Origin of the sequence: Streptomyces sp. ISL-96, from assembly GCF_018614035.1 — a bacterium.
Taxonomy (GTDB): domain Bacteria; phylum Actinomycetota; class Actinomycetes; order Streptomycetales; family Streptomycetaceae; genus Streptomyces.
This window is the reverse complement of the sequence record NZ_JAGGPA010000021.1, coordinates 56,939-114,609: the sequence shown is the minus strand read 5'-3', so window position 1 is coordinate 114,609 and position 57,671 is coordinate 56,939. Positions and strand designations below refer to the sequence as shown.

At 69.2% G+C, this 57,671-nt stretch carries 49 protein-coding genes and 2 pseudogenes (2 of these 51 running past the window's edge); 14 read left to right on the top strand and 37 right to left on the bottom strand.

What is annotated here, in order from left to right; genetic code table 11:
* A protein-coding gene (locus J7E96_RS15385; protein ID WP_215131705.1) for a hypothetical protein crosses the window boundary here: on the top strand, positions 1-251 show its final stretch. 616 nt of this gene lie to the left of the window's left edge; the window shows 251 of its 867 coding nt (coding positions 617-867); its start codon lies off the left edge, out of view; the stop codon is at positions 249-251.
* 126 nt (positions 252-377) lie between these two features.
* Here J7E96_RS15385 and J7E96_RS15380 read toward each other — a convergent pair whose 3' ends face one another.
* The 8 genes and pseudogenes from J7E96_RS15380 to J7E96_RS15350 all read right to left on the bottom strand — a co-directional run bounded on the left by J7E96_RS15380 (position 378) and on the right by J7E96_RS15350 (position 6,658).
* Positions 378-1,832, bottom strand: coding sequence for a nucleobase:cation symporter-2 family protein (locus J7E96_RS15380; protein ID WP_215131700.1), 1,455 nt, complete (start codon positions 1,830-1,832; stop codon positions 378-380).
* A 284-nt stretch (positions 1,833-2,116) separates the two neighbouring features.
* Complete coding sequence (locus tag J7E96_RS15375; RefSeq protein WP_215131695.1) at positions 2,117-3,502, bottom strand: 8-oxoguanine deaminase; 1,386 nt, start codon at positions 3,500-3,502, stop codon at positions 2,117-2,119.
* 39 nt (positions 3,503-3,541) lie between these two features.
* Positions 3,542-3,709 (bottom strand): annotated as a pseudogene (locus J7E96_RS38815) (purine permease); the annotation flags it as partial.
* Between the two features lie 294 nt (positions 3,710-4,003).
* Entirely contained in the window at positions 4,004-4,927 is a 924-nt protein-coding gene (gene pucL, locus J7E96_RS15370; protein ID WP_215131690.1) for a factor-independent urate hydroxylase, read from the bottom strand.
* Positions 4,928-4,934: 7 nt separating this feature from the next.
* Complete coding sequence (gene uraH / locus J7E96_RS15365; protein WP_215131685.1) at positions 4,935-5,327, bottom strand: hydroxyisourate hydrolase; 393 nt, start codon at positions 5,325-5,327, stop codon at positions 4,935-4,937.
* A 5-nt stretch (positions 5,328-5,332) separates the two neighbouring features.
* Entirely contained in the window at positions 5,333-5,839 is a 507-nt protein-coding gene (gene uraD / locus J7E96_RS15360) for a 2-oxo-4-hydroxy-4-carboxy-5-ureidoimidazoline decarboxylase (protein WP_215131680.1), read from the bottom strand.
* Between the two features lie 169 nt (positions 5,840-6,008).
* Complete coding sequence (locus J7E96_RS15355; RefSeq protein WP_215131746.1) at positions 6,009-6,386, bottom strand: helix-turn-helix domain-containing protein; 378 nt, start codon at positions 6,384-6,386, stop codon at positions 6,009-6,011.
* A gap of 20 nt (positions 6,387-6,406) precedes the next feature.
* Positions 6,407-6,658 carry a hypothetical protein gene (locus J7E96_RS15350; protein ID WP_214972516.1) on the bottom strand — a complete coding sequence of 84 codons (252 nt, stop codon included), beginning with the start codon at positions 6,656-6,658 and terminating at the stop codon, positions 6,407-6,409.
* A gap of 119 nt (positions 6,659-6,777) precedes the next feature.
* On the opposite strand from J7E96_RS15350, the gene J7E96_RS15345 reads away from it, so the two are divergent.
* The 3 genes from J7E96_RS15345 (at position 6,778) to J7E96_RS15335 (ending at position 10,209) form a co-directional block, all read left to right on the top strand.
* A complete protein-coding gene (locus tag J7E96_RS15345) occupies positions 6,778-7,599 on the top strand; it encodes a TIM barrel protein (protein WP_215131675.1) in 822 nt (273 codons plus the stop codon).
* Between the two features lie 46 nt (positions 7,600-7,645).
* The gene (locus J7E96_RS15340; RefSeq protein ID WP_215131743.1) at positions 7,646-8,545 is read left to right on the top strand and encodes a 2-hydroxy-3-oxopropionate reductase; all 900 of its coding nucleotides are present in this window, start codon (positions 7,646-7,648) and stop codon (positions 8,543-8,545) included.
* Between the two features lie 197 nt (positions 8,546-8,742).
* Positions 8,743-10,209: a catalase gene (locus tag J7E96_RS15335; RefSeq protein ID WP_215131669.1), complete on the top strand. Its 1,467-nt coding sequence runs from the start codon at positions 8,743-8,745 to the stop codon at positions 10,207-10,209.
* Positions 10,210-10,556: 347 nt separating this feature from the next.
* On the opposite strand, the gene J7E96_RS15330 is transcribed toward J7E96_RS15335, so the two are convergent.
* The 4 genes from J7E96_RS15330 to gcl all read right to left on the bottom strand — a co-directional run bounded on the left by J7E96_RS15330 (position 10,557) and on the right by gcl (position 16,408).
* Entirely contained in the window at positions 10,557-11,651 is a 1,095-nt protein-coding gene (locus tag J7E96_RS15330) for a type III polyketide synthase (RefSeq protein ID WP_215131664.1), read from the bottom strand.
* A gap of 93 nt (positions 11,652-11,744) precedes the next feature.
* Positions 11,745-12,989, bottom strand: a complete 1,245-nt coding sequence (locus tag J7E96_RS15325) for a cytochrome P450 (protein ID WP_215131658.1) — start codon at positions 12,987-12,989, stop codon at positions 11,745-11,747.
* A 66-nt stretch (positions 12,990-13,055) separates the two neighbouring features.
* Positions 13,056-14,435, bottom strand: coding sequence for a vanadium-dependent haloperoxidase (locus J7E96_RS15320; RefSeq protein ID WP_308295973.1), 1,380 nt, complete (start codon positions 14,433-14,435; stop codon positions 13,056-13,058).
* Between the two features lie 188 nt (positions 14,436-14,623).
* Positions 14,624-16,408, bottom strand: coding sequence for a glyoxylate carboligase (gene gcl, locus J7E96_RS15315; RefSeq protein WP_215131653.1), 1,785 nt, complete (start codon positions 16,406-16,408; stop codon positions 14,624-14,626).
* Positions 16,409-16,638: 230 nt separating this feature from the next.
* On the opposite strand from gcl, the gene J7E96_RS15310 reads away from it, so the two are divergent.
* On the top strand, positions 16,639-17,385 hold the full coding sequence (locus tag J7E96_RS15310; RefSeq protein ID WP_215131647.1) for a hypothetical protein: 747 nt from the start codon (positions 16,639-16,641) through the stop codon (positions 17,383-17,385).
* Positions 17,386-17,573: 188 nt separating this feature from the next.
* Here the strand turns inward: J7E96_RS15310 and J7E96_RS15305 are convergent, their stop codons facing one another.
* The 3 genes from J7E96_RS15305 to J7E96_RS15295 all read right to left on the bottom strand — a co-directional run bounded on the left by J7E96_RS15305 (position 17,574) and on the right by J7E96_RS15295 (position 22,184).
* A complete protein-coding gene (locus tag J7E96_RS15305) occupies positions 17,574-19,187 on the bottom strand; it encodes an AMP-binding protein (RefSeq protein WP_215131642.1) in 1,614 nt (537 codons plus the stop codon).
* A complete protein-coding gene (locus J7E96_RS15300; protein ID WP_215131637.1) occupies positions 19,184-20,860 on the bottom strand; it encodes an AMP-binding protein in 1,677 nt (558 codons plus the stop codon). Before J7E96_RS15300 ends, J7E96_RS15305 begins: the two co-directional genes overlap by 4 nt.
* 190 nt (positions 20,861-21,050) lie before the next feature.
* Positions 21,051-22,184: a winged helix DNA-binding domain-containing protein gene (locus tag J7E96_RS15295; RefSeq protein WP_215131632.1), complete on the bottom strand. Its 1,134-nt coding sequence runs from the start codon at positions 22,182-22,184 to the stop codon at positions 21,051-21,053.
* 142 nt (positions 22,185-22,326) lie between these two features.
* Here J7E96_RS15295 and J7E96_RS15290 point away from each other — a divergent pair, with 142 nt between their 5' ends.
* A complete protein-coding gene (locus tag J7E96_RS15290; protein WP_215131627.1) occupies positions 22,327-23,490 on the top strand; it encodes a magnesium and cobalt transport protein CorA in 1,164 nt (387 codons plus the stop codon).
* Between the two features lie 320 nt (positions 23,491-23,810).
* Here the strand turns inward: J7E96_RS15290 and J7E96_RS15285 are convergent, their stop codons facing one another.
* The 4 genes and pseudogenes from J7E96_RS15285 to J7E96_RS15270 form a co-directional block, all read right to left on the bottom strand.
* Positions 23,811-24,338, bottom strand: coding sequence for a hypothetical protein (locus tag J7E96_RS15285; protein WP_251069930.1), 528 nt, complete (start codon positions 24,336-24,338; stop codon positions 23,811-23,813).
* A complete protein-coding gene (locus tag J7E96_RS15280; protein WP_251069929.1) occupies positions 24,251-25,780 on the bottom strand; it encodes a gamma-glutamyl-gamma-aminobutyrate hydrolase family protein in 1,530 nt (509 codons plus the stop codon). Before J7E96_RS15280 ends, J7E96_RS15285 begins: the two co-directional genes overlap by 88 nt.
* A 617-nt stretch (positions 25,781-26,397) precedes the next feature.
* Positions 26,398-27,558, bottom strand: a complete 1,161-nt coding sequence (locus J7E96_RS15275; RefSeq protein ID WP_308295972.1) for a glycosyltransferase family 87 protein — start codon at positions 27,556-27,558, stop codon at positions 26,398-26,400.
* Between the two features lie 123 nt (positions 27,559-27,681).
* A pseudogene (locus tag J7E96_RS15270) lies at positions 27,682-27,963 on the bottom strand (ISAzo13 family transposase); the annotation flags it as partial.
* Between the two features lie 40 nt (positions 27,964-28,003).
* Between J7E96_RS15270 and J7E96_RS15265 the strand changes: the two are divergent.
* On the top strand, positions 28,004-28,318 hold the full coding sequence (locus J7E96_RS15265) for a hypothetical protein (RefSeq protein WP_215131619.1): 315 nt from the start codon (positions 28,004-28,006) through the stop codon (positions 28,316-28,318).
* 164 nt (positions 28,319-28,482) lie between these two features.
* Here J7E96_RS15265 and J7E96_RS15260 read toward each other — a convergent pair whose 3' ends face one another.
* The gene (locus tag J7E96_RS15260) at positions 28,483-29,868 is read right to left on the bottom strand and encodes a GH1 family beta-glucosidase (protein WP_215131614.1); all 1,386 of its coding nucleotides are present in this window, start codon (positions 29,866-29,868) and stop codon (positions 28,483-28,485) included.
* Positions 29,869-30,139: 271 nt separating this feature from the next.
* On the opposite strand from J7E96_RS15260, the gene J7E96_RS15255 reads away from it, so the two are divergent.
* The 5 genes from J7E96_RS15255 to J7E96_RS15235 all read left to right on the top strand — a co-directional run bounded on the left by J7E96_RS15255 (position 30,140) and on the right by J7E96_RS15235 (position 38,619).
* Positions 30,140-31,288: a radical SAM protein gene (locus tag J7E96_RS15255; protein WP_215131609.1), complete on the top strand. Its 1,149-nt coding sequence runs from the start codon at positions 30,140-30,142 to the stop codon at positions 31,286-31,288.
* Positions 31,289-31,374: 86 nt separating this feature from the next.
* Positions 31,375-32,949 carry an NAD(P)/FAD-dependent oxidoreductase gene (locus tag J7E96_RS15250; RefSeq protein ID WP_215131606.1) on the top strand — a complete coding sequence of 525 codons (1,575 nt, stop codon included), beginning with the start codon at positions 31,375-31,377 and terminating at the stop codon, positions 32,947-32,949.
* Positions 32,946-34,223 (top strand): sugar efflux transporter, encoded by a 1,278-nt coding sequence (locus tag J7E96_RS15245; protein ID WP_215131603.1) that lies wholly within the window; start codon positions 32,946-32,948, stop codon positions 34,221-34,223. Before J7E96_RS15250 ends, J7E96_RS15245 begins: the two co-directional genes overlap by 4 nt.
* On the top strand, positions 34,220-36,013 hold the full coding sequence (locus tag J7E96_RS38455; protein WP_215131598.1) for a PIG-L family deacetylase: 1,794 nt from the start codon (positions 34,220-34,222) through the stop codon (positions 36,011-36,013). The genes J7E96_RS15245 and J7E96_RS38455 overlap by 4 nt, the downstream gene beginning before the upstream one ends.
* Positions 36,014-36,021: 8 nt before the next feature.
* A complete protein-coding gene (locus J7E96_RS15235) occupies positions 36,022-38,619 on the top strand; it encodes a glycoside hydrolase family 3 protein (protein WP_215131593.1) in 2,598 nt (865 codons plus the stop codon).
* Between the two features lie 123 nt (positions 38,620-38,742).
* Here the strand turns inward: J7E96_RS15235 and J7E96_RS15230 are convergent, their stop codons facing one another.
* From J7E96_RS15230 to J7E96_RS15195, 8 genes are all read right to left on the bottom strand, one after another.
* Complete coding sequence (locus J7E96_RS15230; RefSeq protein ID WP_215131588.1) at positions 38,743-39,696, bottom strand: aldo/keto reductase; 954 nt, start codon at positions 39,694-39,696, stop codon at positions 38,743-38,745.
* Between the two features lie 230 nt (positions 39,697-39,926).
* Positions 39,927-41,084: an endonuclease/exonuclease/phosphatase family protein gene (locus J7E96_RS15225; RefSeq protein ID WP_215131583.1), complete on the bottom strand. Its 1,158-nt coding sequence runs from the start codon at positions 41,082-41,084 to the stop codon at positions 39,927-39,929.
* Positions 41,081-42,148: a glycosyltransferase family 2 protein gene (locus J7E96_RS15220; protein WP_308295971.1), complete on the bottom strand. Its 1,068-nt coding sequence runs from the start codon at positions 42,146-42,148 to the stop codon at positions 41,081-41,083. The genes J7E96_RS15225 and J7E96_RS15220 overlap by 4 nt, the downstream gene beginning before the upstream one ends.
* 24 nt (positions 42,149-42,172) lie before the next feature.
* The gene (locus tag J7E96_RS15215) at positions 42,173-43,228 is read right to left on the bottom strand and encodes a UbiA prenyltransferase family protein (RefSeq protein WP_308295970.1); all 1,056 of its coding nucleotides are present in this window, start codon (positions 43,226-43,228) and stop codon (positions 42,173-42,175) included.
* 14 nt (positions 43,229-43,242) lie between these two features.
* The gene (locus tag J7E96_RS15210) at positions 43,243-44,286 is read right to left on the bottom strand and encodes an NAD(P)-dependent oxidoreductase (protein WP_215131569.1); all 1,044 of its coding nucleotides are present in this window, start codon (positions 44,284-44,286) and stop codon (positions 43,243-43,245) included.
* The gene (locus J7E96_RS15205) at positions 44,280-45,707 is read right to left on the bottom strand and encodes an aspartate aminotransferase family protein (RefSeq protein ID WP_215131564.1); all 1,428 of its coding nucleotides are present in this window, start codon (positions 45,705-45,707) and stop codon (positions 44,280-44,282) included. The genes J7E96_RS15210 and J7E96_RS15205 overlap by 7 nt, the downstream gene beginning before the upstream one ends.
* Positions 45,704-46,645 carry a lysylphosphatidylglycerol synthase domain-containing protein gene (locus J7E96_RS15200; protein ID WP_215131561.1) on the bottom strand — a complete coding sequence of 314 codons (942 nt, stop codon included), beginning with the start codon at positions 46,643-46,645 and terminating at the stop codon, positions 45,704-45,706. The genes J7E96_RS15205 and J7E96_RS15200 overlap by 4 nt, the downstream gene beginning before the upstream one ends.
* Positions 46,642-47,664: a glycosyltransferase family 2 protein gene (locus J7E96_RS15195; protein ID WP_215131557.1), complete on the bottom strand. Its 1,023-nt coding sequence runs from the start codon at positions 47,662-47,664 to the stop codon at positions 46,642-46,644. Before J7E96_RS15195 ends, J7E96_RS15200 begins: the two co-directional genes overlap by 4 nt.
* Positions 47,665-48,327: 663 nt before the next feature.
* Between J7E96_RS15195 and J7E96_RS15190 the strand changes: the two genes are divergently transcribed.
* Complete coding sequence (locus tag J7E96_RS15190; RefSeq protein WP_215131551.1) at positions 48,328-49,398, top strand: sensor histidine kinase; 1,071 nt, start codon at positions 48,328-48,330, stop codon at positions 49,396-49,398.
* On the top strand, positions 49,395-50,081 hold the full coding sequence (locus tag J7E96_RS38450) for a response regulator transcription factor (protein WP_308295969.1): 687 nt from the start codon (positions 49,395-49,397) through the stop codon (positions 50,079-50,081). The genes J7E96_RS15190 and J7E96_RS38450 overlap by 4 nt, the downstream gene beginning before the upstream one ends.
* On the opposite strand, the gene J7E96_RS15180 is transcribed toward J7E96_RS38450, so the two are convergent.
* The 9 genes from J7E96_RS15180 to J7E96_RS15145 form a co-directional block, all read right to left on the bottom strand.
* On the bottom strand, positions 50,070-50,744 hold the full coding sequence (locus J7E96_RS15180) for a potassium-transporting ATPase subunit C (protein ID WP_215131546.1): 675 nt from the start codon (positions 50,742-50,744) through the stop codon (positions 50,070-50,072). The genes J7E96_RS38450 and J7E96_RS15180 overlap by 12 nt on opposite strands.
* A gap of 21 nt (positions 50,745-50,765) precedes the next feature.
* Positions 50,766-52,880 (bottom strand): potassium-transporting ATPase subunit KdpB, encoded by a 2,115-nt coding sequence (kdpB, locus tag J7E96_RS15175; protein WP_374196682.1) that lies wholly within the window; start codon positions 52,878-52,880, stop codon positions 50,766-50,768.
* Positions 52,881-52,909: 29 nt separating this feature from the next.
* Positions 52,910-54,586, bottom strand: a complete 1,677-nt coding sequence (gene kdpA, locus J7E96_RS15170) for a potassium-transporting ATPase subunit KdpA (protein ID WP_215131528.1) — start codon at positions 54,584-54,586, stop codon at positions 52,910-52,912.
* 8 nt (positions 54,587-54,594) lie between these two features.
* Entirely contained in the window at positions 54,595-54,684 is a 90-nt protein-coding gene (gene kdpF, locus J7E96_RS15165) for a K(+)-transporting ATPase subunit F (RefSeq protein ID WP_037647273.1), read from the bottom strand.
* Positions 54,681-54,803: a hypothetical protein gene (locus J7E96_RS38180; protein WP_285439461.1), complete on the bottom strand. Its 123-nt coding sequence runs from the start codon at positions 54,801-54,803 to the stop codon at positions 54,681-54,683. The genes kdpF and J7E96_RS38180 overlap by 4 nt, the downstream gene beginning before the upstream one ends.
* A gap of 118 nt (positions 54,804-54,921) precedes the next feature.
* Complete coding sequence (locus tag J7E96_RS15160) at positions 54,922-55,365, bottom strand: MarR family winged helix-turn-helix transcriptional regulator (RefSeq protein WP_215131522.1); 444 nt, start codon at positions 55,363-55,365, stop codon at positions 54,922-54,924.
* A gap of 64 nt (positions 55,366-55,429) precedes the next feature.
* The gene (locus tag J7E96_RS15155) at positions 55,430-56,152 is read right to left on the bottom strand and encodes a TrkA family potassium uptake protein (RefSeq protein ID WP_215131516.1); all 723 of its coding nucleotides are present in this window, start codon (positions 56,150-56,152) and stop codon (positions 55,430-55,432) included.
* Positions 56,145-57,518: a TrkH family potassium uptake protein gene (locus tag J7E96_RS15150; protein ID WP_215131510.1), complete on the bottom strand. Its 1,374-nt coding sequence runs from the start codon at positions 57,516-57,518 to the stop codon at positions 56,145-56,147. The genes J7E96_RS15155 and J7E96_RS15150 overlap by 8 nt, the downstream gene beginning before the upstream one ends.
* An 88-nt stretch (positions 57,519-57,606) precedes the next feature.
* Positions 57,607-57,671: the 3' portion of a hypothetical protein gene (locus J7E96_RS15145; protein WP_215131508.1), read on the bottom strand. The gene runs 658 nt beyond the window's last position; 65 of the gene's 723 nt are visible here — the last part of the coding sequence; its start codon lies off the right edge, out of view; its stop codon occupies positions 57,607-57,609.

Below are 57,671 nucleotides of genomic sequence, written 5' to 3'. Positions count from 1 at the left end.
TCCTGGACGCCATGGAGCCCGCGCGCCGGCAGGCGGTCACCACGACCGTCCTGGGCGAGGACGAACAACTCCCCGACTTCCTGGACGGGTTGGGGCTTCCCGCCGCTTTCGGTCTGAACGCGACGGGCGAGGCGGTGTACGCCCCTGTCTCCGGCATCGGCGCGGTGAAGGCGCTCATCGAGTCGGTCACCATCGGGGCACCGGCGGGCAGTACCGAGACACCCGTGGGTGATGCCGTCCATAAACGGTGAGCAGCGGTGGCGGGACCAGCCGCGCGGAGTTGTCGGGACGAAACGCAGCGAAACAACGACGTGTGGCGCGTACGGCACCGGTAAGGGCCGTACGCGCCACACGTCGTGCGTGCGTCAGTGTCAGCGTCAGTGGGCGGTCGCCGGGATCTGGTCCGGGATCTCCGGCTGAGTGGCGTTCTCGTCCTGGCTGTCCTTCTTGCCCAGGTGGTTGAAGGCCAGGTTGAGCACGATCGCCACCACACACCCGGTGCTGATGCCCGAGTCGAGCACCACCAGCAGGTCCTCGGGGAAGGCGTGGTAGAAGGTCGGCGCCGCGATCGGGATGAGGCCGATACCGAGGGCGGCGGCGACGATCAGGGCGTTCTCGCCCTTCTCCAGCGCGGCCGTGGCGAGGGTCTGGATGCCGCTCGCCGCGACCGTACCGAAGAGCACGATTCCGGCGCCGCCGAGTACCGGCAGCGGTACGAGCGCGATCACGGAGGCCAGCACCGGGCACAGGCCGAGCAGGATCAGGATGCCGCCGCCGACGGCGACGACGAACCGGCTGCGGACCTTCGTCATCGCGACCAGGCCGATGTTCTGCGCGAAGGCGCTGCACATGAAGCCGTTGAAGAGCGGGCTGATCGCGCTGCCGAGGGTGTCGGCGCGCAGGCCGCCCTCGATGGTCTTCTCGTCGGCCGGGCGGCCGACGATCTTGCCGAGGGCGAGCATGTCGGCGGTCGATTCGGTCATGCACACCAGCATCACGATGCACATGGAGATGATCGCCGCGATCTCGAACTGCGGGGCGCCGAAGTGGAAGGGGGTCGGGAAGCCCACCAGGTCGGCGTTCTTGATGGCCTCGAAGTTGGTGATGCCCACCGGGATGGCGATGAGTGTGCCCGCGACGAGACCGAGGAGGATCGCGATCTGCTGGAGGAAGCCGCGCAGCAGCTTCCGCAGGGCGAGGACGATCAGCAAGGTCAGGGCGGCCATGCCGATGTTGGTCATCGAGCCGTAGTCGCCGGCGTGGGGATTACCGCCCTGGGACCAGTTGAAGGCGACCGGCAGCAGGGAGACACCGATCAGGGTGATCACGGTGCCGGTGACGACGGGCGGGAAGAAGCGGACGAGTTTGCAGAAGTACGGGGCGGCGAAGAAGCCCAGTACACCGGCGACGATGATCGCGCCGAAGATGATCGGTATCGCGTTGTCGCCCTCACCCTTGCCGATGGCGATCATCGGGGTCACTCCGGCGAACGAGACGCCGTTGACGAAGGGGAGCTTGGCGCCGATCTTCCAGAACCCGAGGGTCTGGAGGAGGGTCGCTATGCCGGCGGTGAAGAGGCTGGCCCCCATGAGGAAGGCCGTCTCCGTGGCGTCGAGCCCCACCGCGGGGCCGACGATCATGGGCGGGGCGACCACACCGGCGTACATCGCGGCCACGTGCTGGAGACCGCTGGTGAACATCTTGCCGGGCGGCAGCTTTTCATCGACCGGATGCTTCGGGTCGGGGCCGGAGGGGGATCCTGACGTGGATCCGGACTCGGCGGGGGCGGATTCGGCGGATGCATCTTTGCGAAACCTGGGCTTGGCGGCCACGGCGGTTCCTCCGGTCGGTTACACGCAACGGGGACGTGGATGTCAGGGAGGTGGTGCGGAGTGGAGCGTTGAAGCAGGTGGTGCAGATTGCATGACGCGTGGGGGGTGTCGGGGGGCGTAGCTGTGGGGCCTGTGGTGATGCCGGGCCGGGGAGGTTTGTCACCGTCCCCGGGGGCGCTCGCACTTGGGCGCGCGCCCCCGGGCACAGCTGCCGTGGACCCCGCTCGGGTCCGCGGCCGCCGGCCGAGGGCCGTCCCCCTCAGCCGGACTTCCGTGGGGGACGGTCAGCCCTGCGCGACGATCCGCGCGAGCCGCTGCGCCTCGGCCCGCGCGTCGCGGGCGATGGCGTCCTCGTCCACCGTGATCAGGTGGTTGTCCTCGACGACGGGCTTGCCGTTGACGAGCGACAGGGTGACCGGGGCCGCCGCGCCGAAGACGATGGCGGTGACCGGGTCGGCGATGGTGGAGTGGCCGAGGCCGTCGATCTTCCACATCACCAGGTCGGCGAGCTTGCCGGCCTCCAGCGAACCGATCTGGTCGGCGCGGCCGAGCACCTGGGCTCCGCCGTACGTTCCGAGGCGCAGCGCCTGGCGGGCGTTGAGCGCGTTCTCGCGGTGGGCGCCGAGGCGGTTGATCAGCAGGGCGTTGCGCAGCTCGGTGTGCAGCTCGCCCGACTCGTTGGACGCCGTACCGTCGACGCCGAGACCGACCGGGACGCCGGCCTTCAGCATGTCGGGGACCCGGGCGATGCCTGCCGCGAGGCGGGCGTTGGAGGACGGGCAGTGGGCGACGCCCGTGCCCGTACGGGCGAAGGCGGCGATGTCGGAGTCGTTCATGTGGACGCAGTGGGCCATCCACACGTCGCTGCCGAGCCAGCCGGTCGACTCGAAGTAGTCGGTCGGGCCCATGCCGAACAGTTCCTTGCAGAACTGCTCCTCCTCGACCGTCTCGCTGCCGTGGGTGTGCAGGCGTACGCCCAGGCGGCGGGCCAGTTCGGCGCCCTGCTTCATCAGTTCGGTGGAGACCGAGAACGGCGAGCAGGGGGCGACGGCCACCTGCGTCATCGCGTCGAAGGAGGCGTCGTGGTGCTTCTTGACGGTCTCCTCGGTCGCGGCGAGCGCGCCTTCGAGCGTCTCGACGGCGAAGTCCGGCGGCAGGCCGCCGTCCTTCTCGCTGCGGTCCATGGAGCCGCGGGCGAGGGTGAACCGTACGCCCATGTCGGAGGCGGCCCCGATGACGGCGCCGGACAGGTCGCCCGAGCCCTTCGGGAAGACGTAGTGGTGGTCCATCGCGGTGGTGACACCGCCGCGGGCCATCATGGCCAGCGAGCCCTGCGCCGCCGCCTTCACCATGCGCTCGTCGATGCGCGCCCAGGTCGGGTAGAGGGCGACGAGCCAGTTGAAGAGGTTGTGGTCGGTGGCCAGGCCTCGCGTGATCCACTGGTAGAAGTGGTGGTGCGTGTTGACCAGGCCGGGGGTGACCAGGTGGCCGGTGCCGTCGATGCGGCGTACGACGTTCTCCAGGCCCTCGGGGGCCTTGCCCGCGCCGATCGACTCGATGCGGTTGCCGGCCACCACGACGTACCCCGAGGCGTACTCGGTGTCGTTGGCGTCGACCGTTGCGATGGCACAGTTCTCGATGATGGTGCGCGCGGCTGCCTGTGCTGCCATGGTGCGTCCTTCTCTCAGTGATGTGGGCACGGCAGGACCCTAGGAGGATTTGAGTGCCGCAGCCGCGTGGCTCCGGGTGCCGAGACGGTGAAAGAACAGGTTGAGCAGGACCGCTGCCAGTGCTCCGGCACTGATCCGGAGCCGGGCAAGGTCTGTGTGCGCGAAGGCGCCGGCAGGGAAGCCGCCGAAGACGGGGCCCACGAGGGGCGCGCGGCGGGCAGCCGTGTCTGCCGGGGGGAGAACCCCCGGCGGCGGCTGAAGGCGGAACGGCGGCGCAGGCGACTGTGCGAACAGGCAGGACGACCCACCGGGCAGGAGCGCGCTCGTGCCCGGCGCCCAGGGACGGTGACGACGCCCGCGTATGTCAGGGCGGAAAGCGGCGTGGACACAGGGCCGTTGCCGACCCGGTATGCAGGCGTTGCCATGGAGCTTCCCTCCGGTCCGGTACGCCCCCGCCCTACTGGTGCTGCTTCGGGCGAGCGGGGGCGTACCGGTTCCGCGTCAGAGGTTGGTCATGTCGACCGGGATGTGCGGCTCGACGCCGTCCCGCAGGATGGTGGCCTCGATCAGGCCGTACGGGCGGTCGGCGGCGAAGTAGACCTCGTTGTCGTTCTTCAGCCCGAAGGGCTCGAGGTCGACCAGGAAGTGGTGGTTGTTCGGCAGCGAGAAGCGGATCTCGTCGATCTCGCTCCGGCTGTTGATGACGCGCGAACCCATCTGGTACAGGGTCTGCTGGAGCGAGAGGGAGTACGTCTCGGCGAAGGCCTGGAGGATGTGCTTCTTGGCCTGGGCGTACGACTTCTCCCAGTTCGGCATCCGGTCTTCGTCGCTGGTCCAGTTGTAGCGCCAGGCGGCGGAGACATCGGTGCACAGGATGCGGTCGTACGCCTCCTTGAGCGTCGTGTACCGGTCCTTGACGTAGCCCCAGAACTCCGAGTTCGTGGAGTTCATGACCGTGAGGTCCTTGAGGCCGGAGATGACCTCCCACTTCTCACCGTCGTAGGTGATCTGCGTGGTGCGCAGCTCCTGGCCCTGGCGGACGAAGGAGTGGTTGACCTCGTCGGAGCCGATGAACTTGGAGTTGTTGTCCGAGGTCGCGATGCGATCCCAGGCGTACTCCTCGATCCGGATCCGGGCGCGCTGGATCGGCTCCTGCGACGTCACGAAGTGGCGGGCGAGGTGGATGCCGAACTGCTCGGCGGACTCGATGCCGTACTCCTTGGCGAACGCGTACACCGTGTTCTTGGTGGTGTCCGTCGGCAGGACGTTGGCGTTCGAGCCGGAGTAGTGCACGTCGTCCATGTCGCCGGAGAGGGCGACGGAGACGTTCAGGTCCTTGATGTGGTGGGTGTCGCCGTCCCGCGTGATCTTGACGACGCGGTTCTCTGCTTTGCCGTACTGGTTCTGGCCGAGAATCGTGGGCATGTCGGTGCTAGCTCCCTCGGTATACGGAGTAGCCGAACGGGTTGAGCAGCAGCGGTACGTGGAAGTGTTCGCCCGGCACGACGGCGAACGTGATCGCCACCTCCGGGAAGAACGCGCCGCTGTCCCTTACGCGGGGGGCGTCCTGCTGTGCCTCGGCTTGCTTCTTGCTGGCGAAGTACGCCTCGGTCTCGAAGTCGAGACGTACGTGGGTCGTGCCTTCCGGCAGGGCCGGCAGGTCCTTGCAGCGCCCGTCCGCGTCGGTCGCGGATCCGCCGAGTGCCACCCACTCGGCGTCACTGCCACTGCGGGCCGTGAGCGAGATGGCGACACCCTCGGCGGGGCGTCCGATGCTGGTGTCCAGGATGTGCGTGGACACCGAAGCGGTGGTCGCGGTGCTCATAGTGCTCAGTCCTCTTCTACGAGACGGGTCAGCCGGATTCGGTTGATCTTCCCGAGTTCGGTGCGCACGATCTCGCGCTCCGCCTCGGCGGTGTTGCCGATCCGGTCCCGCATCGCGTCACGCATCTGCTCACCGGTCGCACCGGTGGCGCAGATCAGAAAGACATGTCCGAACTTCTCCTGGTAGGCCAGGTTCAGTTCGAGCATCTCGGCTTTCAGTTCCTCGGACGCTCCGGCCATTCCCCGCTGCTCGCGGGAGGAGGTCGGGTCCCCGGGCTTGGGCCGGCCGATCGGCGGGTGGCCCGCCATCGCTTCGGCCAGGTCCTCCGCGGTCAGTTCGGCCATGGCGGCGTCACTGGCGAGGAAGAGGGCTTCCGCATTGGCGTACGGGCGCTGGGCGAGCAGTTTGCTCCCCCACGCCGAGCTGGCGCATACCTCGTGGAGCGTGGCCGAGGCCTCGCTGTCCGCCGAGGTATTGAACCGGGCGAGGCCCGGCGTCGAACCTGAAGTCACGGGAGCCTCCGTGGCCTTGTGCTGGACGGGCTGCGCATAGCTAACGCCCTCAAGAACATCGCGTCAACACTTTGTTGAAATCTTGCGAACGCAAAAGCCGCCGACCCGTTGCGGGGACGGCGGCCTCGACGAATGATCGATCAAATATGCCCACTTACTGGACACCCCGCTACTCGCTCTTCGAGCCGTTTTCCCTGTTCAGGTAGTTGTAGACGGTGAAGCGGCTGACCCCCAGGGCGCTCGCCACCGTCTCCACCCCGTGCCGTACGGAGAAGGCCCCGCGCGCCTCCAGGATCCGTACGACCGACTGCTTCTCCTTACGGTCGAGCTCCGCCAGCGGCATCCCGTGCCGGCGCTCCAGCGCGGCCAGGATGTGATCGAGGGAGTCGGAAAGCTGCGGAAGCCGTACGGCGACGACGTCCCGGCCCTCCCAGGTCAGCACCACATCGTCGCTGCCCGCCCGCTCCGGCACCATGATTTCCCCGCCCATCGCGTCGACCAGCGGCTTCACCGCGATGACGAGGGGGTGGTCGTCCGGCGCGCCGATGTCCGTACCGCTGAGATCCGTCACTTCTCGCCCTCCCCGATCACGTTGACCTGCAACGAGACCCGCGTGGCACCCGCGGCCAATGACTTGCGCAGCAGCGCGTCGACCGCCGTCAGCACCGCGTCCGCACCGCCCTCGGCGGTGTTCCCGAACGGGCCGACATCCACAGCGTCCAGCTCGGCCACCTGGATGACCTCGCGGGCGGCCAGCGCGTGCGCCGGCGCCTCGTCGAGGTCGAAGGGCTCGGTCGTGAACTCCACTCTCAATCGCACCATGCCCCCACGTTACTGGCGGACCTGGCCGCCCCTCTTGACAGGTATCCGGGCCACCATGCAACATTCCATCAGGCAGAAAATAACTTCCGCGATACGGAAGGAGCGCCGAAACCCTCATGGGCTACACGGACCAGCGCTTCGATGTGAACCTCTCAATCCTCTTCACGGAACTCCCGCTCCTGGAGCGCCCGGCGGCCGCCGCCGCGGCAGGCTTCAAGGCGGTCGAGCTGTGGTGGCCCTGGATCGAGACCCCCACCCCCGACCAGGCAGAACTCGACGCCCTCAAGAAGGCGCTCGACGACGCCGGCACCCAGCTGGTCGGCCTGAACTTCTACGCCGGGCAGCTGCCCGGCCCGGACCGCGGCGCACTCTCCGTGCCCGGCGAGGAGTCGGACCGCTTCCGCGCCAACATCGACGTAGCGGCGGACTTCGCCGCCTCGGTCGGCTGCAAGGCGCTCAACGCGCTCTACGGCAACCGCGTGGACGGCGTCGACCCGGATGCCCAGGACAAGCTTGCCCTGGAGAACCTGGTGGTGGCCGCCCGCGCCGCCGACCGGGTCGGTGCGATCCTCCTGATCGAGACCCTCAACAAGCCGGAGTCGCCGCGCTACCCGCTGGTGAGCGCACCGGCCGGCATCGCGGTCGTCGACAAGGTGAACGAGGCGACCGGACTCGGCAACGCCAAGTTCCTCCTCGACATCTACCACCTGTCGATGAACGGCGAGAACCTCCCCGACGTGATCGCGGAGTACGCCTCCAAGACCGGCCACGTGCAGATCGCCGACAACCCCGGCCGCGGCGCCCCCGGCACGGGAGACCTGCCGCTGGAAGAGCTGCTCGACCTGCTCAAGAACGCCGGTTACGACGGCTGGGTCGGCCTGGAGTACAAGCCCGGCGACCGCCCGAGCGCCGAAGCCTTCGACTGGCTCTCGAACTGACCATTTTTTCGCGTGTGTTGAAGCACGTGTGTTGAAAGAGGCACCCATCATGAGCAACCTTCCCAAGATCGGATTCATCGGCCTCGGCATCATGGGCTCCCCCATGTCCGAGAACCTGCTGAAGGCCGGTTACGACGTCACCGGCTACACCCTTGAGCAGCCCAAGATCGACCGCCTCGTCGCCGCCGGCGGCAAGGGCGCGTCCTCGATCGCCGAGGCCGTCAAGGACGCCGACGTCATCATCACGATGGTGCCCGCCTCCCCGCAGGTCGAGGCGATCGCGTACGGCGAGGACGGCATCCTGGAGAACGCCAAGAAGGGCGCCCTCCTGATCGACATGTCCTCGATCACCCCGCAGACCTCCGTCGACCTGGGCAAGGCCGGCGCCGAGAAGGGCCTGCGCGTCCTGGACGCCCCGGTCTCCGGCGGCGAGGCCGGCGCGATCGAGGCCGTACTGTCGATCATGGTCGGCGGTTCGCAGGAGGACTTCGACGCCGCCAAGCCGGTGCTCGAGGCGCTCGGCAAGACCATCGTCCTGTGCGGTCCGCACGGCTCCGGCCAGACGGTGAAGGCCGCGAACCAGCTGATCGTCGCGGTCAACATCCAGGCGTGCGCCGAGGCCGTGGTCTTCCTGGAGAAGTCCGGCGTCGACCTCGAAGCCGCTCTTGACGTCCTGAACGGCGGACTGGCCGGCTCGACCGTCCTGACCCGCAAGAAGGCCAACTTCCTCAACCGGGACTTCGCCCCCGGCTTCCGGATCGACCTGCACCACAAGGACATGGGCATCGTCACCGACGCCGCCCGCAATGTCGGTGCCGCTCTCCCCGTCGGCGCGGTCGTCGCCCAGCTGGTCGCCTCGCTGCGCGCCCAGGGTGACGGTGGCCTTGACCACTCCGCCCTGCTGCGCGCGGTGGAGCGCCTCTCCGGTCAGCCCGTCCAGAGCTGACCACCCCCTGATTTCCGGGCTGCGGCGGCGCTGACACCTGTCCTGTCGCGCCCAGGCGCCGCCGCCGCCCGGATTCATCTTTTTTTCACTTCAGTCCGCGCCGATCTCTACCCTCAACTTCAACAAACTGTTGACGTCACGCTCGGTGCGTACTTACGCTCCTCACGCCGCCAGCAGATTTCCGCAGGAAGGTCCCCATGTCGAAGCGTGTGCTCACGACCGAGTCCGGCGCCCCGGTCGCCGACAACCAGAATTCCGCCTCCGCCGGTGTCGGTGGCCCGCTCCTCCTCCAGGACCAGCACCTGCTGGAGAAGCTCGCCCGCTTCAACCGTGAGCGCATCCCGGAGCGCGTCGTCCACGCCCGTGGCTCGGGTGCGTACGGCTACTTCGAGGTGACGGACGACGTCACCGGCTTCACCCGCGCGAACTTCCTCGGCGAGGTGGGCAAGCGGACCGAGACGTTCATCCGCTTCTCCACCGTCGCGGACAACCTCGGTGGCGCGGACGCGGTCCGCGACCCGCGCGGTTTCGCGCTGAAGTTCTACACCGAAGAGGGCAACTACGACCTCGTCGGCAACAACACCCCGGTGTTCTTCATCAAGGACCCGATCAAGTTCCCCGACTTCATCCACTCCCAGAAGCGCGACCCCTTCACGGGCAAGCAGGAGCCGGACAACGTCTGGGACTTCTGGGCGCACGCCCCCGAGGCCACGCACCAGATCACCTGGCTGATGGGCGACCGCGGCATCCCCGCGTCGTACCGCCACATGAACGGCTACGGCTCGCACACGTACCAGTGGACGAACGCCCAGGGTGAGGCCTTCTTCGTCAAGTACCACTTCAAGACGAACCAGGGCATCCGCTCGCTGTCGTCCGAGCAGGCCGCCGAGCTCGTCGGCAAGGACGCGAACTCGCACCAGACGGACCTGCTCCAGGCCATCGAGCGCGGTGTGAACCCGTCCTGGACGCTGTACGTGCAGATCATGCCGGCGGCGGAAGCCCCGGACTACCGCTTCAACCCGTTCGACCTGACGAAGGTCTGGCCGCACGCGGACTACCCGCTCCAGCGGGTCGGCCGGCTGGTCCTCGACCGGAACCCGGACAACGTCTTCGCCGAGGTCGAGCAGGCCGCGTTCTCCCCGAACAACTTCGTTCCGGGCATCGGCCCCTCGCCCGACAAGATGCTCCAGGGCCGGCTCTTCGCCTACGCGGACGCCCACCGCTACCGCCTCGGTGTGAACCACACCCAGCTGCCGGTGAACGCCCCGAAGGCTGTTCCTGGGGGCGGTGCCGACAACTACGGCCGGGACGGCGCCATGGCGACCCGCTACGGCTCGCGCTACGACAAGAACTACGAGCCCAACTCGTACGACGGTCCGGCGCAGACGGACGCGGCGCTCTCCGCCCCGCTGGCACTGGCCGGCTGGACCGGCACGCACGCCGCCGCCGTCCACGTCAAGGACGACGACTTCTTCCAGGCCGGTGAACTCTACCGCCTGATGTCGGACGAGGAGAAGTCCCGCCTGATCGCGAACATCGCCGGTGGCCTCTCGCAGGTGAGCCGCGACGACGTGATCGAGAAGAACCTCGCGCACTTCCACGCCGCTGACGCGGAGTACGGCAAGCGCGTCGAGGAAGCGGTCCGCGCCCTGCGCGAGGACTAGGACACCAAGACCGCGCGGCGGGTCTGACGGGAGGTCAGGCCCATCGCGCAGTCCGTACCGCCGGCCCGTATGAGGGGTGGCCGGCGTTACGGACGGAATGGGTGCCGCGGCGGCGTGCGAGCCAGTGCGGTGGTCAAGGCTCCAGGAACGTCCTCCTCGACCTGAGGGGAGGGCGCCCGAAAGCTCATCGTCCTCCGCCGCGGAACCCCTTCCTCCTTCAGCTCCGCCCGACGGCGCGAATGTCCTGTCGCGCCAGTCTCGTGCCGTCGGGCGGCATCAGTTTCCCTGCCAGGGCGCGGGGTGCGTACGGACGGTCCCGTACGCACCCCGCGCCCTTCAGGCGTTTGTCAGCCGACCGGCACGGCCGCCTCCACGGCGTGGGCCGCGACCGGGGTGGCGCCCACCCACCGGCCGATGGCGGTCTCGGCCGTGATGCCGGGTCCGAACCCGGCGATGAGCCCGCCGGCGCCGTTCTCGACGGTGCCCTCCTCGAACAGCCGGGCCAGCGCGTCGAAGACCACCGAGCTGGCGATGTTCCCGCGTTCGGTGAGCGTGGCCCTGCTGAACCGGAACATCTCCGGCGGGAGGTCCAGGTAGTGGCACAGGTCGTCGAGGATGCGCGGCCCGCCCGCGTGGACGATGAAGAAGTCCATCTGGGCGACCTCCCAACTGTGCTGGGACACGAGCGACTTGAGCGCAGGGGCCAGCATCTCCATGGTTCCTGGGACCCGCTTGTCCAGCAGGAAGTGGAACCCGGTGTCCCGGACGGCGTACGAGATCCAGTCCTCCGTATGGGGCACCAGATGGGAGCCGTTGCGCTCGATCCGCATCCCGACGCCGCCCTGCCCCCGCACCACGGCCGCGGAAATCGCGTCGCCGAACAGGCCGTTGGAGAGCAGCGAGCCCACCCCCAGGTCGGTCGGCTGGTAGCACAGCGAGCAGAACTCGCAGGACACGATCAGCACATTGGCCTGCGGATACGCCGTACAGAAATCATGCGCGCGGTTGATCGCCGCACCGCCCCCCGCGCAGCCGAGCTGGGCGATGGGCAGCTGTCTGGTCTCCGAGCGGAAGCCCATCGTATTGATCAGCCAGGCGGTCAGCGACGGCATCATGAAGCCGGTGCAGGAGACATAGACGATCAGGTCGATATCGCCGGGCTCCACCTCGGCGTGGGCGAGCGCCTCGCGTACGACGCCGGGGACACGCGCCTTGGCCTCGGCCTCGTACAGCTGATTGCGGATCTCGAATCCGGGGTGCCGGAGGGTGTCTTCGATCGGCTGCACGATATGTCGGGTGCGGACACCCGTGTTCTCGATGAGGCGCAGGACGAGGCCCCGCTGCGGATGGTCCGCGTGCGTCTCACGGGCCAGCGCGAGCGTCTGCTCCATCGTGATGACGTGGTCGGGTACGGCAACGGACGGTCGGCACAGTGTGGCCATGGGTTTTCCTTGTCTCATGCCGGGCAGCGGTATCGCCGGGCGGTCGTCACCACGGGGCGGTCGTCGCACGGGTGGTCGTCACACGGGCGATCGTCACCACGTGACGGGCAGGCTGAGCGGATAGCGCCAGATCGATGTCGTGTTCCAGCGCACCTCCGCCGGCTCCACCGCCAGCCGCAGCCGGGGGAAGCGGTCGAGGAGCGCGGCGAACACGACCTCCAGTTCCATCGCGGCGAGGGGCGCCCCGAGGCAGTGGTGCGCTCCCCAGCCGAAGGTCATGTGGGGAACGGTGGGCCGGTCCACGTCCAGCTCGTCGGGCCGGTCGAACTTGCGCTCGTCCCGGTTGGCGGTGAGGTACGAGACGTGGACGACGTCACCGGCCCGGATCAGTACCCCGCTCAGCTCCACGTCCTCGGTGGCGATCCGCGGGATGCCGACGCCCTTGCGGAAGGGGATGAAGCGCAGAAGCTCCTCGATCGCCGCCGGGAGGACCGAGGGACGCGCACGGAGTACGTCGAGCACGTCCGGGCGGGTGAGCAGCGTGTACGCGATGTTCCCGATCTCGTACGTCGTGGTGTCCTGACCGGTGATGAGCAGAACCATCGACATGACCGCCAGCTCGTCGTCGTCGAGGAGTTCCGCACCGTCGCGGGCGGTGGCCAGCGTGCTGATCATGTCGTCGCCGGGTGCGCGGCGCCGCTCGGCGCTGAGCTCGGCGAAGTAGGCGCGCAGCTCGGCCTTGGAGCGGACGGCCGCCTCCCGGTTGGCGGCGCTCACGTTCATCATGGTGAGTGCGTGGGCGCGCAGCCGCGGCCGGTCGTCCTCGGGGATGGCGAGCACTTCACAGATCGTCATGAGCGGCAGGGGCGCCGCCACATGTTCGACGAGGTCGGCGGGTGAGCCGAGGTCCGCCATTCGGTCGAGCATCTGGTCCACGACGCTCTGGGTCCGCTGCCGCATCCGCTCCACATGGCGCGGCGCGAAACTCTTGGCGACCAGGCTGCGCAGCCTGCTGCTCACCGGCGGGTCCATCAGATTGATCGACTCGGACTGCACGATCGGCTCGGGCGTCATCCGGGGGAAGTCGCGGCCCTTGACGGCGCTGCGGCTGAACCGCCGGTCGGTGGTGACGGTGCGCACGTCCTCGTAGCGGGTGACGAGCCAGGCCTCGCCGTCGCCGTACGGCATCCGGATGCGGGCCACGGGTTCGGTCTCCAGCAGCTGCCTGAGCTGCGGGTCGAACTCGAGGGCCTCCGCGTAGTCGAAGGGACAGCTCCATACGGTGCCGGTGGTCTCCACGTTGCTCCAGACGGTGTGCGGGCGATGTCCGACACACATCCCCAAACGGGGGGACGGTCATGTCCCCATGCGGGTTAGTTAACCGATTAGAGGGAGATTCGGACTTCAGCTCGGACACTTGGGAAGAGGCGACAGTGAGCCCGGCGGCATCGACCGGCGTACCGGCTTGAAGTAGTGGGCCAGCGCCCAGTCCGCGATGCGGTTGCCGGCCTCGCACCCGGCGATGTCGGCGCTGCGGAAGTGGATTCCGCCCCACACGCGGGCATCGGCCATGTCCTTGTTGAACCGGTCGGCGTACTCGTAGTGCCGTGTGGTGGCAATGGCCTCGGAGCGGACGTTGAGGTCGATGCGTGAGGTGCCGAGAACCCCGGCCACGGTCCGCAGTACGGCGCCGGCGACCGCCGCGTGGCCGCTGATGTAGTCGGGGTGCGGGGGCGTGAGGAGCAGCGGCTGCCACCGCGGGTCGGCTTCGGTCTCGGGGTTGTCGTCGGTGCCGGCCTGGTGAATGGCGGTGACCGGCCGCCAGAAGGCGTAGTGGAGCTTGGAGTCCCAGGCCGTGACGACGGCGTCGGCCGCCGAGGTGTTCGCCGCGGCGAAGAGCCGCGCCGTGTCGGCGATGCCGAGGCGGTGGCGGGCGGCGTAGTCCCGGAAGGCTGTCTGGAACTGCACCATCAGGTTGCCACCGAAGAAAAGGGCGGTCTCGGTCTGGCGCGCGGTTCTGCTCGATCCCGTCTTCGCCCCCATGGCCTTGATCTCGTTCACGTCCTGGGCGTAGCGGGCCGAGGAGAGAGCGGGCGGGGGGCCGGGACGGACCTGGTTCGGGGACTCGAGCAGCAGCGGGCGCATCGTGCCGAGCCAGGCGTCGACGAAGGGCCGATGGGCGGGCGGGGTGGGCCGCCAGAGACCGGGTTCGGGCGGCGCGGTGTACTCGACCGGTTCGTACCGGCCGTCGCCCTCGCGCAGCTTGACGACGTGTTCGGCGGCGCGTTCCCCGAAGGCCACGCCCTGCTTCTCGGCACGGCCGTCGGGGATCTTGGCGAGGGACTTGGCGTACTCGGCGTCGAGCCGGGTCTGCGAGGCGGGGAAGTAGGCGAGCAGCACGCGGTGGGCGGCGGTCACGGCCGCTGCCTCGGGTGACGCGGTGGAGGGCCCTCTCGCCTTCCACTTGTACAGGTCGTACCGGCCCTGGATGCCGACCACCGCGTTGTAGACGGCGGCGGAGACGAACCCGTGCCAGATGGCCACCTGCCCGGAGGGGTGCATGGCGCCGAGGTTGGCGCTGATGGTCTGGGTGGTGATGGCGTTCCAGTGGCGGACCGCCGCGGGGTCGGCCGAAGGTGCCCGACGGCTGTCGGCGGCGGCGGTGGGTCCGCCCACGCCGGGGATGGCGACGAGTGCGAGCGTGGCGACGATGCCGACGACGGCTCGTACACCCGAACGGGAAGCCCGGGAAGGGCGGGAAGGCAAAGGGAAGTTCTGGCGCACAGAGCACTCCACTTGAAGCGGTATGACCGGATTGGCAGCGGATGAGACGCTGGATCAAGATCAACCGCTAAGCCGGGGCTCCGCAAGCGGAAGCACGCAATGAGGTGTACGCCCCGGCGAAGCGACCGAGGCCCGGCCTGCTCGCGGGAGCAGGCCGGGCCTCGGGGCGGAGCGGAGAGCGGCGTGCGTCAGACGAGCGGGCGGATCGCCGTCGGGGCGTGGCCCGGCTCGGTGGCGATCTCCTCGAACTCGGTGACGTCGCTCATGTCGACCGTCTTGCTCATCGAGATGTTGGTGATGCGCTCCAGGATGGCCTCGACGACCACCGGGACGCTGTACTCGGCGGCGAGCTTCTTGGCCTCCTCGAAGGCGGCACCCAGCTCGTTCGGGTCGGTGACGCGGATGGCCTTGACGCCCAGGCCCTCGGCGACCTTGATGTGGTCGACACCGTAGACGCCGATCTCCGGGGTGTTGATGTTCTCGAACTCGAGGTTGACCTCGAAGTTGATGCCCAGGCCGCCCTGCGCCTGACGGATCAGGCCCAGGTAGGCGTTGTTCACCAGGACGTGGACGTAGGGAACCTTGTGCTGCGCGGCGACCGCGAGCTCCTCGATCATGAACTGGAAGTCGTAGTCGCCGGAGAGCGCGACGATCGGGGTGTCCGGGTCGGCGGTGGCTGCGCCGATCGCGGCCGGGATGGTCCAGCCCAGCGGGCCGGCCTGACCGCAGTTGATCCAGTTGCGCGGCCGGTAGACGTGCAGCATCTGCGCGCCGGCGATCTGGGAGAGGCCGATGGTGGTGACGTAGCGCGTCTCCGGGCCGAAGGCCTTGTTCATCTCCTCGTACACGCGCTGCGGCTTCATCGGGATGTTGTCGAAGTGCGTACGGCGCTGCAGGGTGGCCTTGCGCTCCTGGGCGGAGGCGGCCCACGCGCTGAAGTCAGGCAGCTTGCCCTCGGCCTTGAGCTCCTTCGCGATCTGGATGAACAGCTCCAGTGCGGCCTTGGCGTCGGAGGCGATGCCGAAGTCCGGGGCGAAGATCTTGCCGATCTGGGTGGGCTCGATGTCGACGTGGACGAACTTCCGGCCCTTGGTGTAGGCCTCCAGGTTGTAACCGGTGTGGCGGTTGGCCCAGCGGTTGCCGATGCCGAGGACGAAGTCCGACTCCAGGAAGGTCGCGTTGCCGTAGCGGTGCGAGGTCTGCACGCCGACCATGCCGGCGCTCAGCTCGTGGTCGTCGGGGATGGTGCCCCAGCCCATCAGGGTGGAGATGACCGGGACGCCGGTCAGCTCGGCGAACTCGACCAGCAGGTCACAGGCGTCGGCGTTGATGATGCCGCCACCGGAGATGATCAGCGGGCGCTCGGACTCCAGCAGGAACTGGATGGCCTTCTCGGCCTGGGCGCGGGTCGCCTGCGGCTTGTAGGGCTGCAGCGGCTCGTAGGTCTCCGGGTCGAACTCGATCTCGGTCAGCTGCACGTCGATCGGCAGGTCGATGAGGACCGGGCCGGGACGGCCGGAGCGCATCAGGTGGAACGCCTGCTGGAAGACGCCCGGCACCTGGGCGGCCTCGAGGACCGTGGTGGCGGCCTTGGTGACCGGCTTGGCGATCGAGGCGATGTCGACGGCCTGGAAGTCTTCCTTGTGGAGCTTCGCGACCGGGGCCTGACCGGTGATGCACAGGATCGGGATCGAGTCCGCGATCGCCGAGTAGAGACCGGTGATCATGTCGGTGCCGGCGGGGCCGGACGTACCGATGCAGACACCGATGTTGCCCGCCTTGGCGCGGGTGTAGCCCTCGGCCATGTGGGATGCGCCCTCGACATGGCGGGCGAGCGTGTGGTGGATGCCACCGCCCTCTTTGAGGGCCTTGTAGAACGGGTTGATCGCCGCGCCCGGCACACCGAACGCGTTGCTGACGCCTTCGCGCTTGAGGATCTCAACTGCGGCTCGGGCTGCGGTCATTCGAGGCATCGCGTACTCCTGCTCGGCCAGTCGGAGTGACTCACCGCTGCGGGCAGGTGACCGTCACTCCATGGTTTCCATAATGCGGAATTTCAATTCTGCTATACGGAAGCAATCTAGGGTGAGGTCCGTCCCGCGTCAAGAGCGGGCATTGGTTGAAGTCCCTCCCCAAGGGGTCGCTCTTGGTGGACGATGGGCGACGTACCGCAGTCACACGTACCGGTCCGAGGGGGACGGTCATGGGAGAGAACGTGCCGGTGCGCTGCCCGGCATGCCGTCGCCAGCACACCTTCACGCCGCCGGTCTTCCCGTGCGCGTGCGGGGAGCCGCTGGCACCGCCGCTGTTACGGGGCGCGGCCCCGGAGCGGATCACGCACCGCACCTGGACCGACGCGTGGGTCACGGTCCGGTGCGACGCGTGCGGGCGCCAGGGCCAGTGGCCGCAGCCGGAGCTGGGATGCGCCTGCGGGGCGGTGCTGCGCATTCCGGTACGCCCCGTTCCGCGCCCCGCACCGCCTACGGCCGCCACCGCCGGCGGACAGCCGCCGACCTCCCCCACCGGCTATCCGTCCCACATCCCGCTGCCGCCGACCGCGGCTCCCCCGCGTCCGAAGTTCCGGCCGATGACGATCAGGACCGGGCGGGACGCGGTGACCGCGGCGGCGCTCTACCTGAAGTGGCTCGGATTCCGCGACATCATGCAGTCCCCCGAGCGCCCCGCCTCCGGCATCGACCTGCGCGGACCCGGCCTGGTCGCCCAGGTCGACCCGACCACCCGCCCCGCCGGCCTGCGCGACGTCGAGTGCCTGTGGCTCCACGGGCTCAGCGCGTCGGCGGTGAGCGTGTTCTTCTCGCTCGCCGGGTACGCCGACGACGCGCGCGCCCGCGCGGACGCGCTCGGGGTCCCCCTCTTCGTCATGGACCTCACGGGGACTCCCCAGCCGGTCAACCGCCCGGCGGACGAGCTGGTCAGCACGGGCGCGTAAGGGCTGGGGCGCGTAAGGGGGGCGCGGGCGCCTGCGGCGGGCTTGTTCCCCACCCCGCCCCTTCCCGCTGTGACACTTTGCGGCTCCGCCGCGTGAGGGGCTCCGCCCCAGACCCCGCTCCTCAATCGCCGGAGGGGCTCCATAGAGCCCGTCCGGCGATTGCGTGGGCACGACCAGGCAGGCCGTATCTAATCCTGGTACCGCTCCCGCAGCTCGACCTTTCTGACCTTGCCGCTGACCGTCATCGGGAACGCGTCCATGATCTCCAGGCGTCGCGGGATCTTGTAGTGGGCGAGCTGGTCGCGGCAGTACGCGGTCAGCTCGTCCAGCGTCGGCGGATCACCCGCGTCCCGCGGGATGACGCAGGCCAGGATCTCCTCGCCGTACCGCGCGTCAGGGAGGCCTACCACCTGGACGTCGGAAATCTTGGGGTGGCTGTAGAGGAACTCCTCGATCTCGCGCGGATAGACGTTCTCGCCACCCCTGATGATCATGTCCTTGATGCGCCCGACGATCTGGACGTACCCGTCCTCGCGGACCACCGCCAGGTCACCCGTGTGCATCCAGCGGCCCGCGTCGATGACGTCCGCCGTCTTCTGCGGCTCGTCCCAGTAGCCGAGCATCACGCTGTAGCCGCGGGTGCACAGCTCGCCCGCCTCGCCGCGCGGCAGCGTCACCCCCGTCGCCGGGTCGACAACCTTGATCTCGACATGCGGCATGACCCGGCCCACCGTGCCCGTACGGCGCTCCAGGTCGTCGTCGCGGCGGGTCTGGGTGGAGACCGGGGAGGTCTCCGTCATGCCGTAGCAGATGGACACCTCGGCCATGTGCATCTCGGCGACCACCCGCTTCATCACCTCCACCGGACAGGGCGAGCCCGCCATGATGCCGGTGCGCAGGGAGGACAGGTCGTACGCCGGGAAGTCCGGGAGCCCCAGCTCGGCGATGAACATCGTCGGGACGCCGTAGAGCGACGTACAGCGCTCCTCCTGTACGGCCCGGAGGGTGGCGGCCGGGTCGAAGGACGGGGCGGGGACGACGATGCACGCGCCGTGCGAGGTGGCCGCCAGGTTGCCCATGACCATGCCGAAGCAGTGGTAGAAGGGCACGGGCAGGCAGATGCGGTCCTGCTCGGTGTAGCCCACCATCTCGCCCACGAAGTAACCGTTGTTGAGGATGTTGTGGTGGGAGAGGGTGGCGCCCTTCGGGAAGCCGGTCGTACCCGAGGTGTACTGGATGTTGACCGGATCGTCGCAGGACAACTCCGCCTCGCGGGCAGCCAGTTGTTCGTCCGTAACCGCCTGCGCCGCATCGAGGAGCACGTCCCACGAGCAGTCGTCGATGAAGTGCACCGCCCGCAGCGCCGGGCAGTCCGGCCGCACCTGGCCGACCAGCGCGCGGTAGTCGCTCGTCTTGTGGGACTGCGAGGCGAACAGGACCGAGATCCCGGCCTGCTTGAGCACGTACGCCAGCTCGTGCGCCCGGTACGCCGGGTTGATGTTCACCATGATCGCGCCGATCCGGGCGGTGGCGTACTGCACGAGCACCCAGTCCGCGCAGTTCACCGCCCAGATTCCGACCCGGTCGCCCTTGGCGACCCCCGTCCCGAGCAGCCCGCGCGCCAACTGGTCGACGGCGGAGCCGAATTCGGCGTACGTCCAGCGGGTCCCCGCCGCGACATCGACCAGCGCCTCCCGCTCCGGGTACGCCGCGATGGCCCGGTCGAGGTTCTGGCCAATGGTGTCGCCGAGGAGCGGCACGGAACCGGTGCCATGGATGTAGGAGTTCGGGTTCGGGCTCATCGCAGGTCTCCTTCGTCGTACTCCGCCGACGAGCCCTTCGCCGTACGCTCACGCAGCTCGATCCGGCGGATCTTGCCGGACACCGTCTTCGGCAGCTCGGCGAACTCGATCCGCCGGATCCGCTGGTACGGCGCGAGCACCGACCGCGAGTGCGCGAAGAGCACCTTGGCCGTGTCGGGTCCCGGCTCCCACCCCTCCGCGAGTACGACGTACGCCTTCGGCACGGCCAGCCGCAGCGGGTCGGGCGCGGGCACGACCGCCGCCTCGGCCACCGCCTCGTGTTCGAGCAGCGCGCTCTCCAGCTCGAACGGCGAGATCTTGTAGTCGGAGGCCTTGAAAACGTCGTCGGAACGACCGACGTAGGTCACATATCCGTCAGCGTCCCGCGAGCCGATGTCACCGGTCCGGTAGTAGCCGCCGGCCATCGCCTCCGCCGTACGCTCCGGATCGCCGTGGTAGCCGGTCATCAGCCCGACCGGATCCGCCGAGAGATCAAGACAGATCTCACCCTCGCTCACGCCCGGCTCCCCCGTGACCGGGTCGAGCAGTTCGACGACGTAACCGGGGCTGGGCCGCCCCATGGAACCGGCGAGGAGCCGCTGGCCCGGCGTGTTGGCGACCTGGACGGCCGTTTCTGTCTGCCCGAAGCCGTCCCTGATCGTCACGCCCCACGCGCGCCGCACCGTCTCGATGACCTCGGGGTTCAGCGGCTCGCCGGCCGCCAGGGCCTCGCGCGGCGGCGTACGCAGCTGTCCGAGGTCCGCCTGGATCAGCATGCGCCACACGGTGGGCGGGGCGCAGAAACTCGTGACGCCCGCGCGGTCCATCTCGGCCATCAGCCTGGCCGGGTCGAAGCGCGTGTAGTTGTGGATGAAGACCGTCGCCTCGGCGTTCCACGGGGCGAAGAGATTGGACCAGGCGTGCTTGGCCCAGCCGGGCGAGGAGATGTTGAGATGGACGTCGCCGGGCTTGAGTCCGATCCAGTACATCGTCGCCAAGTGCCCGATGGGGTACGACACATGGGTGTGCTCGACGAGCTTGGGGCGGGCGGTCGTACCGGAGGTGAAGTAAAGCATCAGTGGGTCGGTGGCGTTGGTCACGCCGTCGGGCACGAAGGCTTCCGGGCTGCGGTAGGAATCGGCGTACGACAGCGGGCCCTCGTGGCCGCCCACAACAATCCGGGTGTAGTCCCCCGGTACGTCGTCGAACTTCGCCGCGTCCTCGCCCCGCACGATCACGTGCCGGGCCCTGCCGCGCTCGATGCGGTCCCGCAGATCGGCGACCCCGAGCAGCGGCGTAGCCGGGATGACCACGGCGCGCAGCTTCATCGCGGCGAGGGCGGTCTCCCACAGCTCCACCTGGTTGCCGAGCATGACAAGGACGCGGTCGCCGGGCCCGACGCCCTGCGCGCGCAGCCAGTTGGCGACTTGCCCGGAGCGCGCCGACAGCGCCTCGAAGGAGATCTCGGTGCGCCGGCCGTCCTCCTCCACGATGTGCAGTGCGGTCCTGCCGTTGCCCTCGGCGATCCGGTCGAACCAGTCGAGCGCCCAGTTGAACCGCTCGGGGCGCGGCCAGACGAAGCCTTCGTACGCCGCCTTGTAGTCCTCCCGGTGCTGGAGCAGAAAGTCCCGTGCCGCGCGGAATTGCTCCGTAGCGCCGCCTCGTGCCGCCATGCGTCCTCCTCGTTGCCGGACCGCTCCCTGACATCGTGTAATCAGTGACCTGATCTCACTACCCGCGTACGGGGGTGAAGGGAAACCCTCGTGGGGGATGTCACCGAGGCGGTGGTAGCGGCCCGCCGCGCGGGCCTGCTGCCGTGAGTTGCTTCCCCACCCCGCCCCTTCCCCGCCCCAAGCCGGAGCGCTACGCCGAGACGACGCCGAACCGTACGTCGCGCGCGGCGGCCGACGTCATCGTGGCCAGGACATACTCACCCTCCTCCACCAGCGCCGCCCGCTGCGCCCGGCCGAGCGTGCCGAAGGGCTCGATCGTCATGGTCGCGGCGTCGCCGCCCTTCGCCTCCTCCAGCCGCCAGATGCCCGCCAGGAACCCGTCCACCAGGAACGTGGAGTGGCTCTGGTTGCCCTTCCAGGTCCGCACCTTGTACTCCGCCGGCACCACGCGCGTGCGGTCCGCGTGGGACAGCAGCACGTTGTCGTACTCCGGCAGGAACCGCGGCGGCGCCGGAGTGTCCTCGTCCGGCCGGGGCGCGTCCGGGAGGTCGAAGAGCTCGACGCCGTACACGTCCTGGAAGGTGACGAGCCGCGGCCGGAGCCGTTCGAACGCCTCCCGCAGCCGCGTCAGCCCGCACCAGGTCTGCATGTCCTTGACCGAGGCGGGGCCGAAGGCCGCGAGGTAGCGCAGTACGGTCGCGTCGGGCGTCGGGGCCGGCTGCGACTCCCGGCCGAACCACTGCTCGGCGGTGGTCAGCGCGACCTGGCCGCTGCGCCCCCACAGGCCGCGCGGTGTGACCTGCACGAGCGGCAGCAGGCAGCGCGCGGCGACTCCCAGGGCGAGCGGCTCGGCGTCGGGCCACTCCTTGAGCAGCAGCTCCCGGATCTCCTTCAGCGTCCTGGGCCGCTCCTCGACGAACTCGCGGGTCATGGCCACCAGTCGTTCCAGATCCACGCCCGTGAGCCCCTTGCGGAACATCTGGAGTTCGCGCTCGCGCGCGCCCTGGACGAGCGGGCGCAGCGTGAGGCAGTCGTCGGCGGTATGCGTGTGGAGGGTGGAGCGCAGGGTCACGAGCCGCGCGACCTCGCGGGATGCCATCAGCTCGGACAGCTCCTCGGGGTCGAAGCCCTCCAGTCGCGCGGCGAGCTGGTAGTACGGCGGCTTGGTGTTCTGCGCCTGGAGGCCGACGAGGTGCCCGACGGCGTCCTTGGCGGACATCGCGGTACGCCGGAGCAGGAGCTGGCGCGCCAGGGTGGCGCGGTTGAGTGCGCGGGTGCTGAGTACGGCCGGTGCCGGTGCGGGGTTCGTCGTCTGCGGGGCCATGCTCAGCACGCTACTGATACTTGCGGACACTTTCCGTCCGCGGTGACAGAACTACGCCGACGACATTTGGGGCGTATATCCTGCCCGTGCCCGACGGCGCGCCTTCGCACGCGCCCCACCGACGCGGGAGGTGAGATCTGCGATGACGGAGCGACGCGTCCGTGCCGCACTGTCCCCGAGGAAGAACGCCTGGCGCAGGCAGCCCCCGGCACCGCCCGTCCCTCCCGCCGGTCCGCCGTCGCCCGACGGCGCCGCCGCGTCCCCAGACGGCGTACGGCGCAACGGCGCCAGCGTCGTGCACGCCGCGCTCTACCGCGACGGCCGTCGCGTCTCCACCCCCGACTCGCTCGCCGAAACCTTCCGCCAGCTGCGCCAGCACCCGTCCGGCATGGCCTGGATCGGCCTGCACCGTCCGTCCGAGGACGAAATCCACTCCCTCGCCGCCGAGTTCGACCTGCATCCGCTCGCCGTCGAGGATGCCCTGGAGGCCCATCAGCGCCCGAAGCTGGAGCGTTACGGGGATACGCTCTTCGTCGTACTGCGCGCGGCGCGCTACATCGACTCGGCGGAGGAGGTCGACTTCGGCGAGCTGCACGTCTTCGTGGGCCGGGACTTCGTCATCACGGTCCGCCACGGCGCGGCGCCCGACCTCACCGTCGTACGCAGGCGCATGGAGGACGCCCCCGAGCTGCTGGCGCTGGGGCCGGAGGCGGTGCTGTACGCGATCCTCGACGCCGTGGTCGACGGGTACGCCCCGGTCGTCGAGGGCGTACAGAACGACATCGACGAGATCGAGACCGAGGTCTTCCGCGGCGACCCCGAGGTTTCCCGCCGCATCTATGAACTCTCCCGCGAAATGGTCGAGTTCCAGCGCGCCACCCGCCCTCTGGTAGGCATGCTGCACGGTCTGATGGCGGGCTTCGCGAAGTACCGTACGGACGAGGAACTCCAGCGCTACCTGCGCGACGTGGCCGACCACGTCACGCACACCAGCGAGCGCGTCGACGGCTTCCGCCAGGCCTTGGCCGACATCCTCACGGTCAACGCCACGCTGGTCACGCAGCAGCAGAACGCGGAGATGCGGGCGCTGGCCGAGGCGGGCTTCGAGCAGAACGAGGAGATCAAGAAGATTTCAGCCTGGGCCGCAATCCTCTTTGCACCCACACTCGTTGGAACTATCTACGGCATGAACTTCGACACTATGCCGGAGCTGCACTGGGGCTTGGGTTACCCCTTCGCGATCGGCTTGATGGGGGCCGTTTGCACCAGTCTGTACGTGATTTTCAAGCGTCGGGACTGGCTATAGCGGTCGATCGACCCCGCTCACCCGGCGCACAGTGTTTGCTTCTGCACCTCCCGAGCGAAACGGTCATATGGGCGCTGGGGAGTCCCTGGGGAGAAGTGATGCGGGTGATCTCCTCACCCTCCCCTCAAGGGGCGTCTGACCTGTGAATTTTGAGGCGCCACGAGCGTGGGGAGAATCTGGGGAGAGCCGGAGCCGCCAGCCGTGCCCCGAGTCCGCAGCATCAAGCCACCCCACTGTCCAGTCGACCACCCTCGGCCCGGCTCACCAATGTCGCCGCACATCACAGTCGGTGACCCTCGAGACCTGGCCGAGGTTGGTCCTCATCCCGCACTCGCTGTGATCCTGCTCTTCTCCGCGGTCAAGCGCGCCGACTTGCCCCACGCCGACCACCCGGACGTGCCGCGCGCGAGCGCGGGCTTCCACACCTCGACGTTGAAGATGTTCGCCCGGATCGCGTTGCCATACGTCGTGGTCAGGACGAGCGGGAAGGCCCGCCTCTCCCGCTCGGGCTCCGGGCCGCCCGACGGCAGCTCGACCTCGACGGCCGGAAGCTCCAGGAATTGGCCGGCCAACTCGGCCGCGACCGAGCCGGGCGTGTCGACGACGCGTGTCTTCCCGCCTTTCGGCAGCGCGAAGTACATGCGTCCATGGCGAAGTTGCACCTGGCGGCGCACACGGATGACGCCGCGCTCGAAGTCGACGTCCTGCGGCGAGAGCCCGAACACCTCGCCCTGGCGCAGGCCGCACCCGAGGGCGACGATTACCGCGATCCGGTAGCGCGGGTTGATGCCGTCCCGCACGCGCTGCGCGGTCTCCAGCGGCCACGCCTCCCGCTGCTCCTCGGGCACCTTGGGCCAGCGGACCGACTTGGCACGCAGGGGGTGCGGACGAGCCGCTTGTCGTCGATCGCCGTCTCGAGAATGTTCGAGAGGGTGGTGAGGATTTGCCGGGCGTACCGCGGTGCGCTGCGCCTTCGAGCGCGGCGATGTAGCCGCGCAGGACGGTCGCGGAGATGTCCCGAAGCGCCACTCCGCCGAGGTGCGGAAGAACTGGCGCCGCCGAAGCCGAGGTTGCCGCCGAAGAGGACGGGCACGCTGCCCGCCGGGACGCCCCGCGCGGTGAGCTCGGTCAGCCGCGCCGCGGTGTCGTCCAGCCAGGAGTCGGAGGCCCGGTCGTGGCCGTGCGGAGCGAGACAGAGCACATACGTGCGCCGTTCCCGGTGGTCCAGGACGATCATCCGGTCGACGAACACCAGGGCTGCGTCCGGGTGGTCGGAGCGGTACACGTCGTCGCCGATCGTCTCGGCCTTCAGCTCGTACCCGAGGTAGCCGACGTAGCCGAGGTTGAACTCGAAGGGCAGGCCCTCCGGGACCGGGATGTTGCGTCGGCCGAGCTGTTCCTCCAGGTAGGAGAAGAACGGACGGTGGATCTCGGTGCGTCGGCCGTCGGAGTCGCGCAGAGTTACCGTCTTGTCGCTGACGCTGTAGGTGAGGTACTCACCCAGCGGGCCGTCCGCGCTGCCGAGGAAGGAGAAGCGGGAGAGCCCGTCGACAACGGAGCTGCTGTCCAACCAGAAGGACGAGTCGGAGCCGGCGAAGAACGCCTCGTAGACGAGTTCGGCGTCGGGCAGTTCACCGATCTCGCGCACGCGCACCCGGTAGGGGTAGGCGGGGGCGTCAGCGGACTCGGCGAACAGCTGCGGGGCCGCGCGGCGTTTGCCGGCGAAGGCCAGGTCGCGGAAGTTTGCCAGGATTTCCCGGCCACCCTCACTGCCGATGGATTCGGGGTGGAACTGCACACCCCACAAGGGCCTTTCGCGGTGCTGCAGCCCCATGACCACGCCGTCGTCGGTCCAGGCGACCGCCTCCAGCTCCGGGGGCAGATCGGTGACGGCCAGGGAGTGGTAGCGCACCACGGGCAGCGGCGAGGGCAGCCCCTTGAAGAGGTCGGTGCCGGTGTGCCGGATCTCGGATACGCGCCCGTGCATTGGGACGGGCGCCAAGCCGACGTTGGCGCCGAAGAGCTGGGCGATGCCCTGGTGGCCGAGGCAGACGCCGAGGACGGGCAGCCCGCTCTCTTCGATGGCGCGCCGGCTGATGCCGAAGTCGCGGGCGCGCTCCGGGCGGCCGGCGCCGGGCGAGATGACGATCGCGTGGAAGTCGGCGACCTCCACGCGGGACCAGTCGTCGTCGTTGCGTATGACGACCGGCGGGCAACCGTTGACCTCGCCGATGTACTGGAACAGGTTGTAGGTGAAGGAGTCGTAGTTGTCGATCAGGAGAGTGCGCATGGTGGCCAGCACTTTCTCGGTGAGAGGATCTGGGCGGACGGCTCAGGTGGGCCCGTCACAGGCGCGGGGCCTATCTGAGGAAGAGGCGCTTGGCAGTACGTCCCTTGCTCTGCGCGTAGGCGGCCAATGCGTCGTTGTCGACGATGGCGGGGGGCTCTCGTCGTAGGTGATGGCCATCAGACTGGCGAGCCGGCTCTCCGGGCATCATTCACCGACAAATACGGAATCTTCGGTCCCGGACAAGTCATACCCACCCAACGACGAACCTCCGACTCAGGTCACTAGCCTCACCGTTGCAGTTGCGGCTGTTGGGCAGCTGAGAGGTTGTTTGAGGCTTTACCGGCGGACCCCGCCGAGCCGCCGCAGGGTTGCGCCCTCTTACCACCCTTTGGCACGGTGAAGTACAGGTGGCCACCGCGGAGTTGCACTTGTCCACGGCGAACACGCTCGTCGATGCGCTTGACCGTGTCGTCGCTGGGTTCCGGGCGGCCAAGTCATTTGAGCCATCAGACGGCGACAAGCTCACAGCCATACCGTACGAATGACCATCTCAGACGCACGCTTGGAAGGTAGCGTTCGTCGGCTGGACGATGGCTGGTGCGGGCCCTGCTGATGCCTCACGGCTGCCGCGCTGGTACTCCTGCCCGCCATAGCCGGACGGCGGACAGCGCCGCCGCTCCGACCAGCAGCAGGTCGCGAGCGAAGAGGTTCGCGACGGCCAACGGATCCCCGTTGTCCCGCAACTCCCGGTACAGCAGTGGAAATCCGAGCGTCGTGAACAGGCATGCGGCCAGCAGCAGCCAGGCGACCGGCCGCTGCGACGTCTCCCGCCGCAACAGGCACACCGCCGCCAGTCCCACCAGCCACACCAGATACTGCGGGCTGATGACGCGGCTCGTCACTACGAACAGCAGCACGGCGGTCAGTGCCGCGTCCGCGAGCATCCACGGCGCCGTCCGCACCGAGCGCCACCGCCACCACAGCAGCCAGCCGAACGCCAGCACCGTCAGCCCTTGCATCACCACGCTCACCAGCCCGACGTACGGCCCCACGAACTCGTGCGACCCGTCCTTCGCGGCCCAGGTGCCGCTCCAGCCGAAATGCCGCGCCACGTGGAACGGCAGCGCACCCACCGACTCGATCTGGACGCCCCGCGACCTCTGTGCCGTCAGAAACCCCAGCGCGTGCGGCACAGCCAACGCGAAGCCGGCCACCAGAGCTCCCCCGGCCACGGCCATCGACAGCCAAGCCACACGGGTACGTCGCCCACGTTCCGTACCCACCAGCAGCAGCACGGGCCACACCTTGATGAGCGCTCCCAGCGCGATCAGTGCGCCGAACACCCGGTCCGCCCAGACCCGCCGGGACGCGGCAGCCGCGAGCGCGGCCATCGCGACCGCCGTCACCTGAAGGTCGAACCGGTTCCACGGCAACGTACTCAGCACCGCCATTGCGACGGTCCACAGCCATACCCCGGCGAACGGCCGGCCGTGGCGTACGGCGGCGTACAGCAGCCCCACCGTGATCAGCGCGTCGCACAACGCGCTCGTCACGATGAACGCCTGGCCGTAGTCCAGAACGGGCACCAGGCCAGGAGCGAGAATTGGCAACGCGGCGCCCGGCGGGTACTGCCAGCTCACGTCGTTCACGGGAAACGTCCCCGAGGACAGTACGGCGTACCAGCCCCGGTACATCCGGTCCACCGACGGGTCCAGCGAGCCGCCTCCAGTGAACGTCGGCAGCTTGAGCGCCGCCGGTACCAGCCACAACCGGGTCACGAACCACACCGCAGCCACCGCCCATGGCGCATACCCCGGGCGGCGGGGCACTGACAAGACGGGGGCGGATCGGGTCCGCAACCTGCTCCACAGCATTCCCGCACTCTAAGGGTCCGTAAAGAATCAACACGTTGGTTTGGTCTCTGTCGTGAGGGTCGCGCCGTGTGCGGCGGCGTGAACGAGGAGTCCTGCCAGGGTGTTCAGGTGTGCTGCTGGGGGCCGGGATGTGTGTGCGTGCTGGTCCATCAGCCGCCGAATCTCGCTGGTGGTGTGGCGGATGGTGTCCTTGCTGACGGCGAAGAGGTGGGCCAGCACGGCGGGCGGCAGGGCGAGGTTTTGTTGCAGCACGGTGGCCAGGACCCGGTCGGCCAGGTCGAGTTTGGCTTTTCGGCCGCCGCCCGGGGCCGTGGCCGGTGCGGCCATAGCCACGGTATTCGCCGGCACGGTGTCGACGGCTCAGGCCGACGAAGCCACCGTCCTCGACACCAACAAGGTCATCACGCTTCCGGACGGCCGGGGCAAGATGACCTACATCGATGACGGTGACATGTTCGAGGTCTGCGACACCAGAGCAGACGGTCACGGCGTTGAGGGACAAGTGGTCCGCAAGGGCGGGCAGACCATGCTCACCGTCAACGATGGTGGCGACGCCGGCTGCGACAAGGGTGGCTACAACATCCCCAACTCTGGCGAATACCAGATGCAGCTCTGGTGGCAAGGTGGGGGCGCTGCCCAGTACTCTCACTGGTTCAACGAGTAAGCCGCCATGCAGGACTGCTGCATGATGCGAATGCGGCAAGCGTGAGCCGCTAGCGCTCAGGCCGCCCTTCGCCCTGTGCAGACATCGTCCGCCCTTGCCTGCAGGGAGATCCCGTATGGACACGATCTCCCTGCAGGCTCTTGCTGGGCTGTCCATGGGCCGCGTCAGCGCCCCCTGGAGGCCGCCACCGCGTCGCGCAACCACAACGCGCTTGCTTTGGGAGTGCGCCGCTGCGTGTCGTAGTCCACGTGGACCAGACCGAAGCGCTTGGCGTAGCCGTACGCCCACTCGAAGTTGTCCATCAGCGACCAGCAGAAGTAACCGCGGACGTCCGCGCCCGCCTCACGGGCCCTGCCGATGGCCGCGAGGTGGTCGGCGAGGAAGACGATGCGGTTCTCGTCCTGGATCCGCCCTGCCTCGTCCACCGCGGAGCTCGTGTCGTCGAAGGCCGCACCGTTCTCCGTGATGTACAGCGGCAGGCCGGGGTACTCCCTGGTGATGCGGGTGAGCAGCTCGGTCATGCCCTCCGGGTAGATCTCCCAGGGCATCGCGGTCGAGGGGCGCTCGGTCTGCGGCACCGAGAGGTAACCGTGCGGCTCGTCGGAGGGCCGTACGACATCCCGGAAGTAGTAGTTGATTCCGAGGAAGTCCAGCGGCTGCGAGATGGTCCGCAGGTCGCCGTCCTCGACCGGCGGCTCGGCCCCGTGCGGCGCGAGGTCGGCGAGCAGGTCCTCCGGGTAGCTGCCGCGCAGTACCGGGTCGAGGTAGAGCCGCGCACCCAGCGCATCGGCCCGGCGGGCGGCCTCGACGTCCTCGGGCGAGGTCGAAGCGGGTTGCGCGAGGACGGGGTTGAAGGTGATGCCGATCCGGGGCGGCAGAGCCGCCTGCGCCCGCACCTCCTTGACGGCCAGGCCGTGGCCGAGCAGCAAGTGGTGAGCCGCCTTGGTGAAGTCGGGGAAGTGTTTGCGGCCCGGAGCGTGGACACCGTGGTAGTAGCCGAGCATCGCCGAGCAGAAGGGCTCGTTCAGGGTGATCCAGTTGGTCACCCGGTCACCGAGGGCGGCGGCCGCGATCCCGGCGTACTCGGCGAAGCGGTAGGCGGTGTCCCGGTTCGGCCAGCCGCCCGCGTCCTCCAGTTCCTGGGGCAGGTCCCAGTGGTAGAGGGTCACCCAGGGGGTGATGTCCTTGGCCAGCAGCTCGTCCACCAGACGGTCGTAGAAGGCGAGGCCGCGTGCGTTCGCCGGCCCCCGGCCGCCCGGCTGGACGCGCGGCCAGGAGAGGGAGAAGCGGTAGGCGTCCAGGCCGAGGTCGGCGAGCAGTGCGACGTCCTCGGGCATCCGGTGGTAGTGGTCGCAAGCCGTGTCGCCGTGGTCGCCGCCGGCCACGGCTCCGGGCGTGTGACTGAAGGTGTCCCAGATGGACGGAGTGCGCCCGTCCTCGGCTGCGGCTCCCTCGATCTGGTACGCAGCCGTGGCAGCCCCCCAGACGAAGTCCACGGGTAGCCCGTCCACGGCCGCTCTCTCCACTGGCCCGGCGCTCGCAGCGGTCATCGGTGTCAGCCTCCTGGTGGCGTTGGTGCGCCCTCACTTGCCACAAGCTGTGGGAGCGCTCCCACAGAGGTTGCTCAGTCGACTTCTGGTTGTCAAGAGGCAATCAGATCCAGCCACTTGACTTAACCGTACGGCCGATTTCCGATCGCTGGTTGACAGGTCTTGACCAGTTGCGGCACCGTCGCGGGAGCGCTCCCATCGCCTTCGCCCACCACTTTCCGCGTACTCCGCGTTCCTCGCTCGTCCGCCGAACCGAAAAGGGACCGTACCTATGCCCGACAGCAATTCCGTCCAGCCCGGCCGGACCCTCGGCACACGATTCGTGGAGCGGAATCTCGATCTGGTGGGCAAGATCTACCAGCGTTCCGTGCACCCCGCCGCCCTCGACGTCGCCCACGGCAAGCGGCTGCCCTCGCCTCTCGTCGTCGACCTGGACCCCACGACCGTGTGCGACCTGGCCTGCCCGGAGTGCATCAGCACCCAGGTACTGCACCACGGTCAGATAGCCAAGGACCGCATCGTCGAGCTGGCCCACGAACTGGGCGAGTCCCAGGTCCGCGCTGTGATCCTGATCGGGGGTGGCGAGCCGCTGCTCCACCGTTCCGTCGGGCGGATCATCGAGGTGCTCCACGAGTCCGGCATCCAGCTGGGCCTGGTCACCAACGGAACGCAGATCCACCGGTACATCGACCAGCTCGCCGCAATGATGTCCTGGGTGCGGGTCTCGATGGACGCCGGGACCCCGGACACCTACCAGGCCTTCCGCCCCAGCCGCGGCAAGCACAGCGCCTTCCCGCAGGTCGTCGAGAACATGCGGCTGCTCGCCTCCCGCAAGCGGGGCCGGCTCGGCTATTCGTTCCTGCTGATGCAGCGTTTCGACAGCGACGGCAAGGTGACCGACTCCAACTACGACGAGGTGTACCAGGCCGGCGTGCTGGCACGGGACATCGGCTGCGACTACTTCGAGGTCAAGGCGATGCTGGACGAGGACCACTACACGGTCAACCAGCGTCTTGAGGACATCGAGGCGGTCGAGGAGCAGATCGCCCGGCTGCGCCTGCTGGCGGACGACTCCTTCCACATCCTGCACTCCTCGAACTGGCAGGCCGTGCGCCGCAGCGCCGCCCCCGAGCAGCCGAAGGACTACCACACCTGCTCGGTCGCCGAGCTGCGTACCACGATCACCCCCACCGGTGTCTTCATCTGCCCGTACCACCGGGGCAACCCCAAGGGCCGCATCGGTGACATCCAGAAGATGAGCTTCGCCGAGATGTGGTCGTCGGCCGACACCACGGTGATCGATCCCAGCGAGGACTGCCGCTTCGTGTGCGCACGGCACGGCACCAACCAGGAGATTCCCCTGCTCAAGGAGCGTCCTGAACCGGTCGGCCTCGCCGAGGACTTCGACCCCTTCATCTGACGCGGGTTCACCCGCCACCCTTCCATTGCCCGGCACCCGGCGCTCGCCGCACACCTGAATTCCCATCATCGAGGCGAGGAGCCCAGATGCGCATAACCGTCATCGGAGCCGGTCTCGCGGGGCTCACCTGCGTCAAGCAGGCCCTCGCCGACGGCCACGACGTGGTCTGCTACGAGAAGCACCAGGATCTCGGGGGCATCTGGAACCCGGCGTCGGGCGGCGCGTACGCCGGGGTCCGCATGCAGAGCTCGCGCATGAGCATGCCGTTCTCCGACCACCCTCCGGGCTTCGCCGCCGACTTCCCCACCCAGGCCGAGGTCCAGGACTACCTGCGGTCGTACGCCGAGGAATTCGGTCTGCTCGACTCCGTGCGATTCGGCCACGAGGTCATCGGGGTCAAGAAGGACGGCCCGCACTGGCGGGTGACCGCCCGCGACTCCCGTGACGGCGCCGAGCACTCCGAGCGCGCCGACGCCGTGCTCGTCGCCAACGGCGAACTGTGGCGGCCCCGGCTCCCGGACGGCGGTGTCCCGCTGTCCGGCACCGGGGTCCGGGTGCTCACCTCCGCCGAGTACCGCGGACCGGCGGGGTTCGCCGGCCGGCGGGTCCTCGTCGTCGGCGGCGGGGTGAGCGGCGCCGACATCGCCGCCGACCTGGCGCCGCACGCCGGCCGGGTGGACTGGTCCGTGCGCCGCAAGGTCCTTTTCCTGCCGCGCACCATCGCCGGCGCGCACAACGACGCCCTGTTCTCGTACGCGGGCCGGGTCGCCGTCGAAGAGGTGCCGTACGCCGAGTACCTGGGCTGGCTGGCCGAATGGCTGCCGGAGTACATGCGCATGTACCGGGCCACCGGACTCCTGCCGGAACACGATTTCCACGGTGCGGTACACGTCAACGAGAAGATCATCCCCGCGGTGTACGGCGGCGAGGTGCACCCGGTGCCGGCCTTGGCCCGGTTCGACCCCGACGGCGGGGTGGTCCTCGCGGACGGCACCACGGACCGGTACGACGCCGTGGTGCTGTGTCTTGGCTACGAGCCGCCCGACTACGGATTCATCGACGGCCTGCGCCGCGAGGACCTCTTCGAGCACCACTTCTGGCGGCACGACCCGACCCTGGCCGTGGTCAACACCCCCGTGGACACCGAGGCGTTCGGTACCGCCTGCCCGTACTTCGAGGCGATCTCCGGCTGGGTGCTGAGCGTGCTCGGCGGTAAGACGGCACTGCCCGGCCCCGCCGAGCGCGCCGAGTGGTGCACCCGGCACATGTCCGCGCTCCACGACCGGCGCTATCTCGACTGCTGGCTGGAGACCGTCCGCCTCCGACTGCTCAGCGGCATGCTGCCCGACCCGGCCGTGCACTTCCGGGACTACTGGACCCTGGTCTCCAGCCAGGTCGACCCCGCCAATCTGCGCCCTGGACAGGCCCGGCCGTTACCCGCCGTGCACGACGGACGGCTGGACCTGGCCAGTCTGCGGCACCGCGTCCTGGCCGCGCTGCCGCTCGCCGTCCGGGAGCGGTTGCTGGACCGTGGCGAGATCGACGCGGCCGACTTGGACGCCGCCGCGCGGGTCCCCGCCGACCGCCGGCTGGAGCCCTCACTGCCGTACCGGCAACGCGACACCGCCTCCGTCGGCCCGATGACGGGAAGGGCCACGTGAGCGCCCAGAGCGTGACCGGGAAGAAGTCCCGCGCCCGTTGGCGCCTGCTGGGTGATCCCGCGGTGCGCAACCTGATCACCGCCACCGCGGCAGTCGGGGTGGCCGGGGCGTTCGTGGTGCCCACGACCAGCCTCTTCCTGAACGAGGCGGTCGCCGCCACGCCGCTGATGGTCGGTCTGTTCTTCGCCGCCCGGTCGGTAGCGGAGATCGGCACGGACGTGGTGGTGGGCGCGGTCTCCGACCGGTTGGGCAACCGCCGCACCATTCTGGTGCTGACTGCGCTGCTCAACGCGTCCGGGGCCCTGTGTTACACGTTTCTGCGCGACTACTACCTGTTGCTCCTGTCGGGAATGATCTGCTTCGGTCTCGGCGGCGCCTGTTTCGGCCAGCTCTTCGCCTACACCCGCGAACTGGCCGACGCGCGGGGCGTGGACGCCCCGTTCTTCAACGGCTTTCTGCGCTCGGTCACCTCACTGGCGTGGGTGGTGGGACCGCCGCTGGCCTTCTGGGTGATCGCCCAGTGGTCCTTCACCGCCCTGTACGCCGCGACGGCCGTCCTGTCCCTGCTGGCGGCGGCGCTCTGCCGGTGGGGGCTGCCCGACCCCGGCGGACCGGAACCGGCCGAGTCCGACGTCGAGACCGCCCCCGGGCTGCGGGGGATGTTCGCCGGAGTCGGGCGGCGTACGGCGCTGGTGCTCGGGGCCGTAGTGCTGCTGCTCGGCGCCAACATGATGTACCAGATCAACCTCCCCCTCTACATCACCGAAGAACTGGGGATGAGCGCGCAGTTCGCCGGGCTGCTGCTCGGTGTCAGCGCCGCTGTGGAGATCCCGTTGATGGTGCTGGTCGGGGTCTGGGCGGACCGGATCGGCAAGCAGCGACTGATGCTCGCGGCCACCGTCTGCGCCACCCTGTTCTTCGCCCTCCTCCCGCTCGCGGAGAGCCGGCTGACGCTGCTCGCGCTGCAACCCCTCAACTCCGCCTGGGCGGCGGTGGCCCTGAACATTCCCGTCGTCATGCTTCAGGACAGCCTGCCCGGCCGGTTCGGTACCGCGTCGGCCCTGTACTCGAGCGCCTTCAAAGCCGGAATGTTCCTGGGCGGGCTGACCGTCGGCACGGTGGCCACCTGGACCGGCTACGGCCAGGTCTTCTGGGTGTGCGCCGGGCTGACCGGGCTGGCCGGGCTGCTCTCGCTGTTCCTGCGTTCCGTCCCCGTGGACCACACCCCCGATCTCACCGCTCGGACCGACCCCCGCGAAGGGAGCGCCGCGTGACCGCGTCGCCGGCCTGCACAGTCGTCATACCCACCTACAACAGGTCAGCTCTGCTGAGGCACACCATGGATTCGCTGTGCCGCCAGCGGCTCGACGCCGACGACCGCTTCGAAGTGGTGGTCGCGGACGACGGCTCCAGCGACGACACGGCGGAGATCGTCGCCGGCTACCGAGACCGGCTCGACGTGCGCCACTTCTTCCACGAGGACGAGGGCTACCGGGTCGCCAAGGCCCGCAACGTCGGCATCGAGCAGGCCCGCTCCGAGGTCTGCGTGTTCGTCGACTCCGGCGTGATCCTTCAGTCGGGCGCGCTCGCCCGCCACCTGGCCGCGCACCGGGAGACGTCCGCGCCCACGGCGGTCGTCGGTTACGTGCTCTGCTTCAACGAGGGCAACGAGGACGGTGACGAGATCACCGAGGCCATCGACTTCGCCGACCCCGACGTCTCCTTCGCCGAGTTCTCCGAGCGGCGCAGCTGGCCCGACATCCGCGAGGACTACTACGAGCGTTACGGCGAGGATCTGGACGCCCTGACGGCGCCGTGGCTGATGTGGTGGACCTGCAACGCGTCGGCCCCCACCGCGTTGCTGCGGGAGGCCGGCGGCTTCGACGAGGCATACCGCTCCTGGGGTGCGGAGGACGTCGATCTCGGCTACCGGCTACGCACGGCGGGCGCCCGCTTCGTGCTGCGCCGCGACGCCGCGGCGATCCACGTCCCGCACCCGAAGAGCTACGAGGAGAACATGCGCTCGGCCGCTCACAACTACCAGTACTTCGCGACGAAGTACGACACCCCGGTCGCCCGCCTGGTGCCGGACAACCACTTCCACGAGATCGAGGACATCCTGCGCTCCCGGGGGTTGGCCGACGGCGAGGTCACCGACCGGTTCGGCACCGAGATCCGCCCCATCGACCAGGCGGACGCCGAGCGGGCCGCCGCAGGGGGGCCCCTCGGCGAACAGGCTTCCGTGGACGCCATCAAGGGAGAACACATGTCCCCGCCCCTGCTCGGTACCTGGGTCTGGAAGGACCGCGAGGCGCGGCGGGACGCGCCCCGGGTGCTGGTCTTCTCACCACACCCCGACGACGAGGTGATCGCCGTCGGCGGCACCATCGCCCGGCTCGCGGACGAGGGCGCCCGAGTGGGAGTGGTGTTCGCCACCGACGGCGCGATGTCCCACTCCGCGGTGCTGGACATCCACTGCGACCCGACGCCCGCCGAACTGCTCCTGATCCGACGTGAGGAGGCGCGCGCGGCGGCCGTGGCCCTGGGTCTGGGCAAGGAGGCGGCGTGGTTCCTGAACTACCCCGACACCCAGCTCGCCGAGCACCTCCCCCAGTTCCGCAAGGACGTGCTGGACATCCTGCGGGAGAACGGGGCGGTCACCGACGTGTACATCCCCCACGAGGTGAAGGAGCTCAACGCCGACCACCGGCTGACCGGCGAGACAGTGGTGTCCTGCCTGGCGGAACTGGGACTCACTCCGGCCGTGTACCGGTACGTGGTGTGGGACGAACGCACCGAGGAGGAGTTCGGCTTCGTCAACCGCAGCCCGGCGGCCGATCCGGGCGTGGTCACCGAGCGGCTCGTGTCCGTCGATATCAGCGGGTACCTGCCGCAGAAGCACGCCGCGTTCCGCGAACACCGCACCCAGGTCGAGCTGTACGCACCCGGACAGACCCGGCCGGTGGTGCCGCTGCCGTTCCAGGAGCGGGTGTTCGCCGCGCGGACCGAGGAGTTCTGGACCACCGAGCCGGTCGGCAGGACCGGCACCGACGAAGGAAAGTGACGACCGACGTGACGACCGACAGCGAGGCACCCGCGCCGACCGGGCTTCCGGACCTGCGGCCGCTGACCCAGTGGCCCCGGCTCACCTCGGCGATCCCGCGTGACGCCGGGGTCGAGCGCCGGGTGGCCGAGATCCTGGGGCAGCTGACGCTGGAGGAGAAGGTCGGCCAGATGATCCAGCCCGAGCTGGCCGAGCTGACCCCCGAGGACGTGCGCGACTACCGGATCGGCTCCGCGCTCAACGGCGCCGGCATATGGCCCGGTGGCAAGCGCCACGCGAGCGTGGCCGACTGGGTGGACACCGTGGACGGCTTCTGGGCGGCCGCGGAGGAGTGCTGGCAGGACCGGCCGTTCCGCGTCCCGTTCATGTGGGCCACCGACGCGGTGCACGGGCACAACAACGTCCACGGCGCGACGATCTTCCCGCACAACATCGGTCTCGGCGCGGCCGGCGACCCGGACCTGGTGCGGCGCATCGGCGCGGTCACCGGCCGCGAGGTCGCCGCGACCGGGATGGACTGGATCTTCGCTCCCACCGTTACCACTCCGCGCGACCGCCGCTGGGGCCGCTACTACGAGGGCTACGGCGAGGACCCGACCGTCGTGCACGCCTACGGGCGGGCCATGGTCGAGGGCCTGCAGGGCGATGTCGCCGCGCTGCGCGCCGACGGGAAGGTGCTCGCCACGCTCAAGCACTGGATCGCCGACGGCGGTACGGAGAACGGCGCCGACCGGGGCACCGCGCGCTGTTCGGAGGACGTGCTCAGGGACATCCACGCCCAGGGCTTCGTGGCCGGCATCGAGGCCGGCGCGCAGAGCGTGATGGTCTCGTTCAGCAGTTGGGAGAATCCCGCCAACTACGACCACACGCCCGGACGCGCCGAGCCGTACAACGACAAGGTGCACGGCAGCCGTTACCTGCTGACCGACGTGCTCAAGGACACCCTCGGCTTCGACGGCATCGTCATCAGCGACTGGGACGCGCACGCCGAGGTCGCCGGCTGCTCCGGCGGGGACGCCGGCTACGCGATCAACGCCGGGCTCGACGTGCTGATGATCGCCGGCCGTGAGCACTGGCAGAGCGTGCACCGCACGACGGTGGAGTACGTGCGCGACGGCGTCATCCCCATGGCCCGCATCGACGACGCGGTTTCCCGCGTCCTGCGGGTGAAGATGCGCGCCGGACTGTGGGACAAGCCCCGCCCGCGGGACCGCGCGCTCACCCGCGCCGGGTCGGAGGTCATCGGCTGCGCCGAGCACCGGGCGCTGTCACGTGAAGCCGCGCGCAAGTCACTGGTCCTGCTCAAGAACAGCGCCGGCCTGCTGCCCCTGTCCCGCACGACCCGGGTCCTGGTCACCGGCAGCGGCGCCGACGACCTGAGCAAGCAGTGCGGCGGATGGACGCTCACCTGGCAGGGCGACGACGTGGACCGCGCCGACCTGCCGGGCGGTACCACGCTGGCGGACGCGGTCCGCTCCGTCGTCGGCGCCGAACAGTGCACCGTCGACCCGGCACTGGAACACGCGGACCCCGCCGGCTTCGACGTGGCAGTCGTCGCCCTCGGCGAGGACTCCTACGCGGAGATGCGCGGCACCCTCAAGCCCTGGCGGTCACTCGGCTACGCCGACCTGAAGCTCTCCTACGCCCGCGACCTGGACGTGCTGCGCCGGCTGCACTCGGCCGGGCTGCCCGCCGTCTCCGTCTTCTTCACCGGCCGGCCCCTGTACAGCACGGAGGAGATCAACCTCTCCCGGGCCTTCGTCGTCGCCTGGCTGCCGGGACCGTACGCGCAGGGCATCACCGACGTGCTGTTCGCCGGGCCGGACGGCTCGCCCGCGTACGACTTCCAGGGCCGGCTGCCGTCGTCCTGGCCGCGGACGCGCGACTCCGCCGCCGTCAACCGGGTCCCGCCCCACCTGCCCGACTACCGGGTACCCGCCGAGGAGACCGCGCCCGAAGGCCGGTACACCGCGCTCTTCCCCGTCGGCCACGGCCTGTCCCTGCACGACCCGGCACCCCCGCCCGTTGCGCTGCCGTCCGACGAGCTCCCGGCGGCCCCGCCGCCGCCCCCGGCGGACGGACCGCTGCGGGTCCTGGACGCGGAGGGGACCCCGTACCAGCTGCGGGTCGGCGGCCACAACACATGGTCCCGGGAGACCGTCCCGCTCACCGGCCCGTTGCGGCTGCTCATCCTGCACACCGACCCCGTGCCCGCGCCCGTCGGCGGCACCGGGCTGCGGCTGCGTTTCAACGGTTATCCGGCCTTCGTCTACGCGGAATCCCCCACCGGCACCCCTGCCGACCTCCGCGGCCACCTGAACGCCGGGGCACACGTGCGCTTCCTCGCGCGGGTGACGGAGCCGCCTTCGGCCCCCTTGTTCCTGGCCTGCCACGACGACTACCCCGCCCAGCCCGGCGTGGACCTGGCGCCGAGACTGCGCGAGGCGGCGGAGGGTGAGTGGACAGAGGTGTCGGTTCCGCTCACCGGTCTGGCGGCGGCGGGCATGGACCTGCGCCATGTGGACGTGCCGTTCATGCTCTACACCGAGGGGACGGCGTCGCTGGAGATCGCCGACATCGGCTGGCGCGTTCCCCCGGTGCCGTAAGGGCTCCGGCCCCTGGGCCCTGGAGGCATTCCCCGCTTCGTACGGGCCGCCCCGTCCGAACCCCGGTGAACGCCGTCAGCGGTCACCGGGGTCCGGCTTGTCGCACGTCGTCAAAGGCCGACGTCAGACTGCCTCGTCGAGGACCTTGCGCAGTTCCCCGGGCAGCTCCAGGTCGGCGGCCGCGAGGCACTCGTCGAGCTGGGTCACCGAGCTGACGCCGATGACCGGGACCACAGCGGCCTCGCCGCCGGTCAGCCAGGCCAGGACCGCCTGGATCGGCGTCACGCCCAGCTCGTCGGACACCTTGGCGAGCGCCTGGAGCCGGCGCTCCGTGCCGGGGTGCGCGTAGTGCTCCGGAAGCGGCTGGTCCGGGCGGCTGTAGGCACCCCAGAGCAGGCTGGTGTACGCGAACAGCGTGAGGCCGCGGCTGCTCACGTAGTCCAGCAACTCGTCGCTCGCGTGCACGTGGCCGCCCTCGGGCAGCGTGGTCTTCGGCCGGGGCTGCAGGTACGAGTACCGCTGCTGCACCGCCGTGTACGGGGTCCAGCCGCGCTGCTCGGCCAGGGCCCGGGTCTCGGCCAGCCGCCAGGCGGTGTGGTTGCTCGCACCCAGCACCCGGGTCTTCCCGTCGGCCACGGTCCGGTGGAAGGCGGCGAGGGTCTCCTCGTCGGGCGTGCTCCGGTCCTCGCGGTGCGCGTAGTAGATGTCCACGTGGTCGGTGCCCAGGCGGCGCAGGGTTCCTTCCAACTGCTCCTGGATCACGGCCGGCTTGAGCCCCTCGGCCTGCCCGTCCGGCCCTGGGCCGGAACCGACCTTGGAGGCGATGGTCAGGCGGTCACGGCTGCCCCTGTCCTTCAGCCAACGGCCGAGCAAGGACTCGCTCTCGCCGCCGGTGCCGCCTGGGACCCAGAACGAGTAGCAGTTGGCGGTGTCGATGGTCGTTCCCCCGGCGTCCACGAACCGGTCCAGGATGGCGAACGACGTCTTCTCGTCAACGGTGGTGCCGAACGGCATGGCGCCCAGCGCCAGCCTGCTGACCAGCGTACCGGTGCGGTCGTGCAGGGATCGCTGCTGCATCGTTCCTCCGAGCTCTTGCGTGTTGGGGTGTCTGGGTGTTGAGGGCACAGCAGGTGCTCACTCGCACCTCCTGCGGACGGACGCTGACAGCACCGTATGAGAACCGGTGGGACGCCAGGACGCTTCCGAGGTGATCTGAGCGCTTCGGACAGTTCGTCGTACGACCTTCGTCGTAGGCCCCGGCCCTCTCGCGCACGAGGTGGCCGCTCCGGGCACCCGGCGACGTACCCTCAGCCGGTGGGCGCCGTCATCGTGAGCGCCTGCGCCCGGTGGTCGGACATGCCCAGGCTGTCCACCATCCGGTAGGTGTGGACCTTCACCGATTCGCTGGTGAACGCCCAGTCCAGCCGCCACATCGCCGGTCCGCTCGCGGGCCAGGACACGGGGTTGAGCTGGTCGCCGGCGGGCAGCGCGTCCCGCAGCCGGCCGCCGAGCCGGCGCAGTTCGCCCATGGCCGAGGTGCCGTTCATGTCGCCTGCCACCAGCACGGGCAGCCGGTTCTTCGCGAGGTCCTGCTCCAGAGCCCGGTAGGTCGCCTGTCGCCGGACCTCCTGGGCCCGCATGAAGTCGGTGAACTGCGCCGAGCCGGGGTCCATCGAGATGTCGAGCTGCACGGGGACGTGGACGTTGTAGAACGCCATCACGCGTCCGTCGATCCGCAGATCGGTGCGCAGGGTCTTGTACCGGTAGTAGTCCGGGAACCGGCCGTCGGGCGGCATGCCGATGGCGGGATCGGACAGGTGGGGCCAGTTGTCCAGACCCCGCCAGTCCTCGATCGTGTAGCGGGACATGGTCAGCATCTCCCCGACGGCCACCACGTCGAACCCGGGGAAGCGTGCGCGGAGTTCGGCCACGTGGTCCGCGCGGACCGGCCGGTGGCCGGGGACGTCCCAGGACACGTGCTCCTGCAGCAGATAGACGTCGGCCCGCTGCGCCTTCAGATACGCGTAGAACGCCTCCTGGTCGCCGTCGTCGCTCCAGTACTCGGTGTTCCACGAGAACACCCGGACCGCGCCCGGCGGTGCGGCCGACCCGCCGCCGGCACCCGGCAGCGCGTGGACGTTCAGTCCCACCAGGGGCAGACCGAGCAGGAGGCAGCACAGTGCGGCGGCGGCCAGCGGGAGACGGGCCCCGCGCGCCAGCGGGGTGAGCACCAGCAGGAGCAGCGGAACCACGACGAACGTCAGCGGCGGCGCCAGCTCCACCGGTCTCCACCACCAGTGCTCACCGGTGAGCACGTAGAACGCCGCCAGGAAGGCCGTCCACAACGCCAGGGCGACGATGAGCGACCGGGCTGCCAGGCGGCCCGGTCGCCGCGGGGAGACCGGCGGTGCGGGGACCTCTCCGGCTGTCCCGCTGGTCCGGACCTCCTCGAGAGGAGTGCTCATGCCGTCATTCCGGGCGTCTGCCCGGGCCGCTGCTCCGGCGCGGTGAGGACCTGCTCCCCGGCGGCCGGCCACTGGGGGGCGTACATCCGGCGGAAGCGGCCGGACACCAGCCAGTGGACGGCGCCCACGGCGATGCCCGCCGATATGGCAACGTTCGTGGAGAAGGCCACCGAGGTGAAGACCACGAGGAACCGCCACCCGCGCCGGTTGAGGACGTAGCGGTACATCGACAGGTCGCCGGCGACCGAGAGGCCGGCCAGTGCCACCGGAACCAACAGCCAGGCGGGGCCGGACAGGGCGAGCGGCAGGCTGACCACCGCGCCGAGCGCGGCCATCGCGCCCATCGACCGGGACGCGGTCTCGAAGCCCTTGGCGAAGCGCCGGCGCCGGGCGAACAGCGGGACTCTCAGCCGGGCCCGGCGGAACAGCTTGCGTACCAGGGGCAGCAACTTCTCGTCGTCGTCGTGCCGTCCCAGGACGTGAGGGGTGACCATGATCTGGTAGTGCGCGGACATCCGCTGGCCGTAGTCGACCTCCTCGGTCTGCCGCAGCAGCGGGTTGAACGGGCCGATCTCCTGGAAGACCCGGCGCGGGATCGCGGTGAGCGAGGAGAACAGAAAACTGACCGTGCCGAGGGAGTCCATCCGCCAGCAGTAGGCCTGCAGCACCCGGCATTCCTCGACGATGCTGTCCCTGATCAGCGGTTCGTCCTCGTAGATGCCGCACACCGCTCCGTACTCGGGGTGGGCGAGCAGTTCCTCGACGGCCTTCTCCACCGCGTCGGGCCGCAGGGCCACGTCCGAGTCGACGAAGAACAGAATCTCACCGCGGGCCGCCGCCGCGCCCGTGTTGCGTGCCACGGCGACGCCGCTGTTGCGCGGTGTCTGCAGTACGGTCACGCCCCTGCGGCGGGCGATCCGCAGGGAGTCGTCGGTGCTGTGGTCGTCGACCACGATCACTTCGAGCGGGTCGTACGTCTGTTGCAGGGCCGCGTCGATGCACAGACCGATCGAGTTGCCGTAGTTGTAGTTCGGAATGACGACCGACACGAGGGGTCGGGGCACGGTGATCCTCCTGGGAGCGCGGGACTAGTGATGGGTGGCGAGGAGCGTGCCGCCGAGCAGCAGGCCCCAGAGCAGGGAGTTGACGACCATGGCCCGGTCGCGGAGCAGGATGCGAGTGGGCTCACCGCCGCCGCCGTTGACGTGCAGCAGTTGCAAGTACCTGGCCATGGCGAAGAGCGCGAAGGGCGCCGAGCCGAGCACCGCCAGGTCGGCGTACGGGTTGCCGACCGACTGCTGGAGGTGGAACAGGAAGGCGACCACGGTGACGCTGGCGCACAGCCCGATCAGGTGGTCGAGGTACTGGACGGAGTAGCCGCGCAGTGACGGACGATGGGAGACGCCGCCCGCCAGCATCTCGTGTCTGCGCTTTCCCAGCACGAACACCAGGCAGAGCGAGAACACCGAGACCAGCAGCCAGCTGCGGATCTGCGTGCCGCCGGCCAGGTGGCCCTGGACCACGCGGAGGGCGAATCCGGTGGCCACCACGAAGACGTCCAGCAGGGGGACGTGCTTCAGACCGCGGCTGTATGCGAGGTTGAGGGCCAGGTAGACGGCGATCGGCCACCAGTCGTCGACGGGGCCGTACACCGCCGCTCCCGCCAGCAGGAGGCCCAGCGCGCCCCCGAAGGCGATGGCGGTCGGCACACCGACCCGTCCCGAGGCGATGACCCGGTGGCGTTTGGTCGGATGGACCCGGTCGCGGTTACGGTCGCACAGGTCGTTCAGGACGTACACCATGGACGACGCGAGGATGAACAGCAGTACGGCCCAGGCGGTGCGGGTCAGCAGCCCCGGTGGCGCCACCTGCGCGTCCAGCAGGGCGAGCGGCACGACCAGCAGGTTCTTCGGCCACTGGCCCGGGCGTATCAGGGACAGCAGATCGCGCGGCAGGTTCCGGAGCCGGTGCCGCGGCGGTTCCAGGGGCAGACCGGTGTCGAGGGGCTGGTCACGTAACCGGCGCTGGGGCGGCTCGCCGGGCAGCGTGATGTCCGTGACGGCGAGGGGTTGGTCGCTCAGCCGGTGCTGCGGCGGTGGCGCGGGCAGACTGGTATCGAGGGGCTGGTCGGCACTGGTCGTCACGGTGGTCTCCCCGCTCAGAAAAGGGCCTTGGCCAGGCCCAAGGCGCCCTGTTTCCAGGGCTCCCGGCTGGTCCGGCCCGCGGACGGTGTCGCTTCGGCGGTGGTTCTGCTGGTGCGCCACCACTGGTAGGTGGCGAGGATGGCGTCGCTGTTGGAGTAGCGGGGTGTCCAGCCGAGCACCTCACCCACCTTGTCGATGCTGACGTAGGAGTCGGCGCGCAGCTTGTGGATCAGCCGGCCGTACACCGGGGACAGCCGCAGCCGGCTCAGTACGTCCAGGGCGACGACCGCGGGCGCGGCGGGGATGGAGACCACGCGCTTGCCGTGTCCGGCGGCGTCCAGTACGGCCTGGAAGTCCTCCCGCAGGGTGCCGAACTCGGCGGCCGCCAGGTTGAAGGTGTCGTCGGCGATCTCCGCCGGTGCGTCGAGCGTGGTGGCGACGGCGTCGACCAGGTCGTCGACCGCGAACATCTGGATGCGTACGTCTCCCCGGCCCAGGACGGGGAAGTTGCGCCCCTCCTCCGCCCATTCGAAGAGCATGGCGAACAGGCCCATCCGGCCGGGGCCGACGAATGTTTTGGGTCGCAGGACCGGAACGCACAGCCCGCGGGCGCGGAACTCCTCGGCGACCACTTCCGCACCCGCCTTGGCCCGGCTGTAGGCGTCGACCGGGCGGCGGGGGTAGTCCTCCGTGGTGGGGACGGTGTCGGGCAGGCCGTACACCGCCGTGGAGGAGATGTGCACCGCGCGTTCGAGACCGGTGTCCCGCGCTGCCTGCAGTACGGTCCGGGTGCCGTCGACGATGATCGAGCGGATCTCGTTCTCGGGGTAACTGGGCAGCGCCGCCGCCGTGTGCACCACGGCGTCGGCCCCGGCCAGCGCGGCCCGCACCCGGCCGGCGTCCCGGATGTCCGCGATCACGTGGTCCACGCCGGGTACCGGTTCTGTGGGCGGCCGCACGTCGAGGCTGCGTACCTCCAGGCCGGCGGCGGCCAGCGACTGGACCAGATTGCCGCCGAGCATGCCGCTGCCGCCGGTCACGACCACCGTCTTCACCACAGCGACGACACCTTCTCCCGGACGAAGCGCGTGACAAGGCGGGTCAGTCCGGTGGCGAGGACGGTGTCGAGCCGTTCCAGGAAGATCTCCACCTCGGCCGGGGTCGCGATCAGCGGTGGGCCGACGACGAGGGGGTTCTTGCCGTTGAGTGTGTAGTAGGCGTAGATGTCGTGGTCCTGGTAGAGCGCGTTGATGACGGCGCAGGTGACCAGCTTGGTGCCGAACTGCGGATCCCTCGCGAGGCCGCCCGGAGCCAGTTTGGAGACGAGGTCGAGAGCTCCGGTGCTGCCCAGGAAGGCGCCCCACAGAGCTCCGGCGCCGCGGACCTCGGTGACGATGTCCGAGTGCTCCTTGGCGATCCGTTCCAGGCCGGGGCCCAGGACGTTCTCGATCGCCCGGGCGCGGGCCGGGAAGTCTTCCTCGACGGCGACGTTGATCGCCTCGATCGCGGTGGCGCACTCCTCGCCGAAGCCGTAGTAGGTGGTGCTGGTGCTCTGCAGCAGCGCGTCTTGCAGGTTGTCGTAGGCCTTGCGGAAGACGGGCCTGCGGGCGACGTACGCGGAGATGGAGGACTTGCCGCCGCCGAAGGACTTCGACGTCGTCACCACGTCGGGTATGAGCCCGGCGTAGCGCGTGAAGTAGAACATGGTGCCGGTCTTGCCCCACCCGCTGTAGATCTCGTCGAAGATCAGGACGATGTCTTCCTCGGTGCACAACTCCCGCAGCCCGCGCAGGAATTGCTCCGAACACCACCGGATGGTCGAGGCGCTGAACGGCTCGATGAGCAGGGCGTAGACGTCCGACCGGCCCTTGGCGTCACGGCTCGCGTGCACGGCGGCCCGCACGGAGTCCAGGTCGTCGTAGGTGAAGGTGGCCACACCGGGGATGCCGGGAAAGGCGAAGTGGTTCTGGGAGCTTCCGGTGAGGCTGCCCGAGCCGAGCAGCTTGCCGTGGAAGCTGATGTCGCTGCGCAGAACGGTGTTGCGCCGGCCGTTGTGGTACTTGTACGCGAGCTTCACCGCACCCTCGACGGCCTCCGCGCCCGAGTTGGGCAGGAAGGACATGTCCAGGTCGCCGGGGAGCACGGTGGCCAGGTTGTGCGACAGCGCGGCCATATAGGGCGAGAAGTAGGTCTTGTGGACCTCCATCCGTCCCTGTTCGGCGAAGCGTCTGCGGGCCTCGATGATCCGCGGGTGGTTGTGGCCGTGGTTGAGGACGCCGACGCCACCGGTGAAGTCCAGGATCCGGCGGCCGTCCTTGGTGTAGACGTACGCGCCCTCGGCGCGGTCGACCAGTTCCCGGCCGAATCCGAACGACGTCATCAGAGAGACCTGGCTCTTGTTGACGTACTGGCGGTACAGGCCGTGCACCTGGTCGACGGACAGCCCTTCGGCGTCGTCGATGCTCATGAGTTCCGTCATGCGGAAGTCCCCTTTCTGAGGAAGGTGAGATGGGTGCGGCGGCCGTGGAGGGCGGCCGCACTCAGGGCGGCGCCGGACGTGGCGAGTTCGGCGACGAGGGTCAGCACCCGGCTGCCGAGCGCGGTGGCGACGGCGGCGGGCAACGGCAGGACGGTGGCGAGGGCGGGCACCAGCAGGAGTTCGCGCACGCCGACACCGTCGGGGGCGAACACCGCGAGGGTCCCCACCACGGTGGCGAGGGCGAATCCTCCGACGGCGGCCGGGAGCGCGGGCAGCGGGGCCGCGCCGAGCAGCACCGCGATCACCCAGACGTGCAGGCCCGACAGCACCCAGGAGACGGTCTGGTAGACGATGGAGCGGCGCAGGTCCTGCGGCCGGCCCGGTGAGGGCGGCGGCTGCCGCCGGGCGATCCGGGCGGCCAGGCCCGCGGATCTGTGGATCAGGTCCGGCCGGGCCACGAGGGTCAGCAGCAGGACCGGCGGCAGCAGCAGCCACCAAGCGGCGTCGGCCAGCAGGGACGGCGCGACCAGCATGCCGACCGTACCGCCCGTGATCAGCACGACCACCAGGTTGACCAGGTACGTTCCGGCCATCTGGGCCTTGGTGGCCCCGGCCTGCTCGCCCATCCGGATCTGGGCGATCAGCCCCCAGACCCGTCCCGGCACGAACTTGCCCAGGAAGCCGACGAAGAACATCCGCACTCCGGTGCGGGCGGGGACGGGCACCGCGACGGCCGACAGCGTCATCATCCAGGCCCTGGTGCCGCACAACAGCCCCGCCGCGGTGATCAGGACGGCTCCCAGCAGCGCCACGACCGAACCGCCGTGCAGCAGTTGGGAGAGCACGGACCAGTCCTGGCCCCGCAGGGCGACGCAGATACCGGCCGCCACCGCCGCGGCGAACAGCACGGCCAGGGCGCGGCGCCACACCGGGCTCATCCCGCGTTCGTTTCCGGCGGCGGCGCGGCGGTAAGGGCTCCTGAGCCGCGCAGCCGGCGCACGGTGCCCACGGCCAGCCCGGCCGTGATCGCCAGCTGGGCGAGCAGGTGCACGGCCAGGAAGTACGCGAGGAACCGCAGCCCGCGCTCCCGGCGGACGAATCCCGGCAGACCCGGGTCGGCCATCAGGAAGAGGGCCAGGAACACCAGGGGGACGGCCGTGAGTACGGGGGCGGCGGGGGCCGCCAACAGGAGCGGGAGAGCGGCCACGAACAATGTGGCGCCCAGTACTCCGAGCGCGGGGTTCACCACGACGCCGCCCGAGCGCATCCGGTGGGCCCCGGCGAAACCGGCCAGCGGCAGGGACCGCCGGAACTGCTCCTCCAGCATGTCCCCGAGCTTCGAACAGTCGTCGTGCCGCCCGACCACCGTGTCGGTGAGCCGGATGGCGGCCACCCGGATCAGCCGGTCGCTGTACTCGACGTCCTCGGCGTCCCGCAGCGCCTCGTGGAACGGTCCGGCGGCGGCGAAGACCTCCCGGCGCACCGCCGCCAGCGCGAAGACGGCCGTACCGACCCGGCCGGCGCTGCGCCTGCGCCACCAGTGCGCGTGCAGCACGCGGTAGTGCTCGACGGGTCCGTCGTCGAAGAGCGGGCGGGTGTCGTACGTGCCGTGCACCAGACCGCAGTCCGGGTCGTCGCGGAGCACCCGCAGCGCGTTCGCGACGGCGTCCAGGCGCAGGGCCACATCGGAGTCGAGAAAGAAGAGGATCTCTCCGCGCGCCTCACACGCGCCGATGTTGCGGGCCGCGGAGACACCACGGTTGCCCGCTCCCGCGACGACCCGGCACGGGTACGAGGCCGCGATCTTCCGCGACCGGTCGGTCGACCCGTCGTCGACGACGATCACCTCGAACGGCTGGTGGGTCTGGGCGAACACCGCGTCCAGGCAGGCGGCGAGCGTCTTCTCGTAGTTGTAGTTGGGGATAATCACCGACACCGTCGGTCGATCCGTGATCATGTGCTGTCCGTTTCGGCGAGGGGGTGCGGAGGCGGACCTGTGGTGGATTGCCCTCGGCACGCAACGTATGGATGTGCGTCAGTCGAACGGCAGTGGCAGCGGCTTGTTCCGCCCGGGTTGTCGGCGAAAGTGGAAGACGGGGCTACGACCAAGGGCGTACCGGGATGCGCGGGAAGGCGCACCGCGGACCGGGCGAAGGGCCGGCGGCGGCAATGCGCCAGGGACGCCGGCGTGGCCCCACGAGCCGTTCCGCCAGTCCTGCTCAGGCGTCTTCGTACTGGCGTGCGACGTCATGGCGACCCGCTGTTCACGCGCCGGTGATCAAAACTCCCTGGCAAAAGACGGGCAGAAGGCCTAATGTTCCCAACCGGGCTCAACTCCGTTACAGGGATAGCTGCTTGTTGGGATGGGCGCGTGTACGAACCATTCGTTTTCGCCGGAACTCTGCGGGGGGGGGGCCGTGAACCGTTCAGGCTTTGAGCGCGCCAGTGGCCGGAAACCGCGTCGGGCGGACCGACGGCGCCACCGCATCGCCGGGTCGGCCGCACGGCGGAAGGCGAGTACCTGAGGCTGTGAATCAACCGCATGACGAGTGCACTCATGCATCAATTTGGGAGCGCTCCCGAACGAAGACCGCGATTCGGAGCTGAGGGGAATTCACCGTTGCCGATCTGCACGGCTCAACCTGACTCGTACCGTGATCTGTCCACCGTCCACGAGGAGATCGTCACCTCGATCCGCCAGGCGCTGCGCCGGGACGGCAACGAACTGGCCACCCGGCCCGAGTGTGTCGACGAACTCGCCGTCCAGGCCTGCGCCGTATTCGACGACGTGACCGCCGCCGTCGCGGCCGGCGACCCGCTCGGCGCGCTGTCCGCCGGCGGGGCCGCGGCTCCCTTCGGTGGCACCGAGCGGACTCAACGCGGCATCGACTGGGCACAGTCGCTGCGGGCCGGCACCACTCTGTTCGAGGTGATGCTGCCGATCGTGCTCCGCGAGCTGGCCCCGCCGAACCACGCGGCGGCCACCCGGATCAGTGTGGTGCTCCACCAGGCGGTCCTGGCCCGCGTCGTCCGCGGCTCACTGGTGCACATGACGTTCCTGGCCGACCGGATCCGGACCTCGCGGCAGGACGAACGCCGGCACATCGCCCGCGAATTACACGATCGGGTGCTGCACGGGATCGGCCTGGTCCTGCAAGGCCTCGACATGCACCGGTACCACGCGGAGGCGTCCCCCGCGCTGGCCCGCGCCAAGCTCGACAAGTCCGTCGACCTGCTCCGCCAGGTCGTGCGCACTCTCCAGCAGTTCTCCTCAGAACTGCGCCGGTCGGTAGGGGAGGGCGGTCTGGAACGTGCGCTGCGGTCCTACCTGGAGGCCCATGCCGAACCGTTGGTGCACGTCACGCTCCGGACGAAGGGGGATCTCGCCGCGCTGCCGGCGGACATCAGCGAGGAGGTCTACCTGATCATGCGTGAGGCCACCCGCAACGCCCTGCGCCACGCCTCCCCCTCCCGTCTGGACATCACCGTCGAGGCAACCGACCGCTCGGTGTACGCGGCGGTGACCGACGACGGCTGCGGGTTCGTCCCCGGCGTCTCCCAGACGGGCGGCGGCCTGTCCTCCATGCGGGAACGGGTCCTCCTCCTGCACGGGCAGTTCTCATTGTCCAGCGCTCCCGGCAGCGGTACCAGGGTCGAGTCGCGAGTCCCGCTCGGAGAGTGGGGCCTGTGAGCGACCCGTCGGCACCCACGGTCCGCATCTGCCTCGCCGACGACCACACCTTGATGCGGGACGGTCTCAAGGAGGTGCTCGGCACGGCCCCGGGGTTCACCGTGGTGGGTGAGGCGTCGACCGGCACCGAGGCCGTGGCGCTCGTGACCCGACTGCGCCCCGACGTCCTCCTGCTGGATGTCGAGATGCCCGGCCCCCAGGCCTCCGAGGTGATGCAGCAGATCGTCCGTACCGTACCGGAGACCCAGGTGATCATCCTGACGATGCACGACGATCCCGACATGGTCTACGAGTTACTGGAAGCGGGTGCGGCCGGATATCTGCTCAAGACCATCCTCCGGGAGGAGCTCATCGCCGCGGTGCACTCGGTCGTACGCCGCCCGTCGGACAGTGTGGTGCTGGTCGTCTCCCGCCGGACGGTGGAACAACTGCACCGGCAGAAACCGCGCCCGCACAAGGCGCAGTTGACGGACCGCGAGCTGGAGGTGCTCCGGCTGGTCGCGGAGGCGCTGAGCAACGCCCAGGTCGCCGCGCGACTGTTCATCACGGAAGCCACGGTCAAGCGGCATCTGACCAACACCTACGCCAAACTCGACGCGGTCTCCCGGGTGGACGCCCTGCGCAAGGCCACCGCGGCCGGGCTGATCGAATTGCGATCTCTCGGGTTGGTGTCAGTGGTGTGAGGCCGGTGGTGGTGTTCTGGTGAGGGCGATGTTGAGCTGGAGGACGTTCACCCGGGGCTCTCCCATGAAGCCGAGAATTCGCCCGTCGGTGTGGTCGGCGATCAGCTTCCGCACCTGATTGACATCGAGGTTGTTCTTCTCCGCGACGCGGTGGGCCTGGAGTTCGGCGTACTCCGGGGAGATGTGCGGGTCCAGGCCCGACGCGGAGGAGGTGACGGCTTCTGCCGGCACATCGGAGGGCCTGACCTTGTAGCCCGCCGTCGAGTTGTCCTTGACGACAGCGGCCTTGGCGGCCTTGACCCACTTGATGAGTTGCTCGTTGTCACCGGACCGGTTGGTGGCGCCGGAGAGGATCAGCTTGTACTGGGTGTTCACGCTGTTGGTGCCGAGGCCGTTGGACGGGCGCGGCTGGAACCACTTCAGGTCCGGCGCCGGAGTCTCGCCCTTCTTCGGCGGCAAGTCGTAGCGCTGGCCGATCAGTTCGGAGCCGACAACCTTGCCATCCGCTGTTGTCTCGGAGCCGTTGGCTTTGTGGTGGAACAGACCCTGGGCGATACCGGTCACCGCGAGCGGGTAGATCACGCCGCACACGAGGGTCAGCACGAGGAGGGCGCGGAGTCCAGCTCCGATCAACCTTGTGGTGTTTCCAAGGGAGTTGCTCATGGCAGTCAGCACGCTCCTGATTCAGCGCAGCCCGGGGATGGAGGAGAGGAACAGGTCGATGATCTTGATGCCGATGAATGGCGCGACGAGCCCACCGAGTCCGTAGATCGCGAGGTTGCGCCGCAGCATCCTGTCGGCGCTCATCGGCCGGTAGCGCACGCCCTTGAGGGCGAGGGGCACCAGCGCGATGATGATCAGCGCGTTAAAGACGACGGCGGAGAGGATCGCGGACTGGGGCGAGGTCAGGCCCATGACGTTGAGCTTGTCCAGGCCGGGGTAGGCGACGGCGAACATCGCGGGAATGATCGCGAAGTACTTCGCCACATCATTGGCGATCGAGAACGTTGTCAACGCGCCGCGCGTGATCAGGAGTTGCTTACCGATCTCGACGATCTCGATCAGCTTTGTCGGGTTGGAGTCGAGGTCCACCATGTTCCCGGCCTCCTTGGCGGCCGAGGTGCCGGTGTTCATGGCCACCCCGACATCCGCCTGCGCGAGCGCGGGAGCGTCGTTCGTACCGTCGCCCGTCATCGCGACCAGCTTGCCGCCCGCCTGCTCGCGCCTGATGAGCGCCATCTTGTCCTCGGGCGTGGCCTCGGCGAGGAAGTCGTCCACGCCCGCCTCCTCGGCTATCGCCTTGGCGGTCAGCGGGTTGTCGCCCGTGATCATGACCGTCTTGATGCCCATCCGCCGCAGTTCGTCGAACCGGCCCCGCATGCCCTCCTTCACCACGTCCTTGAGGTGGATGACACCCAGGACGCGGGCCCCCTTGCCGTCCTCGACGGCGACCAGCAGCGGTGTACCGCCCGCCTGGGAGATCGCGTCGGTGAGGGTGTGTGTGTCCTTGGCGACGATGCCGCCACGTTCCTCGACCCAGGCGACGACCGAACCGGTGGCGCCCTTGCGGACCTTGCGTGCCTCACCGTTCTCGGAGAGGTCCACACCCGACATCCGGGTCTGGGCGGTGAAGGCCACCCACTCGGCGTGCGCCAACTCGCCCTGGTGACGCTCGCGCAGCCCGTACTTCTCCTTGGCCAGTACGACGACGGAACGCCCCTCGGGGGTCTCGTCGGCCAACGAGGACAGCTGGGCGGCGTCCGCAAGTTCTGCCTCCGCCGTCCCCCTGACCGGTACGAACTCAGCCGCCTGCCGGTTGCCGAGGGTGATCGTCCCGGTCTTGTCCAGCAGCAGCGTCGACACATCGCCGGCGGCCTCGACCGCACGGCCGGACATCGCCAGGACGTTGCGCTGTACGAGCCGGTCCATGCCGGCGATGCCGATCGCGGAGAGCAGCGCGCCGATGGTGGTCGGGATCAGGCAGACCAGCAGCGCGATCAGCACGATCATCGACTGCTTGGCGCCCGCGTAGATCGCGAACGGCTGGAGGGTGACGACGGCGAGCAGGAAGACGATGGTCAGCGAGGCGAGCAGGATGTTCAGCGCGATCTCGTTGGGCGTTTTCTGGCGTGCCGCGCCCTCCACCAGGTTGATCATCCGGTCGATGAAGGTCTCGCCGGGCTTCGTCGTGATCTTGATGACGATGCGGTCGGACAGCACCTTCGTACCGCCCGTGACGGCGCTTCGGTCGCCGCCGGACTCACGGATGACCGGGGCGGACTCCCCCGTGATCGCCGACTCGTCCACCGAAGCGACGCCCTCGACCACATCGCCGTCACCTGGGATGAGGTCACCGGCCTCGCACACCACCAGGTCGCCGACGCGCAACTCCGCGCCCGGCACCCGCTCTTCGTCCGTGCCGATGAGGCGGCGGGCGACCGTGTCGGTCTTGGCCTTGCGCAGCGTGTCGGCCTGCGCCTTGCCGCGCCCCTCGGCGACGGCCTCCGCCAGATTGGCGAAGACGACGGTCAGCCACAGCCAGGCGGTGATCGTCCAGCCGAACCAGTCACCAGGTTCGGTGAGGGCGAAGGCCGTCGTCAGTACGGAGCCGACCTCGACCACGAACATGACGGGTGACTTGACCATCACCCGCGGATCGAGCTTGCGAAAGGCGTCCGGCAGCGACTTGATCAGTTGCCCGGGGTCGAAGAGGCCACCGCCGACGCGGCCGTCTCCGTCCGGCTTGTGACCGGTCGGCACGTCCTGGTGCGGGGCGTGGGTCGGGGTGGCGGTGGACATGGAGTCGTTCTGCTTCTTTACGCCGGTGGTCATGAAAGCCCCTCCGCCAACGGCCCGAGAGCCAGCGCCGGGAAGTAGGTCAGTCCGGTGATGATCAGGATCGTGCCGACGAGCAGGCCCGTGAACAGCGGCTTCTCGGTACGGAGCGTTCCTGCGGTCGCCGGGACGGGGGTCTGCCCGGCGAGCGAGCTCGCCAGGGCCAGCACAAACACCATGGGGAGGAACCGGCCCAGCAGCATGGCCAGTCCGATGGTGGTGTTGAACCACTGGGTGTCGGCGTTCAGGCCCGCGAAGGCGCTGCCGTTGTTGTTGGCGGCCGAGGTGTAGGCGTACAGGATCTCGGAGAAGCCGTGCGCGCCCGAGTTCGTCATCGAGTGCACCGGGGTCGGCAGTGCCATGGCCGCGGCGGTGAAGCAGAGCACCAGCGCGGGGGTGACCAGGATGTAGCAGGCCGCCAGTTTGATCTCGCGGGTGGAGATCTTCTTGCCGAGGTACTCGGGCGTACGGCCGACCATCAGACCCGCGATGAATACCGCGATCATCGCCATGACGAGCATGCCGTACAGGCCGGAGCCGACGCCGCCGGGCGCGATCTCGCCCAGCATCATGCCGAGCATGGTGATGCCGCCGCCCAGGCCGGTGAACGAGGAGTGGAACGAGTCAACGGCGCCCGTAGAGGTGAGTGTGGTGGATACCGCGAAGATAGACGAGGCACCGATCCCGAACCGGGTCTCCTTGCCCTCCATCGCGCCGCCGGCGATCTCGAAGGCCGGCCCGTGACCACCGAACTCGGCCGCCCACATGAGCAGCACGAAGCCGGCCCAGATGGTCGCCATCGTGGCGAGGACCGCGTAACCCTGCCTGACGCTGCCGACCATCCGGCCGAAGGTGCGTGTCAGCGAGAACGGGATCAGCAGGATCAGGAAGATCTCGAAGAGGTTCGTGAACGCGTTGGGGTTCTCGAAGGGGTGCGCGGAGTTGGCGTTGAAGTAGCCGCCGCCGTTGGTTCCGAGCTCCTTGATGACCTCCTGGGAGGCCACCGCGCCGCCGTTCCATTGCTGCGTACCACCCGTGCTGTGCTCATTCAGGAACTGACCGACCTCATGGATGCCGGAGAAGTTCTGGATGGCGCCGCAGGCGACCAGCACGAGGGCGCCGACGACGGAGATCGGCAGCAGGATGCGGACGACGCCCCGGACCAGGTCGGCCCAGAAGTTGCCCAGCTCGCCGGTGCGGGAACGGGCGAAGCCCCGTACGAGCGCGACTGCGACAGCCATTCCCACGGCCGCCGAGACGAAGTTCTGCACGGCGAGGCCACCGGTCTGTACGACGTGGCCCATGGCCTGTTCGCCGTAGTACGACTGCCAGTTGGTGTTCGACACGAACGACGCCGCCGTGTTGAACGCCTGATCCGGGTCGATGGAGCCAAAGCCGAGCGATCCGGGCAGGGAGCCCTGCACCCGCTGAAGCAGGTAGAGGAAGAGGACGCTCACCGCGGAGAAGGCGAGGACGCCGCGCAGGTAGGCGGGCCAGCGCATCTCGGCCGTGGGGTCGGCGCCGACGGCCTTGTAGATCCACTTCTCCACGCGCAGATGCCTCGTGGAGCCGTAGGCCCTGGCCATGTGGTCGCCGAGCGGGCGGTATGCGAGTGCCAGGGCGGCGATCAGCGCCAGCAGCTGGAGCACACCAGCGAGGAAGGGGCTCATATCCGTGCTCAGAACCTCTCCGGGTACACAAGGGCGAGGATCAGATAGCCCAGCAGGGAGACGGCCACGATCAGGCCGACGATGTTCTCGGCAGTCACAGCTTCGCCACCCCCTTGGCGATGAAAGCCACCAGCGCGAACACCGCGACCATGGTGACGACGAAGGCCAGATCGGCCATCGCAAGCTCCTGAATGACGTTCGGTTGAAATGACCTCACGACGAAAGCGCGTTTTTGAGCCGGAACGACCGCCCTTGACGGGTCCCTTACGACCATTCATGGTGCTTTGATGAACTTCTTACGCCCACGCCGCCGGCCTGGGTCGGGCGCGCTTGTGTCAGGGCGCTTCCACCAGGGGCGGCTCCCCCCATGGCGCGGTCAGTGCCTCTCGCAGCGCGGTGGTGGCGGCGGAGCCGATGCGTTCGGCGAGGACGCCTTCGATGACGGCGATCGTGGCCAGGGCCCGCTGATGGGCGCGGGCACCTTCGGCGGTGACACGGACCAGACTGCTGCGAGCGGAGGCGGGGTCGGGCACCTGCTCCAGCAACCCCATCCCGATCAGGCTGTGCACGGCCTGGTGGGCGGTCTGCCGCGTGACACCAATCCTTCGGGCGAGCTCGGAGATCGAGGTGCCCTCGTCGTCGAGCGTGGCGAACACGGCGGCCTGGGCGGCGGTCACCGGTCGCTCACCAGCCGCCTGCATGCTGGTGAGCAGCGCGTCCTCGAACCAGCGCTTGGCCCGGACCAGCAGCTGAGGCAGGTTCTGTGCGGGCTCGCTCATGGCTCCTCTGAAAGCGGGGGATCTTGAGCATAGCCACCGCCCGGCGCGTGGTCACGACCGGCGTTCACCCGCCGAGGCCGGCGAAGCCCTCTACCGCCCGGGTCTTGCCGGTGACGATGATGACGTCGCCCTTCTCCACCACCGTCTCGGCGGTCGCGTAGGTGAAGTCCTGGCCCGACCGCTTGATGCCGACGACGGTCACGCCGTACTTGCTGCGCACGGCGCTCACGCCGAGCGGGACGCCGGTGGCGATGTCCGGGGCGACTGTCTTGACCAGCGCGTAGTCGTCGTCGAACTCGATGAAGTCGAGCATGCGTCCCGTCACCAGGTGAGCCACCCGCTCGCCCATCTCGTGCTCGGGCAGGACGACATGATGCGCGCCGAGGCGTTCGAGGATCTGGCCGTGCTGGCGGCTGATCGCCTTGGCCCAGATGTTCGGTACGCCCGCGTCCAGGAGGTTGGAGGTGATCAGGATGCTCGCCTCGATGTCGGTGCCGATGCCGACGACCGCGCTGGTGAACTCGTGCACACCGAGCTGCTGGAGCACTTCCGGGTCGGTGCAGTCGGCGACGGCGGAATGGGTCAGCGCGTCACTGTGCCGCTGGACCAGGGGCGCGTCGGTGTCGATCCCGAGTACGTCCCAGCCCCGCCGTGTCAGTTCGTGGGCCAGTGAGCTGCCGAACCGGCCCAGGCCGATCACGGCGACCCGCTGGTCGCCCAGCTCGGGGCGCTGTTCCGCGAGCCGCCTGCGGCGGCGACGGCGCAGGGATTGCAGGTAGTTACCCAATGACGGGTCGCTCCTCGGGTAGCTGGTAGCGGCGGGTCCGTTCGCGCAGGGCGAGCGCCGAGACCAAGGTGACCGGCCCCAGTCGGCCGACGAACATGAGCAGGATGAGAATCAGTTGTCCGGACTCCGGGACGTCCGCGGTGATGCCCGTGGACAGCCCGACGGTGGCGAAGGCGGACACACTCTCGAACAGCACGGCCTCGAACGGTGCCCTGACGACGGTGAGGAGGGCGAGCGTGGAAACCATCACCAGCCCCACGCCGAGCAGTGCCACGGTCAGGGCCTGGCGCAGGACGTGCGGTGCCAGACGCCGTCCGAAGATGGCGGAGCTGGGTTCACCGCGTACCTCGGCGACGATCGCGGCGGCGAGGACGGCGAAGGTGGTGACCTTGATACCGCCGGCGGTCCCCGCGCTGCCGCCGCCGATGAACATCAGCGCGCACGTCATCAGCAGGGTCGAGGCTTCCATCGCGCCGATGTCGAGCGCGTTGAACCCGGCGGTACGGCTCATCGCGGAGTGGAAGAAGCCGTTCAGCAGCTTGTCACTCCAGTCGAAGTGGCCCAGTGTGCCCGGGTTGGACCACTCCAGCAGGCTGGTGAACACCGTGCCGGTCGCGAGCAGAATGGCCGTGGTGGTCATTGTCAGCTTGGTGTGCAGGGACCAGCCGCGTCGCCCGGTCGTACGTCGCCGCCGACGGTGACGCAGCAGTTCGAGCAGCACGGGAAAACCGATGCCGCCGAGGATGACCGCCGCGGCGATGGGGAGGGTCACCCACGAGTCCCGGGCGTATCGGGTGAGGTTGTCGGCATGCAGCCCGAAGCCGGCGTTGTTGAAGGCCGAGACCGCGTGGAAGTAGCCGAGATGCACCGCTTGGCCGATGGGTTCTCCGTACCCGTACCTGAAGCGCAGAGCGAGGACGGCTCCGACGGCGAGCTCGATGGCGAGCGTGGTGCCCGCGACTCCCAGGAGCACGCGGCGTACTTCGCCGATGCCGAGGCTCTTGGTCTCCGCCTGGGCGGTCAGCTGCATCCGCAGGCGCAGCTTTCCGGAGACCAGCAGCCCCAGGAGTGAGGCCATCGTCATGATGCCGAAGCCGCCGACCTGGATCAGTGCGAGGATGACGCCTTCACCGAAGCCGCTCCAGTACGTACCGGTGTCGACGACCGCGAGTCCCGTGACGCACACCGCCGAGGTGGAGGTGAACAGCGAGGTCACGAAGCCAGTGGCGCCGCTCTCCTCGGAGGAGAGGGGCAGCGACAGCAGGGCGGCCCCGGCGAGCGTCACCGCGGCGAAGGCCATCACGACCGTGCGGGCCGGGTGAGCGGTGACGAGCGACTTCCACACCCGTGTCGCGCGTGCTGCCACCGCGGTCGGCCTTCCTTCTCGGTGTCGTGCCTGCACGCTACAGCGCGTCCGTCTCTCTCCGGCGTGGGGACGCGCACGAACGTCGGGCCTACGGTGAGTCGGGCGAGGCAGGGGTGAAATCGCCGTGCAGCGTGGCGTCCTCGCCGGTCGGGC

Bases quoted from the DNA above. Each gene is read 5' to 3' on its own strand.
- J7E96_RS15375 (WP_215131695.1), bottom strand. From the start codon at position 3,502: ATGGCAGCACAGGCAGCCGCGCGCACCATCATCGAGAACTGTGCCATC.
- pucL (WP_215131690.1), bottom strand. From the start codon at position 4,927: ATGCCCACGATTCTCGGCCAGAACCAGTACGGCAAAGCAGAGAACCGC.
- uraH (WP_215131685.1), bottom strand. From the start codon at position 5,327: ATGAGCACCGCGACCACCGCTTCGGTGTCCACGCACATCCTGGACACC.
- J7E96_RS15345 (WP_215131675.1), top strand. From the start codon at position 6,778: ATGGGCTACACGGACCAGCGCTTCGATGTGAACCTCTCAATCCTCTTC.
- J7E96_RS15335 (WP_215131669.1), top strand. From the start codon at position 8,743: ATGTCGAAGCGTGTGCTCACGACCGAGTCCGGCGCCCCGGTCGCCGAC.
- J7E96_RS15330 (WP_215131664.1), bottom strand. From the start codon at position 11,651: ATGGCCACACTGTGCCGACCGTCCGTTGCCGTACCCGACCACGTCATC.
- J7E96_RS15325 (WP_215131658.1), bottom strand. From the start codon at position 12,989: ATGTGTGTCGGACATCGCCCGCACACCGTCTGGAGCAACGTGGAGACC.
- gcl (WP_215131653.1), bottom strand. From the start codon at position 16,408: ATGCCTCGAATGACCGCAGCCCGAGCCGCAGTTGAGATCCTCAAGCGC.
- J7E96_RS15310 (WP_215131647.1), top strand. From the start codon at position 16,639: ATGGGAGAGAACGTGCCGGTGCGCTGCCCGGCATGCCGTCGCCAGCAC.
- J7E96_RS15305 (WP_215131642.1), bottom strand. From the start codon at position 19,187: ATGAGCCCGAACCCGAACTCCTACATCCATGGCACCGGTTCCGTGCCG.
- J7E96_RS15300 (WP_215131637.1), bottom strand. From the start codon at position 20,860: ATGGCGGCACGAGGCGGCGCTACGGAGCAATTCCGCGCGGCACGGGAC.
- J7E96_RS15295 (WP_215131632.1), bottom strand. From the start codon at position 22,184: ATGGCCCCGCAGACGACGAACCCCGCACCGGCACCGGCCGTACTCAGC.
- J7E96_RS15290 (WP_215131627.1), top strand. From the start codon at position 22,327: ATGACGGAGCGACGCGTCCGTGCCGCACTGTCCCCGAGGAAGAACGCC.
- J7E96_RS15280 (WP_251069929.1), bottom strand. From the start codon at position 25,780: ATGCGCACTCTCCTGATCGACAACTACGACTCCTTCACCTACAACCTG.
- J7E96_RS15260 (WP_215131614.1), bottom strand. From the start codon at position 29,868: ATGACCGCTGCGAGCGCCGGGCCAGTGGAGAGAGCGGCCGTGGACGGG.
- J7E96_RS15255 (WP_215131609.1), top strand. From the start codon at position 30,140: ATGCCCGACAGCAATTCCGTCCAGCCCGGCCGGACCCTCGGCACACGA.
- J7E96_RS15250 (WP_215131606.1), top strand. From the start codon at position 31,375: ATGCGCATAACCGTCATCGGAGCCGGTCTCGCGGGGCTCACCTGCGTC.
- J7E96_RS15230 (WP_215131588.1), bottom strand. From the start codon at position 39,696: ATGCAGCAGCGATCCCTGCACGACCGCACCGGTACGCTGGTCAGCAGG.
- J7E96_RS15225 (WP_215131583.1), bottom strand. From the start codon at position 41,084: ATGAGCACTCCTCTCGAGGAGGTCCGGACCAGCGGGACAGCCGGAGAG.
- J7E96_RS15205 (WP_215131564.1), bottom strand. From the start codon at position 45,707: ATGACGGAACTCATGAGCATCGACGACGCCGAAGGGCTGTCCGTCGAC.
- J7E96_RS15200 (WP_215131561.1), bottom strand. From the start codon at position 46,645: ATGAGCCCGGTGTGGCGCCGCGCCCTGGCCGTGCTGTTCGCCGCGGCG.
- J7E96_RS15195 (WP_215131557.1), bottom strand. From the start codon at position 47,664: ATGATCACGGATCGACCGACGGTGTCGGTGATTATCCCCAACTACAAC.
- J7E96_RS15180 (WP_215131546.1), bottom strand. From the start codon at position 50,744: ATGAGCAACTCCCTTGGAAACACCACAAGGTTGATCGGAGCTGGACTC.
- kdpB (WP_374196682.1), bottom strand. From the start codon at position 52,880: ATGTCCACCGCCACCCCGACCCACGCCCCGCACCAGGACGTGCCGACC.
- kdpA (WP_215131528.1), bottom strand. From the start codon at position 54,586: ATGAGCCCCTTCCTCGCTGGTGTGCTCCAGCTGCTGGCGCTGATCGCC.
- J7E96_RS15160 (WP_215131522.1), bottom strand. From the start codon at position 55,365: ATGAGCGAGCCCGCACAGAACCTGCCTCAGCTGCTGGTCCGGGCCAAG.